This is a genomic window from Microbulbifer aggregans, assembly GCF_020524005.1.
Taxonomy (GTDB): domain Bacteria; phylum Pseudomonadota; class Gammaproteobacteria; order Pseudomonadales; family Cellvibrionaceae; genus Microbulbifer; species Microbulbifer aggregans_A.
In genome coordinates this window covers 57,672-115,153 of record NZ_JAIVKK010000014.1, presented here as the reverse complement: position 1 = coordinate 115,153, position 57,482 = coordinate 57,672, and the positions used below count along the sequence as shown (strand labels likewise).

Annotated in this window: 34 protein-coding genes (1 of these 34 only partly in view); 10 read left to right on the top strand and 24 right to left on the bottom strand. The window is 56.7% G+C overall.

Going from position 1 to position 57,482, the window contains the following annotated elements; all coding sequences use genetic code 11:
• The first annotated feature begins 402 nt into the window (after nucleotides 1-402).
• The 6 genes from LC093_RS19305 (at nucleotide 403) to LC093_RS19280 (ending at nucleotide 10,454) form a co-directional block, all read left to right on the top strand.
• A complete protein-coding gene (locus tag LC093_RS19305) occupies nucleotides 403-885 on the top strand; it encodes a GNAT family N-acetyltransferase (RefSeq protein WP_226668826.1) in 483 nt (160 codons plus the stop codon).
• Between the two features lie 146 nt (nucleotides 886-1,031).
• Nucleotides 1,032-1,415, top strand: a complete 384-nt coding sequence (locus LC093_RS19300) for a DUF302 domain-containing protein (protein ID WP_226668822.1) — start codon at nucleotides 1,032-1,034, stop codon at nucleotides 1,413-1,415.
• Between the two features lie 352 nt (nucleotides 1,416-1,767).
• Nucleotides 1,768-4,251: a TIM-barrel domain-containing protein gene (locus tag LC093_RS19295; protein WP_226668820.1), complete on the top strand. Its 2,484-nt coding sequence runs from the start codon at nucleotides 1,768-1,770 to the stop codon at nucleotides 4,249-4,251.
• 124 nt (nucleotides 4,252-4,375) lie between these two features.
• Nucleotides 4,376-6,271, top strand: a complete 1,896-nt coding sequence (locus tag LC093_RS19290; protein WP_226668817.1) for an alpha-amylase family glycosyl hydrolase — start codon at nucleotides 4,376-4,378, stop codon at nucleotides 6,269-6,271.
• A gap of 131 nt (nucleotides 6,272-6,402) precedes the next feature.
• A complete protein-coding gene (locus tag LC093_RS19285; RefSeq protein WP_226668816.1) occupies nucleotides 6,403-7,239 on the top strand; it encodes a DUF3014 domain-containing protein in 837 nt (278 codons plus the stop codon).
• A 635-nt stretch (nucleotides 7,240-7,874) separates the two neighbouring features.
• Nucleotides 7,875-10,454: an FG-GAP-like repeat-containing protein gene (locus tag LC093_RS19280; RefSeq protein WP_226668812.1), complete on the top strand. Its 2,580-nt coding sequence runs from the start codon at nucleotides 7,875-7,877 to the stop codon at nucleotides 10,452-10,454.
• A 425-nt stretch (nucleotides 10,455-10,879) separates the two neighbouring features.
• On the opposite strand, the gene LC093_RS19275 is transcribed toward LC093_RS19280, so the two are convergent.
• Entirely contained in the window at nucleotides 10,880-11,167 is a 288-nt protein-coding gene (locus tag LC093_RS19275; protein WP_226668806.1) for a hypothetical protein, read from the bottom strand.
• Between the two features lie 52 nt (nucleotides 11,168-11,219).
• Between LC093_RS19275 and LC093_RS19270 the strand changes: the two genes are divergently transcribed.
• Nucleotides 11,220-13,805 (top strand): FG-GAP-like repeat-containing protein, encoded by a 2,586-nt coding sequence (locus LC093_RS19270; protein ID WP_226668803.1) that lies wholly within the window; start codon nucleotides 11,220-11,222, stop codon nucleotides 13,803-13,805.
• A gap of 55 nt (nucleotides 13,806-13,860) precedes the next feature.
• On the opposite strand, the gene LC093_RS19265 is transcribed toward LC093_RS19270, so the two are convergent.
• From LC093_RS19265 to LC093_RS19220, 10 genes are read right to left on the bottom strand one after another with little or no spacing between them, the layout of a single operon-like run.
• Nucleotides 13,861-14,652 (bottom strand): hypothetical protein, encoded by a 792-nt coding sequence (locus LC093_RS19265; RefSeq protein ID WP_226668800.1) that lies wholly within the window; start codon nucleotides 14,650-14,652, stop codon nucleotides 13,861-13,863.
• Entirely contained in the window at nucleotides 14,633-15,442 is an 810-nt protein-coding gene (locus tag LC093_RS19260) for an FTR1 family protein (RefSeq protein ID WP_226668796.1), read from the bottom strand. The genes LC093_RS19265 and LC093_RS19260 overlap by 20 nt, the downstream gene beginning before the upstream one ends.
• A 21-nt stretch (nucleotides 15,443-15,463) precedes the next feature.
• A complete protein-coding gene (locus LC093_RS19255; RefSeq protein ID WP_413231516.1) occupies nucleotides 15,464-15,811 on the bottom strand; it encodes a cupredoxin domain-containing protein in 348 nt (115 codons plus the stop codon).
• A complete protein-coding gene (locus tag LC093_RS19250) occupies nucleotides 15,804-17,198 on the bottom strand; it encodes an ATP-binding protein (protein ID WP_226668792.1) in 1,395 nt (464 codons plus the stop codon). Before LC093_RS19250 ends, LC093_RS19255 begins: the two co-directional genes overlap by 8 nt.
• Nucleotides 17,195-17,857 (bottom strand): response regulator, encoded by a 663-nt coding sequence (locus LC093_RS19245; protein ID WP_226668789.1) that lies wholly within the window; start codon nucleotides 17,855-17,857, stop codon nucleotides 17,195-17,197. The genes LC093_RS19250 and LC093_RS19245 overlap by 4 nt, the downstream gene beginning before the upstream one ends.
• A 1-nt stretch (nucleotide 17,858) precedes the next feature.
• Nucleotides 17,859-18,536: a tetratricopeptide repeat protein gene (locus LC093_RS19240; protein WP_226668786.1), complete on the bottom strand. Its 678-nt coding sequence runs from the start codon at nucleotides 18,534-18,536 to the stop codon at nucleotides 17,859-17,861.
• Between the two features lie 11 nt (nucleotides 18,537-18,547).
• Complete coding sequence (locus LC093_RS19235; RefSeq protein ID WP_226668783.1) at nucleotides 18,548-19,360, bottom strand: SDR family oxidoreductase; 813 nt, start codon at nucleotides 19,358-19,360, stop codon at nucleotides 18,548-18,550.
• A 1-nt stretch (nucleotide 19,361) separates the two neighbouring features.
• Nucleotides 19,362-20,033, bottom strand: coding sequence for a TenA family transcriptional regulator (locus LC093_RS19230; protein WP_226668780.1), 672 nt, complete (start codon nucleotides 20,031-20,033; stop codon nucleotides 19,362-19,364).
• Entirely contained in the window at nucleotides 20,033-21,553 is a 1,521-nt protein-coding gene (locus tag LC093_RS19225; RefSeq protein WP_226668776.1) for an AMP-binding protein, read from the bottom strand. The genes LC093_RS19230 and LC093_RS19225 overlap by 1 nt, the downstream gene beginning before the upstream one ends.
• Complete coding sequence (locus LC093_RS19220; protein ID WP_226668773.1) at nucleotides 21,544-22,257, bottom strand: thermostable hemolysin; 714 nt, start codon at nucleotides 22,255-22,257, stop codon at nucleotides 21,544-21,546. The genes LC093_RS19225 and LC093_RS19220 overlap by 10 nt, the downstream gene beginning before the upstream one ends.
• A 483-nt stretch (nucleotides 22,258-22,740) precedes the next feature.
• Between LC093_RS19220 and LC093_RS19215 the strand changes: the two genes are divergently transcribed.
• Complete coding sequence (locus tag LC093_RS19215) at nucleotides 22,741-25,938, top strand: FG-GAP repeat domain-containing protein (RefSeq protein WP_226668770.1); 3,198 nt, start codon at nucleotides 22,741-22,743, stop codon at nucleotides 25,936-25,938.
• Between the two features lie 69 nt (nucleotides 25,939-26,007).
• Here LC093_RS19215 and LC093_RS19210 read toward each other — a convergent pair whose 3' ends face one another.
• Nucleotides 26,008-28,560: an alpha amylase C-terminal domain-containing protein gene (locus LC093_RS19210; RefSeq protein ID WP_226668767.1), complete on the bottom strand. Its 2,553-nt coding sequence runs from the start codon at nucleotides 28,558-28,560 to the stop codon at nucleotides 26,008-26,010.
• A gap of 350 nt (nucleotides 28,561-28,910) precedes the next feature.
• Nucleotides 28,911-30,632: an alpha-amylase family glycosyl hydrolase gene (locus tag LC093_RS19205; RefSeq protein ID WP_226668764.1), complete on the bottom strand. Its 1,722-nt coding sequence runs from the start codon at nucleotides 30,630-30,632 to the stop codon at nucleotides 28,911-28,913.
• 221 nt (nucleotides 30,633-30,853) lie between these two features.
• On the opposite strand from LC093_RS19205, the gene LC093_RS19200 reads away from it, so the two are divergent.
• Nucleotides 30,854-31,696 carry a universal stress protein gene (locus LC093_RS19200; protein WP_226668760.1) on the top strand — a complete coding sequence of 281 codons (843 nt, stop codon included), beginning with the start codon at nucleotides 30,854-30,856 and terminating at the stop codon, nucleotides 31,694-31,696.
• A gap of 60 nt (nucleotides 31,697-31,756) precedes the next feature.
• Here LC093_RS19200 and LC093_RS19195 read toward each other — a convergent pair whose 3' ends face one another.
• The 5 genes from LC093_RS19195 to LC093_RS19175 all read right to left on the bottom strand — a co-directional run bounded on the left by LC093_RS19195 (nucleotide 31,757) and on the right by LC093_RS19175 (nucleotide 43,494).
• Nucleotides 31,757-34,195, bottom strand: coding sequence for a sialidase family protein (locus LC093_RS19195; protein ID WP_226668757.1), 2,439 nt, complete (start codon nucleotides 34,193-34,195; stop codon nucleotides 31,757-31,759).
• 165 nt (nucleotides 34,196-34,360) lie between these two features.
• The gene (locus LC093_RS19190; protein WP_226668753.1) at nucleotides 34,361-35,869 is read right to left on the bottom strand and encodes a tryptophan halogenase family protein; all 1,509 of its coding nucleotides are present in this window, start codon (nucleotides 35,867-35,869) and stop codon (nucleotides 34,361-34,363) included.
• A gap of 149 nt (nucleotides 35,870-36,018) precedes the next feature.
• Nucleotides 36,019-38,886: a TonB-dependent receptor gene (locus LC093_RS19185; RefSeq protein WP_226668751.1), complete on the bottom strand. Its 2,868-nt coding sequence runs from the start codon at nucleotides 38,884-38,886 to the stop codon at nucleotides 36,019-36,021.
• Between the two features lie 204 nt (nucleotides 38,887-39,090).
• The gene (glk, locus tag LC093_RS19180; RefSeq protein WP_226668748.1) at nucleotides 39,091-40,053 is read right to left on the bottom strand and encodes a glucokinase; all 963 of its coding nucleotides are present in this window, start codon (nucleotides 40,051-40,053) and stop codon (nucleotides 39,091-39,093) included.
• A gap of 564 nt (nucleotides 40,054-40,617) precedes the next feature.
• On the bottom strand, nucleotides 40,618-43,494 hold the full coding sequence (locus LC093_RS19175) for a glycosyl hydrolase (RefSeq protein ID WP_226668745.1): 2,877 nt from the start codon (nucleotides 43,492-43,494) through the stop codon (nucleotides 40,618-40,620).
• A 299-nt stretch (nucleotides 43,495-43,793) separates the two neighbouring features.
• On the opposite strand from LC093_RS19175, the gene LC093_RS19170 reads away from it, so the two are divergent.
• On the top strand, nucleotides 43,794-44,963 hold the full coding sequence (locus LC093_RS19170) for a helix-turn-helix domain-containing protein (protein WP_226668742.1): 1,170 nt from the start codon (nucleotides 43,794-43,796) through the stop codon (nucleotides 44,961-44,963).
• 245 nt (nucleotides 44,964-45,208) lie between these two features.
• Here LC093_RS19170 and LC093_RS19165 read toward each other — a convergent pair whose 3' ends face one another.
• From LC093_RS19165 to LC093_RS19140, 6 genes are all read right to left on the bottom strand, one after another.
• Nucleotides 45,209-47,749, bottom strand: a complete 2,541-nt coding sequence (locus LC093_RS19165) for a glycoside hydrolase family 3 protein (RefSeq protein WP_226668740.1) — start codon at nucleotides 47,747-47,749, stop codon at nucleotides 45,209-45,211.
• A gap of 484 nt (nucleotides 47,750-48,233) precedes the next feature.
• Complete coding sequence (locus LC093_RS19160) at nucleotides 48,234-49,751, bottom strand: tryptophan halogenase family protein (protein ID WP_226668738.1); 1,518 nt, start codon at nucleotides 49,749-49,751, stop codon at nucleotides 48,234-48,236.
• Nucleotides 49,748-51,295 carry a tryptophan halogenase family protein gene (locus LC093_RS19155; protein ID WP_226668736.1) on the bottom strand — a complete coding sequence of 516 codons (1,548 nt, stop codon included), beginning with the start codon at nucleotides 51,293-51,295 and terminating at the stop codon, nucleotides 49,748-49,750. Before LC093_RS19155 ends, LC093_RS19160 begins: the two co-directional genes overlap by 4 nt.
• Before the next feature lie 211 nt (nucleotides 51,296-51,506).
• Nucleotides 51,507-54,500 carry a TonB-dependent receptor gene (locus tag LC093_RS19150; protein WP_226668734.1) on the bottom strand — a complete coding sequence of 998 codons (2,994 nt, stop codon included), beginning with the start codon at nucleotides 54,498-54,500 and terminating at the stop codon, nucleotides 51,507-51,509.
• A 381-nt stretch (nucleotides 54,501-54,881) separates the two neighbouring features.
• On the bottom strand, nucleotides 54,882-55,874 hold the full coding sequence (locus LC093_RS19145) for a sugar ABC transporter permease (protein ID WP_226668732.1): 993 nt from the start codon (nucleotides 55,872-55,874) through the stop codon (nucleotides 54,882-54,884).
• Nucleotides 55,871-57,482: the 3' portion of an extracellular solute-binding protein gene (locus LC093_RS19140; RefSeq protein WP_226668729.1), read on the bottom strand. It continues 596 nt past the right edge of the window; 1,612 of the gene's 2,208 nt are visible here — the last part of the coding sequence; the start codon falls outside the window, past its right edge; the stop codon is at nucleotides 55,871-55,873. Before LC093_RS19140 ends, LC093_RS19145 begins: the two co-directional genes overlap by 4 nt.

Genomic DNA, 57,482 nt, shown 5'->3' with positions numbered 1-57,482 from the left:
ACCCGATTCAGAACTGGAACCTGACGCTGTCACAGCTGACGATCCACTTCCCCGAGCGCTTGGAAAAACACATCAGCCTGTGAGGGCTATATGGCTGACACAGAGTTTTGAACACCCTCCCGACTTTCGGCATTGAGCTAATTAGCAATGATCTAATTTACTTCAGATCTAGCTTTTGCTTTGAATCATCTACCTGGATAAGTCAATGCAACGGTAATTACATCCGCCTTTCAATACGAGGCGATGACTTGCATACTTGGTTTAACAGTTTTTTTCGTTAAAGTATAATTTTTATCTCTGCAAGACACATAATACTGCAAGGTAGTTTCCCTCTATCCGTAGCGGCACCATCTGATCTGGCGACCAAACTTGTTTTTATCATTTAGAACCTCAAGATTGAATGTGATTGAAATACCACGTGATCTTGCCTCACCTAATCGTGCGTTCTTTCTTGACCGAATACCAGAAATCCTTACACCATCAGTAGTTGAAAACCTTCCACCTTACTTTCATGGTATCGACTCACCAGAACTTGCCCAAGCATGGCTGGTTCGGATGCTGACGGAGAGTCGGTTATTTCTGGTTGAGACCGCGGAGAGCACGCTGATCGGATTCTTGTTTGCATCCTCAGGAGAAGATCGTGAGACGCATGTAGGCTATTTGCTTGCCGAAGGCTATTGGGGTAAAGGTTTGGCAAGCGAATTGCTTCAAGGTTTCATCGGAAAAGCTTCAGAAATTGGTCCCTGGACTAAACTGGTCTGTGGCGTTGATCCAGCCAATGTCGCGTCAGCTCACTTGCTGAAAAAGCTGGGTTTTATTGAACGAAAAAATAATGGCGATGGCGCCGTCTTCTACGAGTATGTATTTCCCCAACCACAGTCATAAATGGGAACGTCGAGGTTCAGAAGACGAGCACGCAATGACCGGCATTACCGGCTTGCAGGCATTTGGCGTTTAAGCGGCGCATTCACGCCCGCACTAATTACAGACCCAACATCATTATCAATGACACCTTTTATAGCGAGGCTGCCATGTACTACATCGTGGATACGGACAAGTCCTTCGCCGAGGCTGCCAGTGACCTGGAGCAGGCGGTAACGCAAAACAACTTTGGTGTGCTGCATATCCACGATCTTGGAGCGACCCTGCGCAGCAAGGGCATTGCCTTCAGCGAGGAGTGCAAGGTGTTCGAGGTGTGTAACCCCATGCAGGCCTCCAAGGTAATGAGCATCGATATGCGGCTGAATATGGCATTGCCCTGCCGTATTTCCGTGTATACCGAAGCGGGCAAGGTCAAGCTCGGCTATATCAAGCCGGCCGAGATGCTCATTGGCTTGTCGTCCGATCCTGCGCTGGCCACTATCGCCGGGGAGGTTGAGGACTCCATGCTCAAGATTCTGGCGGATGCAAAGTAGCAGGCGTCCACGCATCGACTGAGAGCCCGGGGATCCTCCGGGCTTTTCGGTCACAGGCATTGCCCTGTAGCACCGGCATCCTGCACCCTCTATCTCCGCACTCCTTACCTTCGCATCCCGCCTCCGCACTCCGCCGCCCCCACCAGCACCCGGCTACCAGAAACCACCCAGTCAGCACCTCTCTACGTAGCGGACAGGCAAGCAAAAACCCGCCAACCCAACCCGGTCATCCGGCAACAAAACTCCTCCCACCGGGAGGGGGATAACAGGCGCCGGGGGAGTAGGCACAATGGTCAAAAATGGTGCGACCAATCTGCGCGCACGCGCTGCGATGATAAGAAAGAGAGTGAGCATGAGAGAGCAAAGTAAACCGCGCAATGCACTGCGCAAGGGTTTCCGATTTGGCCTGATGGTATTAGCCCTACCATTTGCGTCCCTGCCGTTTGCGTCCCTGCCGGTAATGACCGCGGTAGCAGCGGAGCAACAGCGCGAGTACCTCAGCCACCAGCTGCAGGACGGTGCACTGGTGATCCAGACCAGTGACAGCCAGGTCACCCTGACCCCGCTGAACAATGCCGCACTGGAAGTTCAGTACCAGCGCGAGGGGCTCAAGCAATTGCCCTCCTTCGCCCGCGCCGACAAAACCCTGCCGGCGATTCACGGCAAAGTCAGCGAGTCGGCATCCGACCTGCACTACTCCCTCGGCACCCTGACTGCCGTGGTGCACAAGTCCCCTTTCTCCATCGAATACCGCCGCGGTAGTGAGCACTTGCTCTCCGAGGAGCACGGCTTCTTCGCCAATGAGACCATGCGCGGCTTCCGCTTTGGGCTGCAAGAACAGGAGAAGCTGATCGGCGGCGGCCAGCGGGTACTGGGCATGGATCGCCGCGGCCACCGCCTGCCGCTGTATAACCGCGCGCACTACGGCTACACCACCGAATCCGAGCAGATGTACTTCAGCCTGCCGGCGGTGATGAGCAGCAACAAGTACATCCTGCTGTTCGACAACAGCGCCACCGGCACCATGGACCTCGGCGCCAGTGAAGAAGACGTGATGCAGTTTGAGGCTGTTGGCGGGCGCACTGCGTATATCGTGGTGGCCGGGGAAACTTATCCACAGCTGATCGAAAGCTACGTGGACGTGACCGGCCGCCAGCCGATGCCGCCGCGCTGGGCGCTGGGCAACTTTGCCTCCCGCTTCGGTTACCGCACCGAGCAGCAGGTGCGCGAGACGGTGGACAAGTTCGCCGATGAAGACTTCCCGCTGGATGCCGTGGTGCTGGACCTGTACTGGTTCGGCCCCGACATCAAAGGCCATATGGGCAACCTGGCCTGGGACAAGAACGCCTTCCCGCAGCCGGTGGAGATGATGGCGGATCTGCAGCAGCGCGGTATCAACACCATCCTGGTGACCGAGCCGTTCGTACTTTCCAGCTCCGAGCGCTGGGACAGCGCCGTGGCCGGCAACGCACTAGCCAAGAACCTGGCCGGCGCGCCCAAGCGCTTCGACTTCTATTTCGGCAATACCGGCCTGATCGACGTCTTCTCTGAAGACGGCCGCGACTGGTTCTGGGATATCTACCGCGACCTGAAACAACAGGGCGTGGCCGGCTGGTGGGGCGACCTGGGCGAGCCGGAAGTGCACCCGTCTGACACCGTGCACGCGATCGGTATGGCCGACGAGATCCACAACGCCTACGGCCACCGCTGGGCGCAGATGCTGTTTGAAAACGAGCAGGCGGAATCCCCGGAGGAACGCCCGTTCATCATGATGCGCGCCGGTTTCCCGGGTTCCCAGCGCTACGGCATGATTCCCTGGACCGGCGACGTGGAACGCAGCTGGGGCGGCCTCAAGCCACAGGTGGAGCTGTCGTTGCAGATGGGCCTGCTCGGCTTCGGCTACACCCATTCCGACCTTGGCGGCTTTGCCGGCGGCGAGAAGTTCGACCGAGAGCTGTATATCCGCTGGCTGCAATACGGCGTGTTCCAGCCGGTATACCGCCCGCACGCCCAGGACCACATCGCCCCGGAGCCGGTATTCCACGACCGCAAGACCCGCGACATCCTGCGCGAGTATGTGAAGCTGCGTTACCGCCTGCTGCCGTACAACTACACCCTGGCGTTTGAAAACAGCCAGACCGGCATGCCGCTGATGCGCCCGCTGTTCTTCGAGCAGGAAAACAACCTGTCACTGCTCGACAACAAGGACGCCTACCTGTGGGGCAACGACTTCCTGGTGGCACCGGTGACCAGCGAGGACACCGATGAGGTGAATGTCACCCTGCCCGGCGGTGTCTGGTTCGACTACTGGAACGACGCGATCTACAGCGGTGAAACCGCCCAGGTGGAAGTGGACCTGAAAACCATCCCGGTACTGGTGCGCGCCGGCGCCTTCATTCCCACGGTCAGCGACATGCAGACCACGCACGACTATTCCAGCCAGCAACTGCGCCTGGACTACTACGCGCATCCGTCTGTCACCAGCTCCAGCAGCTACGTCTACGAAGACGATGGCGTGACCGTGAATGCGTTTGCCAAGGGCGATTACGAAAAGCTCGAATTCAGCAGCGTGCGCAGCGACAGCGAGTTGCGCATTGAGCTGGCCCGCAGCGGCAATGGCTACACCGGCGCGCCGGAATCCCGCGCCATCGAGCTGGTACTGCACAACTGGTCAGCAGCGCCTGCCGCCGTCACCGCGGGCACCACCACCCTGCCGCTGGTGGACAAGGCACAACAGCTGGAAGAAGACACCGCCTGGTACGACAAGCGCACCAAGTCCCTGCACGTGCGCTTCAACTGGGCAGAAAAGAAAAAAGCATTGACCGTAACCCTGTAAATAAAGAGCACTAGCCCCCCCTGTAGGAGCCTGCTTGCAGGCGAACCCTCCTCACTGCGAAGCACCATAGCTTTCGCCTGCAAGCAGGCTCCTACGGCAATCACGGCACTACCGAATACGGATTATGAACAGATTTATTCAACTATTACTGGCCTCTTCCATTGCAGCAGCCACCCTGACGGCCTGCGACACCAACACCGAATCGCCGGCCACTGAAACCGCAACCCATTCCGCTCCAGCCGCCACTTCCGGCAAGCCGGTGATCTACCAGGTACTGCCGCGCCTGTTTGGCAACACCAAGGACACCAACAAGCCCTGGGGCACCATCGAAGAAAACGGCGTGGGCAAGTTCAATGACTTCACCCCGGAAGCGCTGGAGCAGATCCGCGCGCTCGGTGCCAACTACATCTGGTACACCGGCGCCCTGCACCACGCGATGGTGCGCGACTACAGCGACGTCGGCATCGCCAATGACGACCCGGATGTGGTGAAGGGTCGCGCCGGCTCCCCGTACTCGGTCAAGGACTACTACTCCGTCAACCCCGACCTGGCGGAAGCCCCGGGCAAGCGCCTGGAAGAATTCCGCGCGCTGATCGAGCGCTCCCATGCTGCGGGCCTCAAGGTGATTATCGATATCGTGCCCAACCACGTTGCGCGCAATTACCATTCGCTGGCCAAGCCGGAAGGCGTGCGCGATTTCGGTGCCGATGACGACACCAGCGTGGAATACGCCCGCGACAACAACTTCTATTACGTGCCCGGCGAGCCCTTCCTGGTACCGGTGGCGGAGGACGGCTACCAACCACTGAATGGCGAGGCCAACCCGCTGGTGGACGGCAAGTTCGACGAGATGCCGGCGAAGTGGACCGGCAACGGCAGCCGTGCACCGCAACCGGCGCATAACGACTGGTACGAGGCGGTAAAAATCAACTTCGGCGTGCGCCCGGACGGCAGCTACGACTTCCCGGAACTGCCCGCTGACTATGCACAGAAAGATTACCGTGAACACGCGGCCTTCTGGGCCGATAAGGATGTGCCCAGCAGCTGGAAAAAATTCCGCCAGATCACCGATTACTGGCTGACCTTTGGCGTGGACGGTTTCCGCTACGACATGGCCGGCATGGTGCCGGTAGCGTTCTGGAGCTACCTCAATTCCTCGATCAAGATGCAGAACCCGGACATGCTGCTGCTGGCAGAGATCTACCAGCCCGACCTGTACCGGGACTATGTACGCCTGGGCAAGATGGACTACCTGTACGACAAGGTCGGCACCTACGACGCCATCCGCGCGGTGATGGAAGGCAAGGCCGGTACCGATCCGCTGGTGGGTATCCAGCAGAGCCTCACGGGCATTGAAGACAACATGCTGCGTTTCCTCGAAAACCACGACGAGCAGCGCATTGCCAGCCCCGAGTTTGCCGGTAACGCCGAAGCGGGCATCCCCGCCATGGTGGTATCCGCCACCATCAGCGGCGCGCCGACACTGGTGTACTTCGGCCAGGAACTGGGCGAGCCGGGCGCGGGTGATGCCGGTTTCGGCAAGGCCAGCCGCACCACCATCTTCGATTACTGGTCTGTGCCCACGGTGCGCCGCTGGATCAACGGCGGCGAGTTTGATGGCGGCAAGCTGACCGCAGAGGAACAGTCCCTGCGCAGCTTTTACCAGCGCCTGCTGAACTTCACCCGCGCGAGCGAAGCCCTTGGCGGCGAATACCGCGACCTGCATGCGTATAACCGCGAGAACGGCGCAGGCTACAGCGACAAGCTGTTCAGCTTCGCGCGCTGGACCGGCGATGAACGCCTGCTGGTAATCGCCAACTTCGCCGATATGGAGCAAGCGGTCCAATTCAGTGTGCCCACCGAGCTGGTCCAGCAGTGGCAACTGGCCAGCGGTGAGTATGCCCTTACTGACCAGCTGCAAACTGGCGGCAGCACCATGCAGGTTAACCCGCAGGGTGAAGGCGCTGTATCACTGCAACTCGCCCCACACTCCGCCCGCGTGCTGAAACTGACTCGCTGAGGACAAAGCCCATCTGCCCGGGAAGGTTTAGGTTTGTACAGAAACCTTCCCGATCTGGTACTGTCGTAGACTTCACAGTCAGTGCATTACACTGACACTTAACGCTGTGGGATCAACGGGAGGACAGGCAGATGGGTGGAAGCATACGCGATTGGCTGGTGGCACTGCTGGTATTGGCAGCAGTGGTCTTCGGCATTTACTGGTTTGCCGTACGGGATGCGGTAAAGCCGGCATCCCCTCCCCCCGTTATCGAGACCCCGGTTGAACCCGCGCCCAAGGTGGACCTGGAAGAACCCGAGGAGCCGGTACTGCCACCGGTCCCCGAACCGGCAGAGCCCGCTGAACCACCGCGCAAGCTGCCCGCCCTCAACGACAGCGACAAAGAAGCGCGCGACGACATCATCAGTCTCTCTTCCGACGGCACGCTCGCCAAATGGATCGTGCCTGACGAAGTGGTGCGCAAGTGGGTTGCCGCGGTGAACACCGCGACCAAGGGCGAGCTGATGCACAAGAACCGCCCCTTCACCAACCTCGAAGGCGCCATCGCGGTCAAGGACCTGGAAACCCGCACTGACGGCGCCAGGGTGTACGTCCTGTCCCAGGAAAATTACCAACGCTACGACCAGCCGGTGCGCCTGTTTGCCATGGTCGATAGCGACCATGCCGTAAAGCTGTACCAGTTCTGGTACCCCCGCCTGAAACAGGCGTACGGCGAACTCGGTCTGAAAAACAAAAACTTCCACGCCGCGGTAATGGCCGCGATCGATCAGGTACTCGCGGCACCGGAAATCGAAGGCCCGATCAAACTGGTGCGCCCGACCGTGTATTACAAATTTGAAGACGAGAAGCTGGAGAAGCTGCCCGGTCTGCACAAGCTGATGATCCGCATCGGCCCGGACAATGCGGCGCGGGTTAAGGAAACGCTGAAAGAACTCAAGGAGAAACTTGAGCAACTGCCGTCCAACTGAGCGGCATCCTCTTTGCCGCCTTTCCGGCACCTGCAAGGAACCACAACCGTACCTTGCAGGTGTCTGATGCCCACTTTCTCTCTCTTGTTTCTGCGCCGTTCTGTACGCAATTAGAGTGAGTGACTGCTCCCGTGCGCGGAGTTTAGAAACTGTCTTTCTCCCCTATCCGCTCTATCCTCTCCAACTCCCCTAGAACATTTTATTTCCAACGGCGAAAACTCCCGGCCACTTATTGCACTCCCCCGCGAATTGACCGAGCATCCATAGGGTCATATTAGAGCCCGGCTCTAACCACTGCCGGCGATGAGGTACAAAAATAAATCCAACGATGTACTTCTGGAATTCAGGGAGTGATAGCGATGCAAACACCTGTCAATCTAATCCATCTCTTTAAAGTGTTTACCCTCGCACTCTGTACCGCGGCTCTGGCAGCCTGTGGTGGAGGTGGAAGTGGAAGTGGAGGTGAAGTAGATACCTCAAGCAGTTCCTCGGGTGGTTCTTCAAGCGGATCTTCAAGTGGATCGTCAAGCAGTTCGTCGAGCAGCTCCTCCAGCGGATCAGGCACAGCCACAAACTCGGCGCCAGTCATCAATCACATTTACTTTTCGCCCTACCCTGCATTCACCAATACGGACTTGAAAGCTAATGTAGCCAGCTCCGACCCAGACAACGATGCACTGACCACTACATTTACATGGTCGGTGAACAGCCATATCGTAAACGACGCCACCGGTGAGACACTGCCATCAGAACACTACGTCAAAAATGACCTGGTAACTCTTGTGGTTGAGGTCAGCGATGGCGAATTGTCGGCCTCAAAGGCGAATGAGATCACCATCAGTGACAGCCTGCCGACCCCCGTGGGCTCCAGCGTCCCCAAAACCGTTGAATACGGTATCCCCACCACGTTCACCATCGGCGCAGAAGATGCAGACGGGGATGAAGTTTCCGTGCGGCTGGTGACGCGCCCCAATGGTATGACACTCGCCGAAGATGGCACGGTCACTTGGACTCCAACCGGGCCCATGTTTGATACCACGCAAGAGGTGCACTGGACGGCAATCCTCGAACAGGGCGATCTGCGTAAATCCTTCGGCAGTGCCATCACTGTCGTCGACGAAAACCGTCAGGTCCCGTTGAGCCGTAGCGGCATCATATTTTCCGGTGAGATCACCAGCGGGGATTTCAATGGCGACGGCACCGAGGAATTACTGGCTTCCGACTATAACCAGCGTCTGTTTACCATCGGCCACGACGAAAACAGCTATCAGCAAAACTGGATGTACCCTTTCGCCTTACCTGGCGGAGGGAAAATCAGCTATATCGCAGCAGGAGATATCGACGGTGACGGCATTGATGAAATGTTTATCGGCCTGAACAAGTTGCAGGATTTCCCCGACCAGGAAAAAACGCAAATACTGATCATCGATGGTCAGACCCGTCGCTTGCGCGACACCATCCATGTTTCCGGCGATATTGTGCAGAGTATTCGTATCGCCGACGTCAATAACGACGACCAACAGGAAATCGTAACGCTCATAACCAAAGATTACTATTCCGATACCGAGTACGTGGTCGAGGTACGCCAGTCGAGTGACTTCAGTCTGATCTGGCAATCCTCTCCGCTCGCACAGGAAAACGCTCTCGCTACCGGCGATACTGATGGCGACGGCACCGAAGAAATCATTCTCTCCGGTGGCTATATCTTTGGGTACAACGGCACCACCTTTACCAATGAGTGGCTGTTCGGCGATGGGGCCATTTATGCTATCGACGCAGCGGATCTGGATGGCGATGGTACAGATGAAATCATCGCGCTGTCGAATGGGAATAGCAGCTACCAATTGACGATCTACGATGCGCTCAACAAAACAGTCAAGGCGGAAATTGTAGAACGCTTCTCCAGTTTCCACCTCTCAGATATTGATGGTGATAAAACCGTTGAGATCTTTGCCATCCCTTACTCAGCTTATGAAGCCAGACTTCTATCCTTCGATAGCAGCACCGCGCAATTCAGCACGCAATGGGCACTGAGCTTACCATTCACAGGAAAATGCCTGGTGGCAAACATAAGCGGGGATAGTGGGAAAGAATTTGTTATTTTTGATGGCGGGCTCAGGTCCAGGATTCTGGTCGCGGGAGCGAATCCGGAACCAGAGATCGAATGGCAGAATGACGATATCCACAGAATAACCCTGCCTTTCGAGGGAGGGGAGCTCGCCAACTTTAATGGCAATGGTAATCGGCTGGTTTTTTTTGCCAAAGCCAGCTCCATTCTTCCCACATACAGTACCTATGGTGCCAGGGCGATCCAGCTGGACCCGGTCAATGGCAAGCTCGAATGGTCACCGGCACTAGCAGCGAATGTCACCGGTACGGTCACCGATCAGGGGCAGGATGGCTCCGCTGAACTATTGTACTTTAGCGGCGATACTCTTTCCCTCTACAGTTTTTTCACCCAGTCCTTAATCTGGAACTATTCCCCAATAGGAGGCGCTGGTGGCTCAGTAGCAAAAGGAAGATTGAATACTGATCTGGAAGATGATCTCGTTATTCTTACCGGTGACGGAAACATTATCGGATTTGATCCCAAGAACCAGGCCGTACTTTGGGAAGAAGAGCGCGAGAGCGGCAGGCACATTGCCCTGGGCGACCTGAATGGCGATTTGGGATATCAAGTCGTCATCGCCGACAATCATTCGCTATCCATGTATTCGGCAGGAGAAAGTGGAGTAACACCAGAAGCCAGCCAAAGCCTCGAGGCGCTAGCCCCATTATTGACAGAGGAAAACTACGTCTACGACTTTTCGACTTCATACATCACCAGCCTGGCCATAGGAGACTTTGAGGGCGATGGAAATCAGGAAGTTGTATTCGCTGCTTCTAGCACTGGGGAATTTTCCTGGCTGGTGATACTCAATAACGACTTGTCGCCACGTAAAATATTACGAAGAGAGGGCAGCGTGCAAGGCCTTCTAGTCCAGAACTATGGCACTGGCCACCATAATTTATTGGTCAATGAGGTAAGCGATATCAATTATTTTTCACACAGCCAATTTATAGAAATTTCACCTGAGTCGGGTCAGGCGGTTTCAAAGTCACCTTTGGTCCCCACTATGAATATGGACAACAGCATGTATTTCGTCGATACAAATGGAGATGGGATTCCAGAGCTAAGCTACGGTTCAAGTATTGCAATGAATGTAACCCGCTGACATCATCCGCCACAAGGAGGCCCGACTTTTAAGTGGGTCTCTTTATATGGCACTTACTCATATGACATCGGCTCAAAACCTGCCGCTAAAACAGCGGAACAAGCAGAACTGTATTGATCTAAATATGACTCGACAAACTGCTAAATCATTGATTCAGACATATAGCCAAAAATCCCCCCCTGATACACATCACAATTTGAAATAAAATACCCCTACCTGGTACTAGCGTACACTCACTCGCCACTTCGGGGCCTTGAACCGAGACCTCAACAAAAAGAAAATCCACGCTCTTAATTTTTTCAAAAGAAGGTCAACTCAAAAAGTTGCACTTTGAACGAATTCAATTCTGACACTGGTAATTTCAAGGAAGGATCCGTGGCAAGACGTACCAAAAAACCCGGTGCCCCATCACCGTCAAACCTTTTTTATACTCTACTTTTGAGCTTATCGATTACCGCCTGTGGCGGTGGTTCTTCTGGTGGGGGATCAAACCCGCCCCCCGCTAACGGCGGAAGTTCTTCATCGAGCAGCGGCTCAGGTTCCAGTGGCGGATCCACTAGTTCATCCAGCTCCAGTTCTTCCAGCAGCAGCTCTAGTTCATCAGGGAGTTCCAGTTCTTCCGGAAGCTCAAGCTCCAGCTCATCCAGCGGTGGTGTAGTCAACCAGCCACCCACCATCAGCAGCTTCGCAATCACTCCGGCAGAAGCATTCACTGATAGCAACCTGGTGGTATCACTAGACGCTTCGGATCCCAACGGAACCGAGTTGCAGGCAAGCTATGTATGGCACGTCAACGGTGAAACCGTTGAGGGTGCTACAGAAGATACTCTCGAGAGCCCGAACTTCATTAAAGGCGACGAAGTCACCGTTGATGTCGTCATCAGCGATGGTGAATTTACCGAAACCGCAAGCGCCACCACGACCATTCTGGAGGCACCGCCCAGATTTACTGTAATTGGTATGCCGGAGACGGCGCAGTACGGTGAACCCGTAGCGTTCCAGGTTTTGATCGAAGATCCCGATAATGATCCATTTACCTGGGAATTTGTTGCCCGCCCGAATGGTATGGAAATGGACGAATCCGGCACAGTCTCCTGGACACCGACCGGCCCGATGTTTGATACCCAGATAGATAAAAACTGGGAGATCGTGGCCACCCAGGGCGACGAGCAATATTCTTTTAAAAAAACCATTAAGGTCGTCGACGATGATCGCGAGATGGTGCTGTCTCGTGGAACTGTCTACATAAACCCTACAATACCTACTTCGACGATCGGTGACTTCGAAGGAAACGGTAAACATGAAATATTAATAGTCAACGGCTATCGACGCCTGCAAACACTGGCTTACGATGCGGGTAATTATGTACTTAACTGGGATTACCCCTACTCTTTTGCTCAACATACAGAAAGTTACAGTAGTGTTGCCGCCGCAGATTTAAATGGCGACGGCCGGGATCAAATAATAGTCGGCGTTGAAGCCCATTTTGAATGGTCCCGGGACACAACCCATCTTTACGTATTCGATGACAACCGACATCCGCAAAGATCTGGAGAAGTTCCAGGCAATGATGTGCAGGTTATTCGCGTAGCGAATGTCGATAACGATGACGACCTTGAAATCGTACTGCTGGTCGGAAACCACAACTACAGAAGTTCATCTGATGATGCTATGAGTCAAAAGCATCTGGTCATACTAAACGCCTCAGATTTGTCACTGAAATGGCAATCATCGGTGATGGAGTTAGGTTCCAGTATTGCTGTCGGCAACGTAGACGCCGATCCTTATCAGGAAATTGCCACCGATAAAGGCTACGTTTTTGGCTTCAACGGCACCGACTACGAAATTGAATGGCACTATGAAGAAGGTTTTGACGAAAAAACTGCCTTTGCAGACGATTTTATTCCACTAGAAATTGTCGATGTAGATGGCGACGGCCAAAATGAAATTGTCGCTTCCAATCTTAGACTATTTGACGCACGCAAACAGGAGCTCAAAAGTTCCCCCGGCATAGATGCGCAAGACTTTACGGTTTTCGATTTAGACGGCGATAATCATCCTGAATTTCTGACTAGAGAGCAGATCTACACCTTTGATACCGAGGGGACTGGCAACTTTATTGCTTTATGGGACACGCCTATTACCGGTATGGAAGATGGGAATATCCATGCGGCAAATATGGATAACGATCCGGACGTCGAGTTCTTCGTATCCAGCGGTAGCGACCATCGCGTTTACGCCAGTAGCGCTGGTGACAGTGGACCGACCTTGGAGTGGACAACTGACCACCCCAGTGATCTGTACTCGGTTTTGCATAACCCGCACTTCCTCAATCTTGACGGATCTGGCGAAAAAATTGTCCTCTCCGGCCTCAATCAGAGAAACTGGGAGACCCAAATGGCCTTGATTGACCCCGAGTCCGGAGCCATGGCCTGGCGATACACATTCCCTCGCCAACTCGCTTCTTACAGATACTTCGGCATACCCGTAGATTTGGGTGGCGACGGAACCACTGAACTCTTCCACATCGACGAAACGATTCCAGGTGTGTTTGACTTCACTTCCGAGTCAATCTCCTGGAATGGCGAAGATACCGGCAGCAAAGTCCTCGCTCTCGAACAGGGAAATATCGAACCCACCTCCCAAGCGACTATTTTCTTTACCACAGAAGACAATACGTTGCACGCGTACGATACGGCAACCTTACTGCCGATCTGGCGCCTTGAAAATATCGAGGGTAATATTCTAAATGTGCACGACATAAACTCCGACGGCAAAAAAGATATCTTGACCGCAGGTCTTCAAACGCTGAACCTGGTGGAAGTCGAAGAAAGCGACCCCGTGCTATCGACAACATTTTCTCTACAAGATATCGAGACGGAGGTTCAAGATGAAAGCTATTCGAGACGCCTAAACAACTTGGAAATCACGAGCGTTTCCGTTGGCACAATCTCCCCGACATCAGGGGATAAAATTGTCCTAACTGCCTCACTTGACTCCTACGCTGGATCGTGGCTAATCGTGCTAAATACTGACTTCACTCTATACAGCTTCACCGCTTATGATGACCGGCGTATACATTCCGGATTGCTTCAGAACTACGGAGAAGGAAATAGAAACTTATTGCTCGACGTACAACTTGAGGCAACCCTTAATCCACCGTTTATTGTCTATTACTACGACCACTACTTCATGGAAGTTTCGCCTGAAAACGGGAAAATAGTATCCATGTCACCAGGCCTCTCGGCTGACGCCATTCCAAGAAGCATGAAATATGTGGATACAAATAATGATGGAATACAAGAGCTCTTATGGAGCACCGCACACGGGAGCATTAACGCTACGCGCTAAATAACTGTATTGATCAGCCGAAAAAAGGACCCTTTGGGGTCCTTTTTTAAATCCTTCAATTAAAAAACTCATATTCGACTAAAAACCGAAAGCTCTGATCCGGGCTTTCATCGGTCACCCCGACAATGACACCAAACTCCCAGCGCAACCTGCGTCCCTGGCCGAATTTCACATCGCCGAGCAATACGGGCCCGAGGCCCACCGTGTCCTGCCCTGCATAGAATTCCAGTGCGGGTTCCAGTTCCGGCTTCCAGCGGTAACGCCCCTGGAGTTTAAGCTCGGACTCCAGCTCGTCTTCCTCTTCACCCCATTCGTAGATGGCTTCCAGGTTGGCGGTACCGGTCCAACGCCCCCACTCGCGACTGCTGATGAGTGTCACCGCAGTCTCCCACATATCTACCTCGGTTTCCCGCTCCAGCTCAAATAGCATGCCCCAATCAGCGCTGTACTCACCCTGCTCGGTAATCTGCCATTTGGCCTCCAGTTCCACCGCTTTCAGGTTCAGGCTTTCCTCGTGGCTTCCTTCGCCGATCAGGTATACCTCACCGAACCAGCGTTCGCTAAACCCATACCCCATTCCCAGTCTGTGACGATGAAGGCCGTCGAGTGGCTCTTCTTCGAGTTCCTCTTCACCGAACTCTTCGCCGCCCAGCTCCTCGAGATTAGGCGTTTCGTCATCAGAGTCGCGTAGCCGCGTGGCTCGCCACTCGATTTCGGTTTCCCCGGCCTCTACATAGGGGTCGTAAATACGATCTACCACGATCCCATCCGCCAGGGCTGCGCTCGACAGGGAAAGCGTTATGGCGGTTGCGACTACGCTACGCCACTCAGTCCGGGTGAAATTCATAGTTCTGTCCTTCCATGTCACTACGTCGCAACGCAAATGCGATCAGCAATACCATCATCCCCACCCCCAACAGGTAGGCGATAACCTCAGCGGGTGTCGGCGTCGCTTCATACCCTATAAGGGCATAGAGCAACTGCCCAAACAGCGAGTTTTCATCCAGCAGTGTAGATGTATCCCATAGAGGCATAGCCGAAGGCAGCCAGTCTGCCTGCACCAACTGCTGGGCCGCCTGGAGACATAGTCCGCCACCGACGAGCGTAAGCAGTGTCAGTACAACCCCTAGCGTGTACTGACACGGCAGTTCAACCAGCACGTAGTAAATCAGCGCGCCAATACTGAATCCGATACCCGCCCCGATCAGTGCCCCGCTCAATACGCTGGACAACAGTGCCTGTTGTGGGGCAAATGCCATCAGGTAAATGAATATTTCGGATCCTTCCCGCAGGGTGGCACAGGCGATTGCCAGTAACATCATGCTCTGCAATAGCCCGAGATAGCGCCGGTTGCCATGGGTATTCATGATCAGCAGGAGCGCGATCACCAGTAGGAAAAAGTACAGCGCCAGCTGTAAAGCTGCATTGAGAATCTCCTGACCTACGCCGTCGGCCGCCTCCGAAATCGGTCCTAACATCAAACCGTAACCGATCGAGCCGAGCACACCCGCGGCCAGTGCTCCGTAAAACCACTGGCGTCGCAGTTCCAGTACGCGACACATGGCAAGAAGAATACTGAGCAGCAGAGCCGCTTCGAGCACTTCCCGCAGAACGATAATCACACTCGTCAGCAACACGAGACTCCCCCCGGGTAGTTATTATTGTGCAATGACCTTTCCCTGAGCGGTTTTGGGGTTGAACTCACCGAAAAATGGATATTCGCCCGGCGCCAGTGGCCCGATGAATATCACTGCTTTCTGCCCGCCCATAATCACTTTTTCCCGGTTGAGTTCGTAGCTTTCGAACTCTTCTGCCGTGGCATCACGGTTGTAGACGATCAGCTTCACTTTTGTATTAGCCGGCACCACCAGTTCCGATGGATGAAACAGGTGATCGCGAATCTCCAGTGTCAGTACCGGCCGCTCGGCCAAAGCGTGTAATGGCATAGCCAGTACGCCCAGCGCAAGGGTATACAGCAATGCCTTGCAACGAAGGTTTTCAGCCAATGGGATTCTCCTTGCGAGCCTGCCCGGTTTGCTCCTCGCTGCCGGCTCCACGTTCATGTTCGTTGGCACTGGGAAAGCTAACCTGCACCGAAAGCCCCTGCCCCAGGCTGGATTCCCCCAGCACAATACTGGCATGGTGCAATTGCGCGATATGCTGCACGATTGATAGCCCGAGCCCACATCCTGCGGCAAGGGACGCGTGGCGATCGCCCCTTATCCGATAAAATCGCTCGAAGACCCGCTCGCGCTCGTCCGCGGCAATGCCTGGCCCGGAATCTTCGACACGCAGACATATACCGGACTCTGTGGGTTCCACAGTGACCAGAACCCTTCCCCCTTCCGGGGTATATTTGCCCGCATTCGCAAGCAGGTTCTGCAACAGTATTGTCAGTGCAAACTGATCGCCCGACATCGTTGCCCTGTGCCCCCGCAGTTCGACAGACTGACGACGCTGTTCGAACTGTTCGTAGCGCTCGGCAATGGTGGTTCGCGCCAGCTGGTGCAAGTCCACCAACTCGAAACGCGCAGGGTAATGTTCCGGCGTCGTACGAAAGAGGTCCAGCATCTGTTCCACCAGATGCGCCATTCGCTCGATACTCTGGCGCAAACGAGGAAGGGATTCCGGCAGCGGCGATACGCCCGCCTCGGTAATTTCCTGAGCGAGATTGTGCGCGTGAATCTGTATGGCACTGATGGGCGTGCGTAACTCATGTGCCGCATCCGCCGAAAATCGACGCTCGCGCTCAAATGACGCCTGCAGGCGCTGCAACAGGGAATTGGTCGAATGAATGACCGGGAGAAGCTCGGCCGGCGCGTTGTCTTCCGGCAGCGGCCGGAAGTCCTCGGCTCGCTTGTTGCTGAGGGCTCGCGCCAGGCGACGCAGACTGGAAAGCCCGCGACCAATCACCAGCCAGATCAATAGTCCCGCCACCGGCAGCCCAAGCAGAATCGGCAAAACCGATTCCACAATCACTTCGTCCGCCAGGTTATAGCGCAGGTCCACCCGCTCGGCGACATAAATCCAGCGAGCATTCTCCGCATCACGCAAACCAAAAACCCGCCAGCGATAGCCGGAAAAATTGACCTCGCTATAACCTTCCTTCGCAGGCACGACAGGCGTGAGCGGCGCATTATTGGAGCGCAGCACCAGAACACCGTCATCGCGCCATACCTGAAAAGCCAGCAAGTCATTCTGCTGTACTACCTGCTGCGGCGCGCCATTGCCGGAGAGGGATGCCAGCATACGCGCAGTCGCGGCAATCTGGCGATCAAACAGCGCCTGCGCCTCATCCATACTCGCGCGGTAACCGTGCAACGCAGACACAAAATTGACCAGCGTAATGGTCGACAGCAGCGCAATCAGGAGGAAAATTCGGATGGACTTCACTGGCCGTTTTCCAGCTTGTAGCCCACACCGCGAATATTACGGATCAGTTCCGGATACAGTTTTTTACGCAGGTTGTGGATATGGACATCCACCGTATTACTTGAGACCTCCTCACCCCAGCTGTAGAGTTTTTCTTCCAGCTGTTCTCGGCTCTGGATCAATCCCGGTCGCTCGGCCAGTGCGCGCAAGAGAGCGAATTCCCGGCGCGAAAGCTTCACCGCCTTGCCGCCGCAGGTAACCTCATGGGAAGCGGTATTAATTACCACATCGCCGATGCGGAGTTCTGCGGTGGTGATACCGCCCACACGGCGTTCCAGTGCCCGCAGCCGCGCCAGCAATTCGTCCACCGCAAAGGGCTTGGTGAGGTAGTCATCGGCGCCGGCATCCAGGCCGGCAATCTTTGAGGCCAGGTCGTCTCGGGCGGTGAGAATCAATACCGGCGACTTGAACTGTCGCCGGCGCAGCTGCTTCAACACCTCGACGCCGTCGATATCCGGCAAGCCGAGATCCAGAATCACCAGATCCGGGCGGGCCGCCTGCGCCAGTGCGACGCCCCGCACACCCAGTTCTGCATGATCGACGGCATAACCTGCATGACGCAGCGCAGTGGTAATGCCGTCGGCCAGTGACTGGTCATCTTCTATCAGCAGCAGTCTCACGTTAGTGCAGTTTTTCCTGGATCATTGCTTTCAGCTTCAGGATCTCACCCATACGCCCTTCACTCGCCAGGGGGCGCGCCAGGTCTTTGGGGGCGTGCTCGGCCTTGCTGACATATTCCAGCGCCCGCGGATAATCCTTGCGTTTGAAAAGATAGTCGGCGTAGAAGTAATTGGCATCGATGTCGTCGGCGCCATACTCCAGGCCTTTCTTCAGGTACGTTTCCGCTTTTTTATCATCGCCAAAGCCGATTGGCCAGCCAGGCACCTGATAATAGAGGCTGCCGAGACTGGTATAGGCCGCGCCGTCCTGCACACGGCCATTCAGGGCGATGGCCTGTTCGAGGTCTGCTTTGGCGGCCTTTACCGCCGACAGTGCACCCAGACCGCCTTTTGCACCGGCGTAAGAAGCGCGAATGATGCCGCTCCAGACCCAGAGATCAGCGCTTTCCGGGTTCGCGCTGGTCGCCGCCTGAGCGCGGTTAATCAGTGTTTCAAATTGTGCGACCTGCTGCTTTTCCGGCAGTCGGTATTTGATTTGCGCCCACTCACGCTGCAGCGACGCCAGCGTATCAGACGGATTCGACGCCCAGCTGGTGGTTGCCGGCAGGCTCCCCATAAACAGGATCGCAAGCGGCATCCATACGTGTTTTTTCCAGACCTTCAACCGGGTGGGGTTCATCAGATTTCTCCTTACTGGGCTTTCCCGGCGGCGTATTCACGCACTACCGGCAGTTTTTTGGTTAATGCGGAATCGACGACGGTGGGAAGGAGTGCGTTGACCTTGATAAACAGCCTTTCCGGCCAACCGATAAAACGCCGGCTGCTGCTGCCGGACTGCAAAAGTTTCAGACACTGTTCGGCCACGGTTTCCGGCGCATCGCTGTGGTTGCCCAGTGCGCGGTTCAGGTTTTTCACCGCTTCCGTATTGAGGGTTGTATCCACGGCTCGGGGCGCCAGGTAGTGCACCCGCACACCGCGGTTTCCCTGCTCACGACGCAGCGCTTCGCTGAATCCGTGCAGGCCCGCCTTGCTGGCGCCGTAGAGACAGAAGCCGGGGTGTCCGATATGGCCAAAGGCAGAGCCGATATTTACGACTGCGCCCTGCGGGCTCTGCGACAACAGTGGCAGCAGATCCCGTGTGAGTGCGATGGGTACCAGCAGGTTGGTATCCAGTACCTCGCGCAGTTTGGCGTCATCGATATCTTCAAGCAGTGCGAACTGCGATACCCCCGCGTTGTTGATCAGTACATCCACGCCGCCATGGGTAGCACGGCAGCGTTCCACCAGTGCCTGACGCTGGGTGGGGTCGGTGAGATCCGCTACCATGGACTGGTGACGCTCGGGGTCTGGGAGACTCAACCGCAGGTTATCGAGACGTTCTGGATTGCGCCCCTGAAGCAGCAGAGTGTAGCCATTTTCCGCCAGCAGGTGGGCGATAGCGCTGCCGATACCACCACTGGCGCCGGTCAGGAGAACCGTTGTTGCCGATGTATCCCTGGCCATATCACGCTGCCTCCGGAACCAATGTGCGGCTTTCGACTTCGCGGAAAATGTCACCGTAAAGCCGATAGATCGCACGCGCACTGTGGACGATTGACGCCTGATCCCGCGGGTCTTCAATCCGGTCCATCAGACCGCGGAAAAACTCCACGTGGCCGATATCCAGCGCACCGTGGGATTTCAAATAACTGAAAGCCGCATCGGGCAAGTCCAGTGCCTGCTGAATCGCACCCGCGGCGGAATCTGCGAGCTGGATACTGGTGCCTTCCAGCACATTGACCATGCCAAAAAATCCGAGTGGATTGCCGCGCGCAATGGTGTCGTAGGCGTAAGCCACCATCAGCTCGGTACTCAGGTTCGGGCTACTGCGACGCACGGCTTCGGCATCAGCACCGCAGGCCGCGATGTCATTCAGGATCCATTCCTGGTGGCCGGTTTCCTCTTCGATATATTCCGCAAGTGCCACGCGCAGCCACTCCTGGCTTTCATTCAGGCGCGCACCGCAGGCCATCATCAGCGGCACGGTATGCTTCACATGGTGGTAGGCCTGGGATAGAAAAGCGACGTATTCCTCGCGGTGTATCTCACCGCGCGCGCCGCGCTGGATCAGGGGCACACTGAGTAGTGCATGACGCTGTGCTTCAGTTTGTGCTTGTAACTGTGCGTAAAAACTCATCAGGCAACTCCTGGGTTCATATGGTCAGATGAAGGCTTGAAGGGAGGTTCATTTCCGGGTTCGCAATACAGCGCATCGATCAGGTTCCGGTACTGCTCTGCGATTCGTTCGCGCCGTGGCCGGCCATTCGCAGTAAGCAGGCCGTCGGCATAGCCGAGCGGTCTTGGCAGTGCGACCCAGTGCCGGATACGCGCGTAATCCGGCAGACTCTGGTTGAGTTCGCCCAGCCAGTGGCTGACCTGTGCCGGCGCGCTGCCAGGCATGGGGAAAATCAGCGCACTGCAATACGGTTGCGCATCGCCCACCACCACACACTGCAGTATTTGTGGGGATTGCAGCACTTCGCTTTCGATCCACTCGGGAGAGATGTTGCGTCCGTAGGCACTGATCAGGAGATTCTTGCTACGCCCGGTGATATGCACAAAGCCTGCATCGTCCACTTCGCCCAGGTCGCCGGTAGCCAGCCACTCCTGCTGTATATTTTCACTGCCCAGGTAGCCCAGATAGCGCGGACCCCGTACATGGATTTCACCTTCACGCAGCGAAATTTCGCAGTGCGAGAGCGGCCTGCCCGCCGCGCCCGGACAATCCGAGCCGGGCAGGTTCAGTGCCACCACGGAACCACACTCAGACAATCCGTATCCTTCGTAAACCGGCAGGCCATTGCGGCGCGCAGCACGCAATAAGTCCGGGGCCACTTTGCCGCCCCCCACGGCCACAAAACGCAGTGATTCAGGGGGTGCCCAGCCCTGCCGGACCTGCCCGAGCAGCGCCTTCAGCATTTGTGGCAGCAGTATCAGGCTGTTCGGGCACTCCTCGCTGATACAGTGAGCAAGCTTCGCGGCATCCAGCTGCGAGCTGCCCCCGAGACCGACAGCCTCGAGGCCCGGGACCAATAAGGTGCCGCCCAGAAGCCAACAGGTATATGCGCCGGCCACGTTTTCCAGCAGCGTGGCGAGGGGCAGTACACACAGGTGTCGCTCAACATCGAGCTCCGCAAAGGATGCCGCCAGGGCCTGTGCGGTAGACAGCTGGGTCTCCGCCGACAGACAAACGCCGCGGGGGGTCCCGGTAGAACCCGAGGTAAAAGTGATCTTTGCCGTATCCCGTGGCAGGGCCGGCGAACAGCCGGTATTGACCTCAAGCACTGCCAGGCCGGCCAGCTCACCACTGGCGATACCGACTTCAGCCAACGCAGTAAACCGGGCGCAGTCGTCGGTCAGCAGTGCCTGCATTCCACTTTCACGCAGGGTGTGGCTCAGCTGTCCCGCGGAAAAAAATCCTGGCAGCGGTACCGATACCACGCCGGCAAGCTGACAGGCCAGGTCCACGAGCAACCACGCGGGGCCGTTGTCTGCATGCAGACCAAGTACAGAGATTTCCCGCTGGCGCAATTCCTCCGCAAGCTGCTCCACTTCCTCTATCAGCCCGCCGTAGGTAAAGCCGCCCTGCTCTCCCAACAAGGCGATCTGCTCGGCATTGTGGCGCGCGTGACAGCGCATGGTTTCGATCAGTTGCATGGGTGGTGTCCTCGCAGAATGGGTGCAAGTGCTTCGGACTGTGGGCGGCAGGCTTCGAGCAGCTCGCCGACCAGCGGTCGCTGCAGCAACCTTTCTCGCTCCGCCGCCACATTGATTGCCGTGACGACAGGCCGTGTATCGTAATAACTGCCCCAGTCGGCCAGGGCCGTTCCCAGTCGCGTACCGTCGGCGCGACATAGCGACAGCTGGTTATCCGTGAGTTTTTGCAGGAGCCGGTGCACTTCCGGGGTGGCGGTGAAAATCGCCCAGGTGAGATCGGCCGCAGCCATCAGTTCTGCGAGCATCAGGAACAGCATGCGGCTGCTGCCGCGCGTACTGGAGACCAGGTTGCCAATCTCGACGATCTGGGCCCGCGTCACTTGGGTACCGGCAGCCGCACTCAGGCAGGCTTCCACCGGTTCATCCAGATACTGCTCGAGAAACAGCGTACCGCTGTCTGCCCGCCGCATGCCCAACGCAGAGTGGAAGTCTCGCCCTTCACCGTACGCGAGCAGCAGCGGCAGGAAGCTCTTCAGGTTGGCGCCATAAGCATTGTCAAAGCAGTGGGCGATATAGCATTCAAGTGCCAGGCGCTCACTATCTGCAGATTTGGTCAACTGGAATCCCGAGCGACCGGAACGGCTGATGATTGCACCGTAGCGGCCCGGAACTGACTGTGACTCTGGGGTTTTCAAGACTTCCACTGCCTATCTCCTTACCTGAGCCACTGGTATCGAAGCTCCCGGTCGGTTATTGGATAGATGCAGTGTATGGGGCGGGAATTAAGGCAAACTTAAGAGTGGCTAATTAGACAGAAATAAGTCATTTCAGGATGTAAAGCTGGTTGGCGGATAAAGACTCATCACTGAACCTTGCTCATCCGTTGGTATTTCAAACACGCCCAAACACATAACGAAATTCAACAAAGGCACAAAAGTCACAACCTGAATCCGGGAGTTAATCGACTATTCCAGCTTTAATTTAGGTCGGTAAACCTGTCGATAAACAGCCCCCTGTAAAGTCGCTTAAATTTAAATTCGCCTTCAAGGCAACCCCGAAAACCGCAAAACTTGCGCCAGACGCAATTTTCACAGACCATCCTGAGTTAGCTCGGAAGGACCATGAGCAGAACAGTACTTAAACGAAAAAAAAGAAACTTTTTAGCTGTTTCTGGGGAATAGACAACGATGGAAAAAACACCTGTATGTAGCGCCCGGCTTAAATTACTGTGCGTCGCACTGTTATCAACTTCATTGGCAGCCTGCGGCGGTGGTGGCTCTGGAGGCGATTCATCACCTCCTCCTGCAGGTAGTAGCAGCTCCAGCAGTTCCAGTAGTTCGTCAAGTTCCGGCGGTAGCACTTCAAGTTCCGGCGGAAACTCATCCAGCTCCAGCAGCAGCTCGTCCGGTGGCTCATCAAGCAGCTCTGGCGGCCTCCAGAATAATGCGCCTGTTATTTCCAGCTTGAGTATTACACCAGCTCCAGCCTTTACCGATTCAACCCTAAGAGCCGAAATTGACGTAGAAGACGCTGATGGTGATTCCCTCAGTGGCAGCTACGTCTGGACTGTCAACGGTGAAGAGCTACAAGGGGAAACTTATTATTATCTCCAGGGCCACAATTTTGTTAGCGGAGACCAGGTACAAGTCACGGCATCGGTGAGTGATGGTGTCGAGAGTGTTTCCCGCTCTGCCCAAACAACGATCCAGAACTCCCCTCCCAGAATCCACGAATTCACCCTTTCACCACTTCCGGTATATACCGACACGGATATCACGGCCACGGTTGAAAGCTCAGATGCCGACAGCGATCCACTTGTTACCAATTACTATTGGTCGGTCAATGAGGAACCGATCGAAGAAGTTAACAGTGACACCCTGTCTTCCGATTACTTTGTCAAAGATGACCGGGTAGCTGTTACCGTAGAAGTCACTGATGGCCAGCTGCAAACCTTCAGAGGCGACTCCCTGATCGTGAGTGACAGTCCTGGCACACTCTCGGTGAGTGGCGTACCAGAGACTGCGCAATACGGCGTACCCGTCTCGTTTACCCTGAGCGCAGTTGATCCGGACGGCGACGACATTGAATTTAAATTCAACGCTCGTCCCAATGGAATGGAGATTGATGCAGACGGAACCGTTACCTGGACACCAACCGGGCCCATGTTCGATAGCTACATGGATGTTTACTGGGAAGCCGACCTGGTTCAAACTGCTCCTGGCACACCTATCGGCAGCAAAATCCGGGTACTGGACGAAAGTCGAAAACAACCGCTGGCGCGTAGTGGGGTGATTTTGCCCTACGAATATAGAAACACGGTGGCCAGTGGCGACTTTGATGGCGATGGCGCCGAGGAAATTCTGGTCACGGACTACAACCAGCGGCTGTACACCATCGGGTTCGACGGCAGTGGGTACACGCAGGAATGGATGTACCCCTACTCCCTGACAGGTTCCGATGGACAAATCAGAAGCGTTGCCGCCGGGGACATCGACGACGATGGCATAGATGAGATATTTGTCGGGGTTAGCAATGACAACTATTACTCAAGTTCGGAAGATGCGCGCACACAGATATTGATTATTGATGGCGTTACCGGCCGCCTGCGTGATTTTATTGACGTTACTGGTTCTTCCATTTCTTCGATTAAAATTACAGACGTAAACAACGATGATGAGCCTGAAATTGTTTACCTGGTTAACCCCGAGCGTTACTCATCAGGCGGACAAAAACTGGAGGTGCGCGATAGTAGTAACAATCACAATCTGATCTGGCAATCGATTTCCGTCGTGCAACAATCTGATATGGCCGCTGGCGACGTGGATGGAGATGGAATCCAGGAGATCGTACTATCCGGGGGATATGTTTTTGGCTATAACGGCAGCACTTTCGTCAACGAATGGTTATTCGGTGATGGCTTCGGCCATATCATCCGTGTAGCTGATATTGACGGTGACGACACAAGTGAAATCATTGGCCAACAAATTAATGGTGATCGTTACCTGAACATCTACGACGCAGCTGACAAATCTGCTAAAGCACAGATCACAGAATACTTTGCGGACTTCACCGCCAAAGACGTCGACGGTGATGGTTCTGCGGAGATTCTGGCGCTGCCTTACTATAGCCCATATCAAGCCCGCCTCTATTCGTTCGACAAGGATCTTACATCTCAATTCAGCCTCAGCTGGACTCTAGCCCTGCCCGACAATGGATCAAAAGGGCTGATTGCCGATGTGGACGGTGACGAACAACTGGAATACGTTGCACTGTTGAATGATCGCGACAGCATTGTAGTCGCAAGTGAAAACCCGGAAATAGAAATCGAATGGCAAAGCAACGGCGTCTACGATATTTCCGGGAGTTTCAAAGGCGGGGAGCTGGCCAACTTCAATGGCAAGGGCAAAAAACTCACCTTTTTCTCAAATGCTTATTCGTATTCTCCGGAGTACACATACGGAACCCGCGCTATTCAGTTTGATCCGGTGACCGGTAAACTGGATTGGTCCGCGCCCCTAACCAGCTATTCAAATGATTTTAGTGGCACTCTCACTGACCTGGGGCAGGATGGCACAATTGAACTGCTGTATGTTTCCAACCAAATACCATCGATCTATAGCTTTTTCTCCGACTCGGTTGTCTGGAGTGCGCCGAAAATGAGCAACTCCGGCATAGTGGTCGCGAAAGGAAGAATGAACGATGACCTTGAGGATGATCTGGTCATCCTATCCTCGGGAGGCGATATAAGTGCCTATGACCCGGTAAATCAGATACTTCTTTGGGGAATTGATCGTGAAAGCGGGTATAAACTGGTTGTTTCAGATCTGGATGATGACGGCAAAGATCAAGTCGTCACCAGTGATACCAAGTCTGTTGCGGTCTACTTACCCGGAGATGGCGCAGCAACGCTACAGTTCAGCCAAAGCTTGGAAAACGTGGCTTTATCCATTGGCGACCCGGAGAAAGCTTCCCAGCTCACATACGCTGATATCCGGAATTTAGTTACCGGTGATTTCGATAATGATGGAAAGCGCGAAGTCATCCTTGCTGCAAGTTATTACTCCGATAAGACCTGGATCGTAGTGCTAAATCACAACCTGACGTTCCGCAGCGCATTCGAGGTGCAAGGTAGTGCTCAAAACCTGTTGGTGCAGGAGTATGGTTCGGGCAATCGTAATATCCTATTGAGAGTTAACGAGGACACGTATAGCTATTCCCGCAGCCAGTTTATCGAGGTTGACTCTGAAACCGGCAAGATAGTCTCCGAATCGCCATACATGCTGTATACACAATCACAAAACAGTATGTACTGGGTGGACATTAATGGAGATGGTATTCCGGAATTGAGCTACGGCACCAACCACTCAATGAATGTCACCCGCTAGGGAAACTTCACTTCACTCAAACTAAAACTGGGGTGCTAAACACCCCAGTTTTCTTTCACCGATCCGAAATTAAAGAGCAATCAAGCTATAAGTCATGCTCTGATCGTTCACCCGGACCCTGAATCTTCCTGAAGCCGTCGTATAGATATCCGATCCTTCCTGCTCCAGTACACCATCCGAATTACTGTCACCGTAATTTTCAGCCCAGTCGGCATTTACATCGAATTTGAAACGCTGTTCGGATTGGCCATCAAAATCAACTTCCAGCTCCCAAATATGATCGGCGACCAGTGTCATTGCCGTGCTGCCCCAATTATTTGGCGTACCACGAAAATAGAGTTGCGAAAAGCTGGACTGGTAATCAGTACAGTCAATACAGCTGATTTGGTACTCCAGTGACTGGTCGTTGACCTGTACCAGAAAAGTGCCGCTGATTCCGGAATAAATGTCACCGCCACCCTGTTCCAGAATCCCATCTCCATTGGTATCACCGTAGTTCACACTCCAGTCGCCACTGATATCGAATTTGAAACGCTGATCGGCGCTGCCATCAAACACAACGGCGACCTGCCAGGTGTTGTCTGCAACCAGCGTCATGGCCTGTGTACCCCAGGCATTGGGTGTGCCGCGAAAATTCAGGCTGCTGAAGTTTTTTGTAAAACCGTCATCCGGATCGGTCACTGTGATACTTGCGGAAATACTGTCAGTAAGCCCATCGTTGTCGGTCACCGTGACAGTTTCTGTATAGCTCCCGGCTGAGGAAAAATTCAACTGCGTGGTTGCTTCGCTACCGCCACTGCTCCAGCTGTAGGAAACGATATTGCCGTCGCTATCGCTGGAACTGCTGGCATCCAGGGTAAACGCCTCGTTGACCGCTACGGTAATTGCCAGCGGGGTGACACTGGCCTTCGGCGGCTGCGGTTCATTCCCCACCAGCGTGAGCGTGTACGTCAGGTTCTGGTCATTCACTTCCACCAGGTAATTACCGACTACCGCTGTATATATATCTGCGCCAGCCTGATCCAGCACGCCATCGGCACCGTCGTCACCGTAGTTTTCAGTCCAGTCTGCATTGATATCTAACTTGAAACGCTGGTCCGCCTGGCCATCGAAGGTCACTTCCAGCTGCCAGCTATTATCAGCCACCAGCGCCATCGGCGTTGCCAACCAGTCATTGGCGGTACCGCGGAAATACAACTGTGGAAAGTTCTGCGCAACACAGTCGATGCAGGGTGTGGCAATGGCGCCACCGTGTATCGCGGCGGCGGATTTTGCGGTTAAATTGAATGTGGCGTAGCCGCTGGTATCGACCGAAATGACCTCACCACTGCATGCGTCGGCACCGGCAAGAACGTTGCAGTAGTCACCTGCAGGCAGGCCGGTGTACAGGGTCTGGTTGAGAGTGTCGTTCTCGTTGTTGACGACCACATAACCTTTATTGCCACGTGCAAATGCAATCTGGTTATTGCCATTATCCCACCAGTTGGCTACGGCAGTACCATCCACATAATTGCGGAAGCCCACCATATTGGCGATATTCCCCCAGCGGTGCTGGCACACCCAGGCACTGTTGGTACAAGCCGCCGGGCCAGCTGCGGGCGGACCGATGTCTGTATCGGTAAACGCGTAACCGGACATCACTTTCGGGTACCCGTAGGGATGCGCCAGCATAAACACATTGGCGAGGTTATAGGTGGCACCATCCTTGTAGGTCAGGTTGCCACCCCCGCCGTGGCCCCGTTCACGATCGTGGTTATCAATAAAGTGCACCGCTTTTCCAGACGGCAGTAATCCCCAACTCTCACCGATACTCGCCAGGTTTTTGATCTGGCCGTTAAAGTTACTCGCCACATCGTTGCCGTATTTGAATTCCGTCACATGCCCGAGGTAAGTGTAGTTGTATGGCTGTATCGCATCCGCTTCACCCGCGGCACCAATCACCTCGGAAAACACCCATGGGTTTCCGGCCTTCGCGAGTATCGCCTGCAGATCGCCGGGGGCCATATGCTTGACCGCATCGATACGAAAGCCATCCACACCCAAACCTGTCAGCCTGTCGAAATACGCTGCGAGCGTGTCCTGGACATAGGTCGAGCCCGTATCCAGATCCGGCAGGCCGCTCAATCGGCAATTCCATACATTGTTCGCATCGCTGTAATTATTGATGGTGCAGTTCGTGTGGTAGTCCTGCGGTGAGAATTCCGGGTGGTTGGTAACGCTCCACGGCGTGCCTCCCCAGCCCGTCCCGCCCTGGTTCCAGGCTGCGGTATGGTTGATCACCATATCAGCGTAAACTTTTACCCCCGCGGCGTGGCAGCGCTGGATCATGCTGGCCAGCTCGGCCTCGCTGCCACTGCGGCTGTTCAGGTTGGTATAGGTCACCGGCTGGTAGCGCGCCCACCAGGTATCCAGGCTGATGTGTTCCTGCGGCGGTGATATCTGGACGGCATCGAATCCCTTTGGTCCCAGGAAACTTTCACATTCGCTCGCAATGTCATTCCAGCTCCATTCAAACAGGTGAACGAAAGCCGTTCCGGCGCGCGCGTGAATACTGGAAAGAAGAAATATCAGACAAGTGAGAGCCTGCAGCCCGCGACGACTGCAGGAAAGATAATTTTTCATCGCTGTGTACCATTTATTATTGGAATCAGAATTTGCATCCGAAAAGCGGTACTGCATCAATCCGGATGATTCCAGCCTAATGAAGCCATGGAGCCCCAGGCATCCCCCCATTGCGGGGCGTAGCAAAAACAGGTGACACAGATCAATCGCTGTTTGAGATACACGAAAGGTTTTTATTTGTTATCGACATAAAAAAACCGGCATCAATTCTAGATCGATACCGGTCAAACTTTCGACGAAGAAAGAGAAGGGTCACATACAGCACACGCTGCAGATACCATCAGGACAGCACATCTGCCCCAAAAGTATTTTTTCAGTGGACCAACCAGAGCCAGTACCACTGCAAATGTTTAGAGGGCGACAACCTCACCGGAACGGACTTCGCCCAGAAGGACGATGTCGAACTCACTGTCCAGTCGGACTTTGCCGCCTTCTACCCGAACTTCCAGTCCGGAGTAGTAATCGCGCAGCAATGTGCCATCGGCAAATACGCCGTGTGCATCAATCTGCTTTTCACCCGCCGACACATCCAGCGCAACCAACACGCGATCATCGCCCAGTGTGCGAGAGAAGACATAGGGAGCCTCTTCCAGCTTTTTATGCACACCCGCACCTACGGCAAGGTGCGCTTTGCGGAACTGCCCCAGCTTCTGCCAGTGAGCAAGTACTTCCCGAGTCTCTGCGCTTTGCAGGCTGCTCCAGTCCATTGGCACTCGCATTGCCGCATCGCCGAATGCCTTTTCATCGGTCATCGGTCGCGCGATTTCATCACCGTAGTAAATTTGAGCCGCGCCCGGTGCCAGCATCAGTTTCAGCGCCGCTGACTTCACCTGCTGGCGCTCGCGGTCAAACGAGTGGTGGTCGTCGTGGGAACCGAGATAATTGAGCACCGCGGCGTCTTTGAGGTCGCCCTCGTGCAGGATGTCTGAGTAGCGGGTGAACAGGCTATCCATATCGTCGCCGGCGTGTGCCGGGAACCCCATATTGATCAGGCTGTCAAAACCGTGGGCAAAGAAATCCACCTGGCGGTCGCCGTAATCGTAGAGGCGGCCCTTGCTGTTGGAGAAGTCATTCAGACCGTAGTTGTACACTTCTCCCACCATAAAGAAGGGACGGTCGTCGATTTTCTGCGCCGGATTGGCGGCCTTCCACTGTTCGAACGCCAGCTCGGATTCCTTTTTCAGGATGGCCCAGATTTCCGGCTCGGTATGTTTGACGGTGTCCACGCGGAAGCCATCCACACCGTATTCACGCACCCAGTCAGTGAGCCATTTCACAATGTAGTACTTGGGTGCTCTCGGGTAACCGGTGCGCTCGAAGAAAGCGTCCAACTCGGCCTGTTCCTGCTCCAGGCGCCCTTCCCTCTGCCACTTTTCCGTCAATTGGGGTGGCAGTGCCACTGCCGTCTCGCTCTCGGTGAGAATATCGGTGAGATTCGGGTGAATCGCGCAGGTGACGTTTTCAGCAAAACTCGACCAGTCGCATACCGGATCGGTACGCACCCAGTCCGCCGGCCATACCGGGTCCAGCTCGGTAACCGGGCCGGTGTGATTGATGATCGCATCGAGTAGAACGCGAACCCCGCGCTTGTGCGCCAGTTCAATCAGTCGCGCCAGATCCGCCTCGGTGCCAAAGTTGGCATCGACCGTGGTCCAGTCTTTCGGCCAGTAACCGTGGAAAGCATATGTACGCTTGTCGGCCTCGTCTGCACCGTGAATATTTTCGATGACCGGGGCCATCCAGATGGCGTCCACACCCAGCGCTTCGAAATATCCAGTCTCAAGCTTGTCGATAACGCCCTGCAGGTCGCCACCGAAAAAGCCGCGCATATACGCCGCATCATTTTTGCGCTCGTAGGCAAGGTCATTATCCGGATTGCCGTTATTGAAACGGTCCGGAAGCATGAAATAGATCGTCGCGTTGTTCCAGTAGGGATCATTGACTTGGGTCAAGGCGGCACTGGGCATTTCTGACGAAGATACCCCGGAATTTATTGCCTCCAGTTGATCCGCGCCCTTATCAGAACAAGCGGCCACGGCCAGTGCGGCAACCATGCCGGCAATTTTTCTCATTATGTTCTCTCTGTCGTTATGGAACGGTCATCACTGAATCCTACTGTATCCCGGCTGGGCCAGGTTTCATCCTCCCACAGAGGGGGCGTAGATGAAAAAATCGGCAACCGATGGTAGTCTTGACCGCCCAGTCTAATGGCAGATGCCGCAGGCAGTTTGTGCGGTCGAGAGAACACGGAAAGAAGAACCGGGGAAGCAATTTCCCCGCTTAAGGAGTGACCATGCAAGATAAACCCGTCGTATTCGTCGTTGTTGATCCCAATGACGACCAACATGTCGCGCTGGAGCGCGCCCTGACCACCGCCCGCGAACGCAACCCGCAGCCCAAGCTGGCGGTATTCGTCGCTGTGGATGGAGAGGCCGTAGACACCCGCGCGGTGAACGATCACCTGTTCCGCGACGAGTTCTGGTTCCGCGACCGGATCCGCAAGCCCATCGAGGAAGCCGGTGTCGACTTCGAGATCACCGTATGCTGGTCTAGTGACTGGCAGGCGGCGATCATTCAGGAATCCAAGCGCTACAACGCGGAGATGATCTATCTGCCGGTCCATGCAAAAACCAGCCGTCGCTTCACCTTTGCGGAATCCAAGTGGCAGGTACTGAAACACGCCAAGTGCCCGGTGGTACTGATCCGTCCCGGCGCCAAAGATCGTCGCAAGGTCGTACTGGCAACCGTGAACTACCAGGCCAAAACCACCCAACAGCGCCAGCTCAACCGCCAGATCACAGAGCGCGCTGGCTACATCGCTGAGGTGTACGGTGCTGAACTACACCTGGTGAATGCCTACCTGGATTCCATGCTGTATCCAGACCGCGGCGCACTGGCCAAGCTGGCAGACAAAACCGGCGTACCCACTGACCGTATTCACGTAAAACAGGGTTACACCAACGAAGTGGTGGCGGAGATTGCCAAGGAAATCGACGCAGACGTGGTGGTAATGGGAACCCTGAACCAGTATGGCGAGACTGGCTCACTTCTCCGGGGCAATACCGCGGAGCGGGTAATCGGATCTCTGGAAACCGATGTCATGGTATGTAATTCGTTCACGACAACATCGCATTAAGTTACAACGAAAAAGGGACTGGCAAGCCAGTCCCTTTTTCGTTTGATTCGCTCCCGCTACTCAATTGGCCATTGCAGGAAGCTGAAGATCTTCATAAAACACATCCCGCTGATTATTTAAATCCATTGGGTACATAATCCCGAGACGACCACTTTCCAGCAACTGTACGTCTGGCCCGAAGGGCATACTATCCGTCAAAACCTGGGGCGAGGAAAAGCTACCGGCATCACGCAAATAGCTGTACTTGAGCTCACCATAGGTCGCGAAGAAAAACATTGGAACACCGGACGCTTCGCGCAACCGCGGCATCATATGCAGATGGGGGTAAGGATTAAGTTCATGCGCCTCAACCCAGTTTAGCAAGTTATCCGACTCCGCAATGACCAGGCTGTTTTTCGAATAGGATACGTATCCGGCATAGTATTTACCTGAAGAAGACTGAAGAAGCGTCGAGTCAAAATCCCAATCAGTACCGGTCGAAATTTTCACGGGATCAGTCCAGCTCTGCAGATCTATACTGGAGGTTACGTACACGTCGATATCATAGTCCGAATCCTGTGGCTCTTCCGCCAGAGAATAACTGACCACATAGGTACCGTCTGCTGTTTCAATCAACGACTCTTCATACAGTAAATTCCAGTCACAGGTTACCAGATCACAACCCGCAAAATTTGTCGCTTGCGTGAGCGCAGTCTTTAGCCATTCCTGCCCATCACTCGTTTCATAAATACAGGCTCCACCATTGTCACAGTGACCAAGTAACATGAGCTTTCCAAATCTGTTTTCGATCAAGACGGGGTTACCATAGATATATTCCGGCACTGTCGAAAACTCGCTCCAGCTTTTGCCGCCATCTGTAGAACGGGCCAGGTAGGAATATTCTTCAGAAACAATGGCTACAAGCTCGCCGTTAGCCCGCTGCACAAACGCTGAATTGCGTGGATAAACCGTGCTATTAGTAACATAGCTCCCTCGCGGCTTGTCCAGTTCGAAACTGCAGGGGGGCTCAGCACATGTGGACGTAAAATAAACACTTTGTTCCACCTGATCCCAACCGTGCACATCTTCGCAAACACTTGGACTCTCAGAGCAGTAAAGCGCGAGCTCCGTGCGATACTCTCCTGGCTTTCTCGGTGCCCAGTATTTCATTTCCCAGACATGTTCCACAGAATCGTAGCTGGCGTTGTAGGCCCCTCCCGCAGTGTATTCTGATAGGTAGACGTTCGGGTTTTCCACATCGTAGGTGTAAAACTGAATGTGCCAGCCGTCTTCCGGATCCGCCGGGTTGAAATCAGGATCAAACCCTCTCGCCCGCAGAACGATGGTTTCTTCCTGGAAATAGACTTCCTTATTGCCAACGATATGTATGCGATCTTCCGTATCGGGCACCGAGTCGTTGTCGTCGTCCAGGTCGGCATTATCCCCTACGCCATCTGCATCGAAATCTGCGGTTTCTGCCGGGTCTAACGGGAACGCATCGCGACTGTCCACCACCCCATCACCGTCGTCATCTGGGTCAACGGTATTGTCGATACCATCACCGTCGGCATCACCTGCAACGTTAGGGTCTAACGGGGCATCATCATCTATATCCGGGGTCCCGTCGTTATCGTCGTCTTCATCGGCGTTATTGCCAATACCATCACCATCGGTATCTTCATGCTCAGCCGGGTCAAAAGGCAGATCATCATCCCCATCGGCAAAGCCATCATTGTCATCATCAGAGTCTTCTATGTTATCGACACCATCCAGGTCGAAATCACCACTTCGCTCTGCATCATAGGGGTACTCATCCCACTGGTCCGGGACACCATCATTATCATCATCCGGATCAGAATTATTCCCGGCACCATCGTTGTCGATGTCGATTTCGTCCGAGGTTTTCATTGTCTGCGAGAAGTGGGCCACAGCTCCAGTGTCGGAAACCAGCTCCCCGAGTGCGGCAGCCGATAACAATGCGGTGACCTTGTGATCGGTGGCAAACTCAAGAATTCCCTGGTCGAAATCCTCCAGGGTCAAGCCAGACTGATTGATTATGTCTGCGGCATCCCCGCGCAACTGGATACGCTCTTCGATATTGCCATCATCGTCCAGACTCTGAACAATGCGCAGGAAATTCACCACTCGGCGATCGTTAATATCCTTCGCTGAAAATAGCTCCAGCGGCGTAACCGCACGCTGAGCCACTACCAGGGGGAATGCCAGATCGCCGATAGAGAATGTAACCGAATCACCGGCTTCATAACTGAACCCACCCTCAATGCCTGTTTCCCCCTCATGTCCTGAATCTGTCAGAAAGGAGAGGCCTGTAATCGGACTGTCGAGAAATATTCCTGTTAAAAGCTCAACAGATAGGGAAGGGTCCGTTCCCGAATCTACTGGCGTGGGGGAATCCGAGGATCCGGATCCCCCGCCACCGCAAGCAGAGAGAGTAGTCAGAACAGCGGTCAAAGATACAGCAATGGCAATCTTGCGCGGATAAGGGAGTATTTTGTTCATTTTTATCAGCCATTCCTTGGGCCAGAATCTGGTGCCAAGCCTCAGCACCCAACGTTAACTCAACACATCCAGTCGACTATACCCGGCTGCAACAACAGCTCAAATACCAGAGCACCAAAACCAGACAACCTATGTTGATTTGTGCGCCAAACTCAAGGAAGACTGTTACCTTTTCAGTAACGCAAGCTGCTCCAGGTGCGGTCTAAAATTGAGCGCGCAGCGGCGGATAAACTCGCGGACATCTTCCATCTTGTACTGGTTAGCCAGCTCATTGCCCGGGCGCAACTGATCGGGTGTTGGGTAAATGCCCTTGCCGGTAAGCAGACAGTTCCAGGATACGTTGGGGAAATACACATCCAGTTTCTGGTCCAGCAACTCGTCGGTGATGTTTTTACCAGCCATCCATGACATCAGGATTGAACGCAGTGAGGGCGAAATTTTTTCGTTGCTGCCGTTGGCCATCCAGTAATCCGTATCCGTTCGCGAAGTGATGCGGTAGTGACAGACGATGTAGTCGCGCACGGCATCAAAACGGGCACTGATGCGGTCGTTGAATTCCTGGCGGTATTTATCCGTGTAGTTGCCGTTGTTGTACGACTCGATAAAACGCGTGACGGTTTCCTGCACCATATCCAGGGCGGTGGCTTCAAGCGGCTCAATAAAGCCTTGCGACAGGCCCACGGCCAGGCAGTTCTTGGCCCAGTGCTGCTGCACGCGTCCGACCTTGAATTTCAGGCGGCGTGCTTCTGCATCGCTTTCCAATAATCCCAGGTGCGCGCGAAACTCGGTCTCCGCTTTGTCATCGTCGACAAACCGGGAGCTGTAGACATAGCCATTGCCATTGCGGTTGGTCAGCGGGATCTTCCAGGCCCAGCCGTATTTAAGCGCGGTAGAAATCGTGTGCGGTGCGTAGTCTTCTTCCTGCTCCGTTGCAAACACCACTGCGGAATCGTTAAACAGGCTGTCCGCACAGCTCTGGAAAGGCACGCCCAGGGTCTGCTGGATTAACTGCCCACGGAAGCCCGAGCAATCCACAAACAGGTCGCCTTCAAGGGTTTCGCCCTCGGCCGTTTTCAGACAGCGGATATTGCCCTGTGGATCGAGCAGGGCTTCGTTCACGGTGGCGCTCTTGTATTTGACGCCCTTGTTTTCTGCAACACGGGCGAGAAATTTACCGAGCAGACCGGAGTCGAAGTGATAGCCGTAGGCGATTTCAAACGGGAAATGTTCCGGCGCGACCGGTGAGAGCTTCTGGCGAATCATTTCCGTGGCGAGGAAGAAGTGGTCCGGGTGCCCTTCGAGATCGATACCCTTGCGACGCAGGAAGCTGTTGTGGAAAAACGCCGGCACGGAGAAATGGTCAGGCTGTGCCAGAAACGGGTGTACGTATTCGGTAAAGCCGGGTTTGGTGGACCAGTCCCTGAACGTAATACCAACCTTATAGGTGGCGTTACACTCCGGCATCCACTCGGACTCCTGCACGCCGATCACGTCCATAAACCCTTTCAATGGCGGCGTAGAACCTTCACCGACGCCAATAGTGCCGATATCCGGTGACTCCACCAGGGTGATGTCAAACCCCTTGTCCTTCCAGTGGGTCGCCATCAGGTTGGCGGTGATCCAGCCGGCGGTGCCGCCGCCGAGAATGACAACGCGTTTTTTCTGCTCGTTCATGGCACCTCTCATCAATTCTTCACGCCGGAATTATGTTTCCGGTCATTATTCAATGCATAAAAAAACCGCCCGGCAAGGCGAGCTCGACGGGCGGTTCCCTGTGAGACCCCGGGACTATTTAAAGCGGCCCCGGAGAAATTCACTGCTGCTTAGAAGCTGTAGTTCACACCCAGGTAATACTGGCGGCCGAACTCGGTGTACTCACCGAATACGCCGTTGACACCGTAGGCCTTGGTATCACCTTCGTCGGTCAGGTTGTTGGCCGAAAGGACAACATCGATACCATTGGCGAAGCCGTAAGATACCTGTGCATCAACCGTGGTGTAGTCCTGAGCCATAACCGGCGTGGAGCTACCCGGTACCGGCATATTCAGGATGAACTCGTCGCGGTAGCGCACGTTCACGTGAGAGCTGAAGTTGCCGATATCCCAGAATACGGTGGTGCTCCACACGTTCTCGGACAGACCCGGCAGCGGCAGGGACTCACCGTACAGGTTGCCACCGGTTACCGCCGTTTCACTCTCGGTGAAGGAGTAGCTGGCAGTCAGGCCCAGGCCACCGAATACGCCCGGCAACTGGTCGAAGGTTTTGGTACCCGCCAGTTCGATACCGCGGATGTAACCGCCCTTGTCGTTGTTGACGAAGGTTTCGAAAGCGCCCGCTTCCAGGCCCGCCGGGATCTCAAGGCCCAGGTTGTCAAACATCGCAGCGCGATCCGCTGCAGAATCCAGGTAGATGTACTGCTTCTCAACCAGGCTCTCGATGTCTTTCCAGAACAGGGCTGCAGTTACCGCACCACCTTCTTCGAAGTAGTGCTCGTAGGCCAGGTCGATCTGGTTCGCACGGAACGGATCCAGGTACGGAGAACCTTTGGTCCACACGTTGTATTCGTTGTTACCGTCGGAGTTGATGCTGTTCCAGGAACCGGCACCACCTTTCAACTGGCCAACCGGCGGACGGCCCATGACCTTGGCCGCAGCGAAGCGAACGATGTCCTGCTCGGTCAGCTGGAAGTTCAGGTTCAGGGACGGCAGGGTATCGGTGTACTCAGGGCCGAAGGTGATGTAGTCGTAGTTGCTGCTGCTATCACCTACTCCATCGATGATTTCAACGCCGTTGCCAGCGCCAACATTCTGCAGACCGCTGGATTTCACATCGGTCTCTACGACACGCACGCCGAAGTTACCAGTGACCGGAATGCCAGCCAGCTCGGTGTCCAGGTTGGCCATCAGGTAATAAGCGAACACCTTTTCGGTCACCGCGCCGGACTCAACAAAGGTCCAGTCCTGAGTGAACACCTGCTTACCTTCGTAGTTGCCGGCACCGAAGATGCTGCTCGCCAGGGCGTCCATGTCGGTAACGACCAGGTGATCTGGTGCTCCGTCTACAGAACCGATGGTTACGAAACCATCCAGGTCCTGCGGCATACACTCGATCCTGCTGTCACCGGAGGTGAGGTTGTCTGCACACCAGCCGTTGTACTGACCGTCGCGGCTACCGTACAGGAAAGCACCGCGCTCGGAGTCAAAGGTGCGCTCGGAAGTGCGCAAGCCGGCTTCAATAGAAGCAATCGCGCCCCACTCCAGGTCAAATTTGTAGTCCACCTTGAAGGCTTCAACTTCGTCGGTGTACTCGTGCGGAAATTCTTCGTAGCGCGACAGGCGCATGGTATCCAGGTCGGTGAAGTCCACACCGCTGAAGTTTGCGGTCGGGAAGCCCTTGCCGTTCAGCGCGTAGGTCAGGCTCTGGCCCGCAGCTTCTTCCCAGGTCGCATTGCCGGCGGTATCGGTACCCAGGTCGTAGGCGTGCATGGACACGATCTGGTCCTTGCGGGTCTTGGTGCCTTCACTGGTGGAGTAGTCGAGCACCAGCGTGTTGCGCTCGTTAATGTTCCATTCCAGATTCAGGCCGAGGCTGTCAGAGTCTGCCTGGGTGGACTGGTCTTCGGTACGCGATTCGAACCAGGGGCTGGAGTTCCACTCGGTTTTCGGATCGGTGATGCCCACGGTGCCGCCGTTAACCACGCCGTTACTGACGTTGGTGTTGGACAGGTCGAAGGAACCAACATTACCCAGGCCACCAACGGTGATGCCGTGACGGGTATCAACGCGCTCGAACTCGGACTTGAAGTAGTCCAGCTGGGCTTTCAGGTTGTCAGTCGGCTGGAACACGATGCTGGCGAGAACGCCATCGCGGGTATCGGTACCGTTACCAGCCTGCCACTGGAATGCGCGGTTGCGCGCGTCGGCTGCATTGTCGCCGTCGTAGTCTGCAGTTACGTCGTAGCCGATCTGGTCGTCAGCACCGGCGCGCGCCTTGGTGAAACTGTTCGGCTGTTCCAGGTGGGAATAGCCCAGGGACACACCCAGTTTGTCTTCCAGGAATTTGCCCATGTAAGACAGGGTTACACGCTGACCGTATTCGTCCGCGCCAACAGCATCGGCACCGTCGTTGTAGGACATGCGCAGGTTGGCGTTGAAGTTGTGCTGTTCCGCAGCGTCCAGCGGGTTGGCGGTCTTCAGCTCAACGGAGCCCGCTACACCACCTTCAATCAGGGAAGCTTTCGGAGATTTGTACACCGCCGCCTGGCTGATCAATTCAGCCGGGTACTGGTCGAAGGAAATCCAGCGGGTGCTTTCGGTGTAGCCAGCGGTAGACGCCTGTTCGCGACCATTCAGGGTGGTCTGCAGGAAATCGCCGTTCATGCCGCGGATGTTCAGCTGCGAGGACTGGCCGTTGTCACGCACAGTGGTGACACCCGGCAGGCGGCCGAGGGCGTCGGCAATGGACTGGTCCGGCAGGGAAGCCAGAGCACCAGCATCGACCACGTCGGCAACCACATCGGCATTGCGCTTGGCAGACAGGGAATCAAGGACACTGGAACGGATACCAGTGACCGTTACTTCTTCCAGCGCTTCCTGCTGTTCCTGAGCATAGGAAGCCATGGATGCGCTAACCGACGCAGCGATGGCTGCAGACAGCATCGCCGGGCGGAAACGTTTGTTAGTCAGGCTCATCATCTTCTCCCTTGGACTTTATCGTTATGGTGAGTAGCACCATCCTAGGCGTACCCAAAGTCCATATCCTCCACCCCCGGGGGGGGGAGGAGGGGGAGAAACGGCCGGGTCCTGGGGGAGGAAACCCGACACTGCGCCACCAGACGGGCGATTATAGCGGCCGCATAAAAAATATACAGGCGCCATTGGTAAATAAGGAAGGAATCAGTCTTCCAGCCAGGCGGCGGCGCCGATCAGGGCCGGATAGCCCGCCTTGAGTACATCAACACGCACGCCCTGCAGCCAGTTACCGAGGCGCCCTTTGGTCACAAAGCGCTGCTCGAAGGCACTTTCCGGCAGCAGTGACTCGATCCGCGGCAGTACACCACCGCCAAGGAACACGCCACCGCGTGCCACATAATAAAGCGCCGCATCGCCAGCGGCACTGCCGAGGAAGTTAAGGAAGTCAATCAGGGTTTCGCGGCACAGTGGATCCGAGCCGTCGAGGCCGCGGCTGCTGACATCGGGAGGTGTCAGGTCTTCCGCCGGACGGCCGTGCAGCGCGCATACCGCGCGATACAGATTCACCAGGCCACCGCCACTCAGGACAAACTCGTTGTAGACCGGCATTTGAGTGCGCGCGAGGATTTGCAACAGCTCAAGTTCCCGTTCGCTACCGGCGGACAGGTTGGCGTGGCCACCCTCTCCCGGCACCACACGGTAGCTACCGCCATCGTGCACCAGCGCCGCAACCCCGAGTCCAGTGCCCGGGCCCAGAACCACCATGGGACCATTCGGGGTTGCCGGCACATCCCGTAATGCCCATTTGTCTTCTTCAGTCAGGCGCGGCAGGGAAAGTGCCAGCGCGGCAAAGTCGTTGACCACCAGAGCGCGATCCAGCTCGAGGCGTGAGCAGAGTTCTTCGGCACGGATTTCCCAACCGAGGTTGGTCATGGTCACACGTCCGCCTTCCGGTGTTTTTTCCACTGGGCCGGCCACGGCGATACAGGCCTGCTTGGGGCGCTCCTGGTCCAGCCCATCCAGCCACTGACCCAGCGCGGCATAGAAGTCCGGGAATTTGGCGCAGTTCACCACCTGAATGGCCTCCAGCCGATATCCGCCGTCCTGGGGATGGGCGACGGCGAAGCGGGCGTTGGTACCGCCGATGTCCGCAACGATTCTGGTCATGACACTGTCCTTATTACTTTCCTTTATTTGGCAATCACGCTCGGTAAAAGCGCTTGAACCCTCGGGTTCTGGCCACTGAAAAACGGCGGTATAAGTTAATGATTTGCCGCAGAAAACTCCAGCCCTACCCGGGGGGAGCGGTCACAAATATGGGGGGAGTAGAAAGACGCGACAGCATATGGCGTTCCACTTTCCATTCCGCACAGACTGGGTCGAGTCTGGATGGGCAGATTTACAGCGCCAACGAGCGGGCAAAAAAATACCGGCAGAAAACTGCCGGTCCAGCTAAATAATACGGGACAAACCCGCGTAGCGGGGGAAGAGAGATGATGTCGGGTTGCCAGCGCGGTGATGGCGCGGTGCCCCAGGGCTCACGAAGAGTTCCCTATCACTGCGCCACCAGAGGCAACATCCGATGGCGGCGAGTATCCAGAAAATCGGGAGCTTGTGCGCCCCACTTTACCGATTCGTACAAACTGGGCTGTGCCACGTCGCCCCCGGAACCCGTCCCACAACGGGCGCTGTCACCAGCGCCCGTTGTGGATATCTCTAACTGGAAGTCGTTCAGGGGCCCACGCTACGGATACGCAGCCAGTTGATATTCCAGCCCCCCGCTGCTGCGTAAACCCCGAGATCAAAGGGACCTGCCGGCATCTGCACGGTGTGTTGCACGGTGACCCAGTTTTGCCAGCCACCGGTAACCGGGACATCCAGTTCGCCGAGGACGGTCGCCCCCGCGTTCATATCCAGCACCAGGTGCCCCCCGATGGATTCACTCGCTACGCGATATTCCACCTGATAAGTACCAGCGGCCGGGATCTGCACATCCGCGTAGGCGAGCCAGTCACCGGCATCGATCCAGCCCACGTTGACCCCGCCCCCGGTATCGCTGGTGGGTTCGGTCTGTACCCCCGCCATAAAATCGTAATCTTCGGCTTCGATGGTCAGGTCAAAGCCATTTCCGCTACTCCCACCACTGCTGCCGCCACCGCTGCTGCCACTGACACCATCCACCGACATCTGCCCGGCAGGCACACTGAAGCTGGTACCGTCAGAGAAGTGCACCGTACGTGCGGCACCACCGAAGTTGTAGGCGAGATAGGTTTTCTCACCATTGTTGTCGAACGCCAGCGCCGCCGGGTAATCCGCACTCAGGCTGCCACTGCCGCTGGCGAGATGCCCCAGGGCTTTATAGGTGTGGATCCAGTGATAGGTATGCGCCTTGCTCTCGCCCTCTTCCGGGGTGTAATTCAGGTTGACTGTATTGAAGTCGGCCACCGCCGCGGCACCGTCGGTCATGGCCCAGATATTCCACCACACATCCCGCCAGTGTCCGTCCGGCAGCCCCGATGGTTTGCCATTGCTGGACTCCCCGCTCATGCCCAGGCTCACATAATCGTTCAGGTAGTCCGGGTGCTGGCCGATGTGCAGCACCAGCGGCGACAGCGGCAGCCCCTGGATACCCAGGATGTGCGCATAGGCCCCGCTGAACCAAGTAGAGAACACATGCCCGTTGCCCCAGATGATTGACGTGGTCATCCTGTTGTAATCGGCAAAAAAGTTGTCGTAGTCACCGCCGAGGCCGCGATAACGATCCAGGTTGTTCCAGTACTCCCAGTAAGCGGCGGTGGACGACGCGTGCAGGTACATACCGCGGTTCACAAGGTCGTCGTTGCCGGTGATCAGGCCGTAGAGAACGATCGCACCGTAGGCGTTGGCCGCTTCCGAGGTGGATTCGTTGTTGTTGCCGAGGACAAAGTTCGCGTGCCCGGAAGCCCAAGAAAACCCGTTGGCCGGATCGAAGTTGCGCAGGTAGGGAAACATCGGATCATTGCGGCCACCGGCGTAATCGCGAATCAGCATTTCCACCATCGGTCCCCACGCCGACGCGGAGCACCAGCCTGCATCTACCCGGCAGATTTCCGCCGCCGCGCGCACAAAGTAGCCGTAGTGGAAGTGGTGGTCGTTCAACTGCTGCTGCGCGCCAAAGGACTCGTCAAACCCGAGCAGGGTATTCCACTCGCTGTCGTAGACGAAGTACTTGCTGAGGTCGAGGCCTCCGGACGTATCCGCCCGGAACCAGTCTTCAAGTTCGCCCTTCAGCCAGTTGATCAGCTGGTCCGCTTCGGCCGTCATACCGTGGCTGCGGGCGATGGCCGCCAGCTCCGCGACCTTGCCGTAGTTCTTGCCGGACCAGTAGGTATCCGTGTGGGTATTCCACTGCGAGGCGCCCTGCTGCAGGTATTCCTGCACCAGCTGCTGCAGTGTCTGGGTATCGTAATCACCGATCCCTTCCGGGAAATACGGCAGCACCCCAACAAACGGTAACTGGTAACTGAACTGGCTGGTGGCCGCGAACTGCACCACACCGCGCGCACTGCGTGCCTTGTAGCCGGACAGCGGCTGCGCCGAGTTTTTCCAGTGCAACGGCTGCAGCCCGGCCAGGGTATTTACCGCGGCGCCCTGGTAGCGGTACTGGTGGGAGATGTTGACCGAGTTATTCCCGCGGTCGACGCTGTAGCCGATAAACACCTCGTCCACCGGCTGCTGGGCATACTGGGCGAAATACTGCCGTGTGGGCGAGTCCGGCACACCACTGACCGGCAGCCAGGCCAGTGTCAGCCGGTTGCTTCCGGAAATCGCAACTTCAGCGGAGTTCGGGTTCAGGAACTGGGTACTGCCATCCCCCACCGCAAGAAAGTAATTGCGCACCCCCGCTACATCGGTCCACACCCCAAGGCTGTTGCCATCGGTGTGGTAAATGCCCTTTTCCCCACTGTCGGCCGCCTTGGTTCGCAATACCAGGTTGCCCGCGAAAGCCTGGAAGTACACATAAGGCGAACCGTAAACAAAGGTGGCCTCCATCACCGGCGTCGCGCCCGCGCGCCACTGCACGGTCATACTGCCATCGCTGTAATCCTTGAGGTACGCGTCCATATTGCTGTAAGCGCTATTGCCCACGGCGATACCGTCAAACACCTCGCTGAATGGATCGGGGATCTGATAAATCGTCTGGTTGTCTACGGTCTGCAAACCAGAAGGGATCGCCAGCACCCGTGCGCCGCGATTGCTGATACGCGCAGTGACCGGATCCGGGGTGATATAAGCGGAGTCGGCGGAATCGCCGATGGTCATTTCACCGAGAAACGAGACCGAGCCCCACCAGCGGTGTGTCATGGTGGGCTGGTTGCTGGCAGGTGCCACCAACTGCGGGTGGCGCGGTACCGGGGTGCCGATAGGGTCGCAGGAACTGACACCCGGCTCCACCACGCCCGCATTGTGAATCCAGGTACCGTAATCGACTACGCAGCCATATCCTGCGGGATTGATCGTGTCGCTGATATTGCCCGCGCCATAACTCGTGAAGCCGGCCTGTGCCAGCGGCGCGCAACACAGCGCTGTGCCCAGGCAGAGCCTGGACAGGGTGTTGATCACATTCATTGTTTCCTACCATTTCCGTTATTTTTATTTGGTACTGCTGTATCGGTACTGTCTTGTATGTACCGCGCGGAAAATGGTGGCTTGAGGGTCATATCCAGTCGCCCCACTTTCGGCGGCGACGCAAACTGGGGCTACTTGAGGAGCGGATTCGTTGAATACTTCACAGTCATGGCACGGTAATGCGCGCCCCGGCCCATTCAGAAATCTCCTATGGGCGGGCAAATTCTCCTATACTGCGCGGCCTGACGAATAAAAATAATAAAAAAACCGTTAAAAAAGTCCGATCTGACGATGCAGAGATGAAAGCCTACATATTCAATATCCCTGATGTTGTGCTGCTGATGACTGCCGCAGAGTGCCTGCTGCTGGCCATCTTCCACACCATATTGCCCAAGCGCGGACGCGATGACGGCCGTCTCCTGACCGCTTTCCTGCTGATCATTGCCGCGGTTTCCAGCCTGACGCTGGTGCTGTGGAACGACCAGTTCACCCTGTCGCCCTGGTTTGAGCAGTCCCTGGTGCCGTATCTCTTGCTCTCAGCACAACTGCTGAAAGGGCCGGCGATCTATCTGTATTTCTGTTCGCTGACTAAGAAGACCTTCGCGCTCAATCGCAAGCACGCCCTGCACCTGATCCCGGTGGGACTGGTGGTGCTGGCGATGGCGGTACTCGGCGTAACCAGCGCCGACCTGCGTCACCTGAGTACCGGCACCGCAGGCGCGCCTTCCGAATACGCCATCGAACTGATCTGGGACCTCGCCTGCATCGTACCCTTCTGCTACGCGCTCGCGTCCCTGCGCCTGGTGCGCCGCTACCGCAAAGAGTTGCAGGATGAGTACTCGGATTTTTCCGAAGTGGAACTCGACTGGCTGTCGGCCCTGACCTGGGGGTTACTGGTTTCCTGGGGCTGGACCCTGCTCACGCACATCGTGGCCAAGTTCTCCAGCAGTGTGGTGTCTGACTACATGGGCATCGCCGACAACTATGTAACGTTCATTCTGATCAACGCCTTCTTCGCCTACAGCCTGACCTACGCTCACCAGCTACTGGACACCAAGCCGGAAGAAAGCCGTGAGCCGGTCAACGAAGACGAACCCTCGGAACCCGCTATTGCCAAGGTGCGCAATGCGATGGAAAACGAGCGGATCTACCTGAAGAAAAACCTGAACCTGGAACAGTTCTCAGAGCGCATCGACCTGCCGGCGAAAGAAGTGTCCTCAGTGATCAACAAACACTTCGGGACCAACTTTTTTGAGTTCGTGAATTCATACCGTGTGGAAGCGGCGAAGGCGCTACTGGCAGACTCGGAGAAATCCGATATGACGGTACTGGACGTGTTACTGGAATCCGGTTTCAACAGTAAATCTGCGTTCCACCGGTTCTTCAGCCGTTTGGTGGGGATGTCGCCTACGGAGTATCGCAAGCGGGCTGCTGCTGGCACCCTTGATGAAGGGCCTACCGGCTCTTAAGCCAACATTGCCAACACAAGTTCTCCCATAACCGTTCATTGAAGCTTAGTTATGGGAGAAGGCGGCGATACCGGGTACGGTCTTGCGAGACCTTCCGCGAGAGGGACCTCGCGGAAGAGCCCCCATGGATGGGTTCACGGCGTGTCTCGCAAGACCGTACCCGGTAGCGGCGCCGCCACGGAGCTCATTCGTGGAATCCGGCTGCCCACAGAGGTCAGCGGCAGCCGGGCCAAAGGATCAAAGGATCAACCGCAGTGGATATCCGCATCCACCTTGGCCGCAATGCGGATGTCGTGAATGGTCAGGTCAAGGGCACCGGCAGTGCGCACATAAAACGGTGACAGCACCATATCCATCTTCGCGCCGCGCGTAGCCAGACACTGCAAATCCACCGCCACTGTTTTCCACTCGCCCGGTGCCGCATCTTGCAGCAGCTCGGTAATGGACTGCTCGGCACCGCAATCAGTACCGCAGTTGATACCCAGGTTCACCGCATCGCTCGGCGCAGCATCCACCTTCACGTCGAATACCAACGCACCCTGGTTGCCCAGGTAACCGGACAGGTCCGTGCGGCTGTTTGCAAAGAAGCCCGCCACCGCATTGCCCGCACCACTCCAGGTCAGGCGACGGCTGTCTTCCTGCACCTTGCGGTCCACCGACTGCACACGAATACCCTGCAGTTCGGCCACGCTGCTCGCAATCACCGCATGGTTGTTGCCCGCGTCGAACACCTGCAGGCTCCACGGATCCAGCGCGCGGCCATTGAATACCGCCAATGCCTCGCTGGCATCGGACTGCTGCAGACCGCTGTCTTCGGAAAGTTCAGCAAGCTGCACGCCGCCCTGGTAGGTCAGGCCATAGCCGTACTGGAACTGGGCCAGTTCTTCGTTCTGGTCACGGTTGCGCAGCTCCGGGCGCGCATCGTTCGGCCAGGAGAAGGTCAGCTTGCCCTTGAAATCGTGATTCACTGCACCTTCGGCAGTACGGAACAACACATCCGTCACACCCGCACCTTCGGTACCCGGCTGCCAGATCACCACGAAGGCATCGGAGGCATTGATTTCCGGATTCACCCACAGCGGGCGACCGGTGATAAACAGGGCCACCACCGGGATATCCTGCTCACGCAGGCGCTTCAGCAGTGCCAGATCGCCGTTGCCCGGGTAATCCAGGTTGGACACATCGCCCTGCATTTCCGCGTAGGGATCCTCACCGAAAACCACAACCGCCACATCCGGCTTCTGTTCGAAGCTGCCATCAACAGAAAGCTCAGCAGCGCCGCCGGCCGCTTCCACTACCTCGGCGATACCACCGTATACAGAAGTTGCGCCGGGGAAGTCCGCGTTCTCATTGCCGGTACCCTGCCAGGTGATACTCCAGCCACCGGACTGCTTGCCGATATTGTCGGCGCCGTCACCGGCCACCAGTACGCGCTGGTTGCGCGCCAGCGGCAGCAGGCCATCATTGTTCTTCAGCATCACCAGCGACTCGCGCACCGCCTGACGGGCGATGGCGCGGTGCGCCGGGGCACCGATCAGGGACTCATCTGCCGCGTAAGCGCGCTCGGACGGCGCCCCCGCATCAAACAGACCCGCGCGCATTTTCACCCGCAGGATACGGCGCACTGCATCGTCCAAACGCTCGGCGGAAAGCGCACCGCTCTTGGCATCTTCCACGGTATTTGCGTACAGCTCTTTCCAGCTGGGATCCGGGGCCATAAACATATCCAGGCCAGCGTTGATCGCCTGCGGGCAACGGACGTTGGTGCAGCCGTTCACAAACTGGTGACCGGCCCAGTCGCCGATCACGAAGCCATCGAAGCCGAGGCGGTCTTTCAATACGTCGGTCAGCAGGTATTTGTGGCCGTGCATCTTCTCGCCATTAACACTGCTGAACGAGGCCATCACGGTCTGCACACCGGCTTCAATGGCAGAGAAGTAACCCTGGGCGTGGATGCGCACCAGTTCCTCTTCGCTCATCTGCGCGTCGCCGCGGTCGATGCCGCCAGTGGTGCCGCCATCGGCCAGGAAGTGCTTGGCAGTGCCCACCACGTGCAGGTCACTCAGCAGCTCGTTGCTGTCGATACCACCTTGCAGGCCTTCCACCAGCTCGCCCGCATAGTTGCGCACGATTTCGGGGTCTTCGGAATAGGATTCGTAGCTGCGGCCCCAGCGGTCATCGCGGGTTACCGCCAGGGTCGGCGCGAACACCCAGTCGATGCCGGTCGCGGACACTTCCGCGGCGGTGACCGCGCCAACCTGACGCATCAGTTCCGGGTTGTGCGTAGCACCGAGGGCGATGTTGTGCGGGAACAGGGTCGCGCCGATCACGTTGTTGTGGCCGTGCACCGCGTCGGTGCCCCAGATCATCGGGATCGCCACACCGCCGTCACTGGTATCCATGGAGGCGTTGTAATAGGCATCCGCCAGCGCCACCCAGTCCGCGACGGTCGCGTGCTTGTCGTTATTCGGGAAGGCGCCGCCACCGTTCAGGATGGAACCGACGTGATAGTTCTTCACATCTTCCGGCGTCGCACTGCGAATCTCGACCTGCATCAGCTGGCCAACTTTTTCCTCCACGGACATTTCCGCCAGCAACGCGTCGATACGCGCTTCGATCGCCGGATCTTTGGCAATGCCGCTGGTCAGTTGCGGCCAGTCTGCATTCAGCTGTGCCGCCTGGGATTCCGCACCGGAATCTTTGCTCATGTTCTTGTCGCTACAGCCGGCAATCCCGCCAGCAGCGATCAGGCTGGAGATTACCCCCAGCAAAACGCGCTTCTTCATCACCGCAAAACTCCCACTTATTCTTGTGAACGAACCACTGCTATGGGTTCTGTAATTTCAGATTTCTCAGGCTTCTTTGTACGCAACCGGCGGTAAAGCTTCGTCCCACTTTGAATCCCGTGCCCAAAATGGAGCAAACCACCTTGCCACCCCACGGATCCGGGAAAGTGGGAGTCCCTCTGATGCATTTTTAAGCTTTGGCCCGGCGAAGTGGTTTCCCGACTTACTTCCCAAAGATAAAAAAAGACCTGGGAGTGCAGGCTGGGATGAGCGACTGACTATCAGTCCCGCGTGGTTCACAAGGTTGTTCAGCGCGCTGAGCTACCCGCGAAGGTGGCGTGACCGGGTGTAGCTTTGTGAGACCGTCTGCGGCCAGGACGGCCGCAGCCGAGCCCCCAGGGATGGGTTAAGGGGGGGCGCCTAGCTCGTGTCTCACAAAGCTACACCCGGTCGCGGTACCGCCACGGTCTCGCCAGAAACTCCGCTACTTCAGGCTCACCGCCGGGCAGTGCTCTTTCAGAAATTCGTCGTGGCTCGGCAAAGTCGCCACCATTTCCGCAATCGCCGTGCGGCCGCTTTCCATCGCCTGGCGAATGGTAGCCAGCGGCATGTTTTCGATACGCGGATCACTCGCGCGCGGGCGTACGCCCATGCCCTCGAATACCGAATACCAGCTGGGGCTGTGGAACAGCTCGTCGACCCCCTCACGCAACACGCCGTGGCCCTCGAACAGGGCGATACGCTCGCGCAGGGTCTGCGGGATTTCCGCATCCTGCCACCAGCGCCAGAAATCCGTGTCGTCGCGGGCCGTCAGGCAGTAGTGCAACACGATGAAATCCCGAATCTCCTCGTGGTCCAGGCGCATGCGGCGGTTGTACTCCGCTGCCAGCGCGGGATCGCAGTCCTTGCCGGGGAAAAAGCGCAGGAAGAAATCCACCCCGCGGGTCACCAGGTGAATCGCGGTGCTCTCCAACGGCTCGATAAATCCGGATGCGAGGCCCAGCGACAGGCAGTTGTTCTTCCACAGCTCGTCGCGAATGCCGGTGCGAAACGGAATCACCATAGGATCGGTAAGCGGCTTGCCATCCACCGCTTCCAGCAACCGCGCCCTGGCGTCCTCGTCACTGATAAAACGGGAGTCGTACACATAGCCATTGCCGGTGCGGTGCTGCAACGGAATCCGCCAGCGCCAGCCGGCGTCTTCCGCCGCAGCGCGGGTGAACGGTGTGGTATCGCCGGTGTTCTCCGTCTGTACGGTGACCGCACGATCACAGGGCAGGTACTGTTTCCAGTCCTCGAAGCCCACCCCAAGGTGCTTTTCGATCAGCAGCGCGCGGAAGCCGGTGCAGTCGATAAAGAAATCCGCCTCGACCTCGCGGCCATCCTTAAGACGCAGGCGTTCGATAAAGCCGTCCGTGCGGCTCTCCACCTCACTGACGATCCCCTCGACCCGCTGGACACCGCGGGCCTCGGCATACTTGCGCAGGTAGCGCCCGGCCAGTTTGGCGTCCAGGTGCAGCGCATAGGCGCCGCCACCAATCGGAGTTTTCTGGGCTTTCTGCGGCAGGAAGAACTTGCCCTCCCGCGCCATCACCGAACACGGGGCGTAATCCTGCAGTGGGGTGTCGTCGCCGTTCTGCCGGGCCCACAGCCAGGCCTGGTAAAACTCGTGTATACCCAGGCGCTGGCCAATCACGCCGAATGGGTGAAAGTACTTTTCACCTTTGCTGTGCCAGTCCTCGAAGCTGATGCCGAGCTTAAAGCTGGCCTGGGTCTCGCGGATAAAGTCGCGTTCGTCGATACCCAGCCCGCGCAACAGGCCGACAAAAGGCGGGATGGTGGATTCGCCAACACCGATGGTGCCGATTTCTTCCGATTCCACCAGGGTAATTTCCACCAGCTCGCGTTTGAATTGGTTGGCCAGTACCGCCGCCGCAATCCAGCCGGTGGAGCCGCCGCCGACGATAGCGATTTTGCGGATCCGGTTGTCTGCACTGTTCATGTGGAGGACTCCTGTTGTGCGCCCAGCACGTAGCGGGCGAGAAATTCGTCGTGGTCCGGCGCTTCGGCAACCGCCGCGCGCACGCTCTGCTGCATGGATTCCAGGCTGGAACACAGGGCCTGCTCCGGCACCCGATCCGCAGCCAGGTCCCAGCCATCCGGCAGGTAATCAAAACCGGAAAAGATCGCCAGCCAGCTCGCCGGCTGGAACATTTCCCAGCGATAGCGCATCACATAGCCGCGCGCGCGGAACAACTCGATCTTGCTCTTCAAGGTGTCCGGCACATCGCCGCGCTGCCACATGTCGCGGCACTCGCGCCAGAAGTCGCTGTCGTCACGCCCGTTCAGCGCATAGTGCAGGACGATGAAATCCCGCACGCGCTCGTACTCGAAACGCGTCTGCTGATTGAACTCATCCACAATCGCCGGCTTGATGCCGCGACTCGGGAACAGTTGCTTGATCCGCTCGATTCCGGTCTCGATCAACGCAATGGACGTGCTCTCGAGCGGTTCGAGAAATCCGGCCGACAGGCCCAGCGCAATCACATTGCCGTTCCAGGCCTGCTTGCGGATTCCGGGCTGGAAGCGGATCAGGCGCGGTTCCGCCAGCGCCCGCTCGCCCAGTGTTTCGGCAAATTCTGCCTGTGCCCTATCCTCGGGAAGGAAGCGGCTGGCAAAAACCCGCCCGTTGCCATCGCGCTCTTGCAACGGAATGTTCCACTGCCAGCCCGCGCTGTGTGCATCCACCTGCGTATAGGGCCTGGCGCCGCCGCTGCGTTTACTGGGCGCGACCCAGGCCGCGTCGCACAGCAGCCACTGGCTCCAGTCTTCAAACCCGGTTTCCAGTGCACCCTCTATGAGCAGCCCGCGAAAGCCGGAGCAGTCGATAAACAGGTCGCCATCCACGGTGTGGCCGTCCCGCAGGTGCAGTGTCTGCACAAAGCCATCATCGGTTTTCTGCACCCGTTCGATGGTGCCCTGGATATGGCTGACACCGGCACTGATCGCGTGTGTGCGCAGCAGTTCGGCAAAGCGCCCGGCATCCAGGTGCAATGCCCAGTCGTAAACGCTCAGGGTAGAAGCCGGTTTCGGTGCGGGCGGGGAAAATTTGTCGGCGAGCGCCAGTTGCGCACCGAGGGAAAAATCCGTGAGGTCACCGGCGAGGCCGGCATTCTTGGCTTTCAGCCAGTACTGCAGGAAGTCCACCCCATTCAGGGACTGACCAAACACGCTGAACGGATGGAAGAAGCTGTGCCCCTGCGCTTTCCAGTGATTGAACTGGATACCCAGTTTGCAGGTGGCGCCAATGGCCTGCATGACCGAAAGGTCTTTCAGACCCAGCTGCTGGTAAAAGCGGCGGATGGTAGGCGTGGTGGCCTCACCGACGCCGATGGTGCCGATGTCCGGGGACTCCACCAGCGCGATCGACAGCGGCGTGCCACGGAAATGCTGCTGCAGACTCGCCGCCGCCATCCAGCCCGCGGTGCCGCCTCCGACGATCACCAGCCGCTGGATATTCTGTTCGCTATTCAAAGCTCTCGTCATGCTACATCGCCCTGCTCCCTGTTGGAGCTGTGTGTGCGTTGCACTGTATTTCTATTGTTATTGCGGTCGATTACAAAAAAATTCCGAACTGTTGCCATTACTAACAACGAAGCACGCAATTTTTTGCTCCCCACAGACAACAAAGGCCCGGAGTTACCCCCGAGCCTTCGTCGCTTTACATCCTGTGAGAAATGCAAATAGGTTGCATGCCTTAGAAGCGCGCGCGAACACCCAGGGAGTAGCGGGGTTCGAACTCGTTCTGGGACAGGTACTGTTTGCCAGCGCCGGAGAAGTCGATGTAGTAGTCCTCGATTTCGCCGGTGATGTTGGAACCGTTCAGGTACACAGTCACATCATCCATCACGTCGTAGCTGATCTGGGCATCCACGTAGCTGGTGGGCTTCTGGTACGCCTGGAAGCCGGTACCGCCGAGATCCGGATCAATCAGACGGTCACTGCGGTAGTTGTAGGCAATACGTGCCTGCAGACGATCCGCCTGGTACCAGGTGACGAAGTTGAACTGGTGTTCACTGTTGTCGTTGAACGGCAGCTTCTTGCCGTTGGCATCCAGCTTGTCCTGGGTGCTCGGCGAGTAGGTGTAGTTGGCGTCGATACCGAAGTCGCTGATAAAGCCATCCATAAAGTCGCCGAATGCCAGCTTGGTACCCAGTTCTGCACCGTGAATGCGGCCACCGTCACCCTGTACCGGGCCGGATACCGGCACTTCGCGGCGTACAACGCCGTCGAGGTCGGCAAAGGCGCGCATCTCGCCCACACCGTTCACGACGAAGCTTTCGATATCGATATCGAACACCGCCAGGTTCACCATGGAACCCTCACCGAAGTAGTACTCCACCGCCGCGTCCAGGTTAGTCGCACGCCACGGATCCAGGTACGGGTTACCACCGGATTCGGCGCTGGTCACACAGCGGGTGCCGAATTCCGGGCAGTCAGAAGTGTTCACCTTCAGGCCGCCACCGTAGTTGCCCAGATCCAGCGGAGTCATGGTCTTGCTCGCCGCGAAACGTACCAGCAGGTCCTCGCGCACGTCGACGATCATGTTCAGCGCCGGCAGCACGTCGGTGTAATCGTTGGTGGCGTAGTAGTCGCCAGCATCGATGTTGGTGTCGCCGTAGTTCTTGATGTCGCCGGTAATATTCTGGCGCACAGAGATCTCGGTATCGATCACGCGCACACCGAAGTCACCGCGTACGATGCCTTTCTCAAAGCCAGCGTTGATGGTGAAGCTGTCTTCCACGAAGCCAACGTCGTAGCTCTGGCCCGGAACGATTACGCGGTAGGCGTCGCCGAATACTTTCTTCTGGAACGCTACTACGTCGTCGAAGTCGCGCGGATCGATCGCCCACACGCCCGGCAGGCCGGAAGTCACGGAGCCGTAGTCATCGACCCAGATCACGTTGTTGTATTCGTTGAGCTTGGTCGGGCGGTTTACGGTGTAACCCTGGAACTCGCCGTTCACCAGTTCACCCGCCTGACACTGGTCTTCGCTCATGACCACGTCGATGGCTTTCCACTGGGCTTCACAGCCAGCAGGATCGGTTGCACCGTTGCCGCCGTAGAAACGGGAGAACAGGTGGAACTGCTCGATGCTCACTTCGCGGTCGCTGCGGCGCAGGCCCATATCAACGCGGTTTACGAAGCCGAGTACCGGCTCATCGAAGTCGTAGGTGCCCTGCGCAGAGAACACGTCCATGGATGCGTCGGACTCGTTGTTGCCCTCGGAGGAGAAGGCCGCAACGGCGTAACTGTCCTGGTTAGCCATGTAATCGCGCAGGGTCGCGCCGTCACCCAGACCGCCGCTGATGGGGTTGTCGAAACCGCCCCAAAGCGGGTGGTTGCCGGAGATGTCGTAGGTCAGCTGTGGGGTCTCGCCGTAACCGCCCGGGTTCGGGTCGATGAAACGGCCGCCTTCTTCACCGGCTTCACCCACGTAACGGCTTTCGTCGTACTGGCTGGCGATTTCTTCCGGGTAGAACGGCAGGATTTCTTTAGGGGTGCCTTCACGCCAGCTGGACAGGTCGCCCTGGGCCTGGCCATTCATGGACAGACGGTTGGCTTCACCGTGGATAGCGCGCACGCCACCGCGGAAGTTGCCGCCGTTGTCGTAGTTCAGCTCCAGGTTGAAGTTCTTGGAGTCGGAAGTGGTGGCACGGTTTACGGTAAAGGAGTTCACCCACAGGGCGTCTACCGCGTACTCGTCCACGTTCACCCAGTCTTCACCGTTGGCACCGTCAAAGCCGGTGTCGGTGTACTCGGTCGGGGTCAACCAGTCGAGGGTCTGCCAGCGGTTGGAGACGTTCAGTCCCACTTTGCGGTCGTATTCGTTCAGCTCGGTGTAGAAACCTTCGGCGACTACGCTGAAACCGTTACCCAGCTCGGCTTCGAACGCCAGGTTCAGGCCGGTGCGCTCACGCTCAACCACGCGGTTGAAGCTGTCGAAACCGTGCGGCGCACTGTAGTTCATGCCGCTGCCGCCCCAGTCGTTGTTGCCGTAAACCGCGCCGGAGTAACCCGCGTAGTTGTTGGCCAGGTTGGCTTCGCTCTGGCTCGCAGATACCAGCACACCCATGGTCTCATTGCGCCAGCTCACCAGGCCGTTCACAGCCGGGTCGGTCTCGCCGGTGATGTCGCCCTGGGCGGCTTCGGCGGCGAAGGTAGAGGTGAAACCTTCATCGAACTTCATCGGACGCTGGGTTTGCAGGTCGATGGTGCCGGTGATGCCGTTCAGGGAGTTGTTCAGGTTGGTGGACTTGCTTACCGCAACACCGCCCAGCAGCTGGGACGGAATGTCGGTCAGCTTCGGCTGCGCGCCACCCAGGTTGCCGGCGGTCAGGTACTGTTCGCCGTTCAACAGGGTTACCACTTGCGGCAGGCCGCGGATGTTGGCCTGGGCGCCCTCACCGGCGTCGCGCAGGATCTGCACGCCGGAGATACGCTGCAGGGAGTCGACCACGGTGACGTCCGGCAGCTTGCCGATGTCTTCCGCGATAATGCCGTCTACCATGGCAACGGTGTCGCGCTTCAGGTTGACTGCAGAATTCTGGGCACCACGTACGCCCAGTACGGCCACTTCTTCGATGCTATTGGCATCGTCGGTCTGCGCCAGTGCCGCAGCACTGAATCCAGTCAGCGCCGCAATAGCGGTCGCCATGGATTTCTTTTTGAATCCAGTCATCTTCTTCATGGAGCGGGTCTCCCCCATCGTCGTCACGTCATTTTTCGTTATGTCGGTTCGTCAGGGGGGCAACACTCAACCACAAAAAAGGGCGGCCCACTCCTGCGCAAGCGTATAGTCCCGCCGCGCGCCAAAGTGAGTCGTCCCACCTTCGAAAATTACCGAAATATGGACAATCCCACCTTGAAATGCACAAAGCGGGAAATGAAAAATCTTTTTAAATCAAATATTTAGATCGCCCATCACAAAATGCACCAAATTGACGCAAAAAATCTGGGACGCGAATGTGGAAGATACCGGATGCGCAAAAATCAACCAAGGGGAATGTTTGACTACAGGTCCGGGAAAGTCACTTGAGTCGCCTGTCGCCTCAATAATCCCGCACGGGACTTACCCCTTTACAGCGCCGGCGGACAAGCCCGAAACCAGGTACCGCTGCAGCGCCAGAAACAGCAACATGACCGGTATCGAAACGAGAATGGAGCCGGCAGCAAAGAAGCCCCACTCCGACGCGTAGTCGCTGACAAAAAAGCGCAGCCCCACAGGCACTGTGTAGAGGGATTCGTCATCCATGAAAATGGACGCGAGGATGAATTCGTTCCAGGCGGTCATAAACGCGAACAGACCGGTGACCGCGATCGCCGGGCGTGCCAGCGGCAGGATGATGCGGGTGAAGATCATCCAGCGCGATGCCCCTTCCAGCAGCGCCGACTCCTCGATTTCGTACGGCAGTGTGTCGAAATAGCCCTTCAGCATCCACACGCAGAATGGCAATGCGGTGATCGAGTACACCAGGATCAGCCCCAGCCAGGAGTTCCCCAACCCCAGCCACTGCACCACAATCACATACAGCGGGATCAGCATCAGCACCGCCGGGAACATCTGTGAGATGAGAAACAGCATCAAGCCGCGCTCGCGGCCGGCAAAGCGGAACCGGGAAAAGGCATAGGCGGCGCTGCAACTCAGCGACAGCCCCAGCAAGGTGGTGCTCAAAGCCACTACCAGACTATTGCCCAACCAGCGGAGAAACGGCTGCTCGGTGAGCACCGCGGTGAAATTCGACAGATTCCACTGCTCCGGGAGCGGTATCAGTGCCAGCAACTGCTGGCCGAGGCTCGCGTCTTCAGGAAGCTGTACCAACGTCAGTGACTGCTGGCCGGAGAAGGCAAGGCTCACTACCCACAGCAGCGGGTAGATCACGATCAACGAGGCAAACAGCAGCAACGCAAAGCGCCAGCTGAAGATATCCCGCAATATCCGCCCCGCTCGCCCCGTCGTAGGAGCCTGCTTGCAGGCGAACGCCACCAGGCTACGCACAGGGCCACGGGGCTGTTCGCCTGCAAGCAGGCTCCTACGGGGGGAGGAATCGTTTGGAAGGTTCATCGCGCCGCCTCCAGTGTCCGGCTCACCCGCGTCTGCCAAATTGCATAACCGAACAGCAGCATCAGGATGACCACGGAATAGGCAGCCGCATAGGCATACTGGTATTTCTCGAAGCCAATGCGGAACGCCTTGGTGATCAGGATATCGTTCGCCCCGGCCGGTGCGCCGTCGCTCACCAGGTAGATCACGTTGAACATGTTGAAGGTCCACACCACTGACAGGATCACCGCCGGGATCAGCACCGGCTTCAGCAGTGGCAGGGTAATGGTGCGGAATTGCAGCCAGCGCCCGGCACCTTCCACCTCGGCGGCCTCGTACAGGTCTTTCGGGATCGACTGCAGGCCACCCAGGATAACCACCAACATAAACGGCACACTGAGCCACACATTGGTCACCAGCCCAGTAAAGAAGCTGGCGCCGATCGAATCAAACCAGGCCACCGGTGCCAGCCCCAGTACCTGCAACCCCTGGTTGACCGCCCCGAACTGCGGGTGAAACATGCCCTTCCACACCAGCGCGGTAATGTAATTGGGGATGGCCCAGGGCAGGATCAGGATCACCCGAAACCAGCCGCGGCCGAAGATGGGTTTCTCCAGCGCCAACGCCAGTAGCAGCGCCAATCCCACCGCCAGTATCACGTTGCTGGCGGTCCAGCAGATGGTGATCAGCAGGGTCCAGTAGAAGTTGTCGAAGTCGAGACTGCGCCCGGCGCCCTCCCCCCGCCACAGGTCGAGGTCGGCCAGAATCGACACATAGTTGTCGAACCCGGCCCAGCGGGACCACAGCGGCATGTGCTCGTTGAACACCGTGGTATCGGTGAACGACAGCAACAGGCCGTATACCAGGGGGAACAGCACCAGCAGGGTCATCCCCAGCATCGCCGGCGCGATATAAAGATAAGCATTGCGGTTGGCCCGCCAGCCCGCGGCGAGTCCGCTGTGATAGCGGCGCCACAATCCGGCAGCAACCAATATCAGTACCACCGGGATCAGCCACAGCCATAGTGGCATGGAGTAATCGGCGCCACTGCGCGCGCGGGAGCGCTGCAGGCGCGCCAGGTCGGCGCTGATCTGCCGCTGCAACTGGTGCAGCTCCGCCTCAGGCGCCGCGGCCCCCTTTACCACTTTCTTGATCGAGTTCTCCAGCGGCGCCCAGATCAGGGTCATCGCAGGGAAGTTGGGGATAGGCGCTGCGGTATCCAGCTGTGCGCGGAACGCCATGGCCGTAGCATCGCCAGCTACCTGCGGATGTTCAAACGCGGTCAGGTTGGCCGGCAGCTGTCCGCCTTCGATCGCCATGATTTCGGCGGCGTGGCGGCTGGTGAGAAACGCCATCAGATCCACCGCGGCCTGTGGGTGGCGCGACCAGGGCGACAGGAACAGCCCCTCCACCGCCGCCCAGGGTGCCAGCGGTCGGCCGCTGTCACTGTTGCGCGGCAGGGGCACCACTTTGTACGGGATATCTGCGGCAATCTCGCCCAGCATCCAGGGCCCGCTGATCACCATCGCCGCGCGGCGCTGATTGAACAGGCTGGTCACCAGTGTGCTGCTGGGCTCTTCCGGCAGGATATGCTCGGACCGTACCCAGCGGGTGAGCATTTCCAGCGAC

Excerpts from the sequence above, each read along its gene's own strand:
- LC093_RS19225 (WP_226668776.1), bottom strand. The coding sequence starts at position 21,553 with ATGCAACTGATCGAAACCATGCGCTGTCACGCGCGCCACAATGCCGAG.
- LC093_RS19210 (WP_226668767.1), bottom strand. The coding sequence starts at position 28,560 with ATGAAAAATTATCTTTCCTGCAGTCGTCGCGGGCTGCAGGCTCTCACT.
- LC093_RS19185 (WP_226668751.1), bottom strand. The coding sequence starts at position 38,886 with ATGAGCCTGACTAACAAACGTTTCCGCCCGGCGATGCTGTCTGCAGCC.
- glk (WP_226668748.1), bottom strand. The coding sequence starts at position 40,053 with ATGACCAGAATCGTTGCGGACATCGGCGGTACCAACGCCCGCTTCGCC.
- LC093_RS19295 (WP_226668820.1), top strand. The coding sequence starts at position 1,768 with ATGAGAGAGCAAAGTAAACCGCGCAATGCACTGCGCAAGGGTTTCCGA.
- LC093_RS19265 (WP_226668800.1), bottom strand. The coding sequence starts at position 14,652 with ATGAATTTCACCCGGACTGAGTGGCGTAGCGTAGTCGCAACCGCCATA.
- LC093_RS19215 (WP_226668770.1), top strand. The coding sequence starts at position 22,741 with ATGGAAAAAACACCTGTATGTAGCGCCCGGCTTAAATTACTGTGCGTC.
- LC093_RS19290 (WP_226668817.1), top strand. The coding sequence starts at position 4,376 with ATGAACAGATTTATTCAACTATTACTGGCCTCTTCCATTGCAGCAGCC.
- LC093_RS19240 (WP_226668786.1), bottom strand. The coding sequence starts at position 18,536 with ATGAACCCCACCCGGTTGAAGGTCTGGAAAAAACACGTATGGATGCCG.
- LC093_RS19165 (WP_226668740.1), bottom strand. The coding sequence starts at position 47,749 with ATGAAGAAGCGCGTTTTGCTGGGGGTAATCTCCAGCCTGATCGCTGCT.
- LC093_RS19205 (WP_226668764.1), bottom strand. The coding sequence starts at position 30,632 with ATGAGAAAAATTGCCGGCATGGTTGCCGCACTGGCCGTGGCCGCTTGT.
- LC093_RS19160 (WP_226668738.1), bottom strand. The coding sequence starts at position 49,751 with ATGAACAGTGCAGACAACCGGATCCGCAAAATCGCTATCGTCGGCGGC.
- LC093_RS19190 (WP_226668753.1), bottom strand. The coding sequence starts at position 35,869 with ATGAACGAGCAGAAAAAACGCGTTGTCATTCTCGGCGGCGGCACCGCC.
- LC093_RS19155 (WP_226668736.1), bottom strand. The coding sequence starts at position 51,295 with ATGACGAGAGCTTTGAATAGCGAACAGAATATCCAGCGGCTGGTGATC.
- LC093_RS19300 (WP_226668822.1), top strand. The coding sequence starts at position 1,032 with ATGTACTACATCGTGGATACGGACAAGTCCTTCGCCGAGGCTGCCAGT.
- LC093_RS19235 (WP_226668783.1), bottom strand. The coding sequence starts at position 19,360 with ATGGCCAGGGATACATCGGCAACAACGGTTCTCCTGACCGGCGCCAGT.
- LC093_RS19230 (WP_226668780.1), bottom strand. The coding sequence starts at position 20,033 with ATGAGTTTTTACGCACAGTTACAAGCACAAACTGAAGCACAGCGTCAT.
- LC093_RS19150 (WP_226668734.1), bottom strand. The coding sequence starts at position 54,500 with ATGAAGAAGATGACTGGATTCAAAAAGAAATCCATGGCGACCGCTATT.
- LC093_RS19170 (WP_226668742.1), top strand. The coding sequence starts at position 43,794 with ATGAAAGCCTACATATTCAATATCCCTGATGTTGTGCTGCTGATGACT.
- LC093_RS19200 (WP_226668760.1), top strand. The coding sequence starts at position 30,854 with ATGCAAGATAAACCCGTCGTATTCGTCGTTGTTGATCCCAATGACGAC.
- LC093_RS19285 (WP_226668816.1), top strand. The coding sequence starts at position 6,403 with ATGGGTGGAAGCATACGCGATTGGCTGGTGGCACTGCTGGTATTGGCA.
- LC093_RS19175 (WP_226668745.1), bottom strand. The coding sequence starts at position 43,494 with ATGAATGTGATCAACACCCTGTCCAGGCTCTGCCTGGGCACAGCGCTG.
- LC093_RS19195 (WP_226668757.1), bottom strand. The coding sequence starts at position 34,195 with ATGAACAAAATACTCCCTTATCCGCGCAAGATTGCCATTGCTGTATCT.
- LC093_RS19145 (WP_226668732.1), bottom strand. The coding sequence starts at position 55,874 with ATGAACCTTCCAAACGATTCCTCCCCCCGTAGGAGCCTGCTTGCAGGC.